Genomic DNA, 51864 nt, shown 5'->3' on the forward strand with positions numbered 1-51864 from the left:
CCCAGCCTGTTGGTCGCGAAACCCAGACGCGAACGGTGCTCGGCGAGCCATAGCAACGCGTCGAGCGCATCGTCAACCGGCGCGGGGAACGGGTGCTCCGGCGCCATCCGGTAATCCACGCTCACAACCGCGCAATGTGAATCCACGGCCAACCGCGCAACCATCAGATCGTGGGTATCCAGATCGCCGACCACCCAGCCGCCGCCGTGCAGATAAACCACGAGCGGTAACGGCTTCTTAGCTTCCACCGGCCGATAAACACGCGTACGTAATGCACGCCCGTCGAGCGGCAGAACCAGGTCTTCAACGTCCACGCCAGCGGGACGGGGCGCGGCAAACTCACGCGCCACGTTCTGAAATTGCCGCCGGATCGCGAGCGGATCCGCGTCGGCGGGTAGTTCCGGGAAAACTTTGGCGACCTTGGCGTAATAGGCGAGAAGGTCAACGTCGATGGTCATGCGCGGGTCTCCTGTGCAATTCGCCGCCCGGTCGGGTCGACGGTTTTTGATTGTCGTTAAAATCTAAGCATCGCGCTTGACAGCGCAACCATTTCTAAAGTGCGTCGAGATATCGCCTTGTAAATCACGATAATCGGCAAAATCTCGACAAAGTAGTCGCAGAGCCTTGTGCGTCAAGGGTTACAACCTGAAACACTTTGTTACGGCGATGCCGGGATTATTCGCCCACAATCTCTTCAACGGTCTCAACACGGATGTGATCGGATGCAGCGTTGGAAATCTACAACGTATTGATTTGCATTCGACGGTCGGCACGGTGCCGAATCCCAGCTTCAGGGACATGTTTGTTGCGGTCGTTGGCCGGTGGAAAATAGATCGGCCCATGTCCCACCCTTGGTCTCCTCGCGCTAACCCCGTAGCGTGTGGTTTTTAGCGGGCTCCAGGCCCGCTTTTTTTTCGTCTGTACAAACGTTTGCGTAAGAATTTAAATGGTCACCGCGATTGTTCCGGCGACCATTTTTCGTTGTAGATATCAGAAGTTATCCGCAATCATGCAGTTTTAGCCTCTGTTAGCTTCAGTTCCTCGATCATCTTCGCCCGCATGACGAACTTCTGGACCTTGCCGGTGACGGTCATCGGCAACTCGTCGACGAAGCGAATGTGCCGCGGAATCTTGTAGTGCGCGATCTGCCCCTGGCAGAACTCGCGAATGTCTTCGGGTGTCGCGTGCTCGCCTTGTCGAAGAACGATCCAGGCGCAGACCTCCTCGCCGTATTTGTCATCGGGAATACCGAATACCTGCGCCGATTGGATCTTCGGATGCCGGAACAGGAATTCTTCGATCTCGCGCGGATAAATATTCTCGCCACCGCGAATCAGCATGTCCTTCAAGCGTCCGACAATATTGCAGTAGCCTTCGGTGTCGAGCGTCGCCAGATCGCCGGTATGCATCCAGCCGTCGACGATTGCTTCGCGCGTTTTTTCCTCGTCGCTCCAATACCCTTTCATTACCGAATAACCACGCGTGCAGAGCTCGCCCGTCTCGCCAACCGGGACGATTTCGCCGAGCGGATCAACCAGCTTCACCTCCAGATGCGGCTGGATCTGGCCAACGGTCGTGGTGCGTTTATCGAGGGGATCGGTGGTCGAGCTTTGAAACGACACCGGGCTCGTCTCGGTCATCCCGTACGCGATGGTGATTTCACGCAGGTTCATCTTGGCGACCACGCGCTTCATGGTCTCGATCGGACACGGCGATCCGGCCATGATTCCAGTGCGCAGGTGGCTCAGGTCGTACTTATCGAAGTTGGGAAGATCGAGTTCCGCGATGAACATCGTCGGCACGCCATGCAGCGCGGTGCAGCGTTCTTCATCGACGGCGGCGAGCGTGGCGGCAGGATCGAAGGCTTCACCGGGGAACACCATCGTCGCGCCCACCGATACGCACGCGAGCACCGCCAGCACCATGCCGAAGCAGTGATACAGCGGCACGGGAATGCAGAGCGAGTCCTGCTCGGTGAGCAACATCGAGTGCGCGATGTAGCGGCCGTTGTTCACCACGTTGTGATGCGTGAGCGTGGCGCCCTTGGGATTGCCGGTAGTGCCGCTCGTGAACTGGATGTTGATGGGATCGTGAGCCGTGAGCTTCGATTCAATCGCATCGAGTTGCGCTGTATTTAGGGGATTTCGACCTCGCGACATGACATCGGGGAAACGCAGCATGCCGGGCGTCGCACCTTCGCCCATCCGGATCACTGCTCGAAGGTCGGGGAAACGCGCGGCATCAAGTGAACCGGGTTCGGCGGTGGCGAATTCCGGCACGAGTGTTTGAAGCATCTCCAGATACTTCGATGTCTTGAATTGTTCCGCCGCGATCAGCGCCCGGCAGCCGACCTTGTTCAACGCGTATTCGAGCTCAGCCAACCGATACGCCGGATTGATGTTCACAAGAATCGCCCCGATCCGTGCGGTGGCGAATTGCGTGAGCAACCATTCCGATCGATTCGGCGACCAGATGCCCACGCGGTCGCCGGCTTCTACACCGAGCGATAACAAGCCGGACGCGAGGACATCGACTTCATCGGCGAATTCACGCCAGGTCCAGCGGATGTTTTGCTCGCGGAAGATCACGGCCGGGCGCTCGGAAAATCTCGCGGCGGTATCGCGCAGGAAGCGGGAAACGGTGGCGTCGCTCAAAGGAATGTCCGTTGAGCCGCGAACGTAGGATAGGCCGTCGCGTGGTTCGATCTGCGGCCCGGCGTGCGTTGGTAGGGTAGGCATATCGAAGGTCTCCTCCGTGGGATGGCGCGCTGCGGGACAAAGCGCCATGAAAGCGTTTCGGAAGGCTAATTGTGCATCGCGAGGGGGAGCTAGGGCATTGAGTCTTACCCGCAACGCACGCCCGAATGCGCGCCTGTCCGATATGCGGAAATGCGCGGACACTCTTCATAAGACCCATAAAAAAAAGCAGCCCGAAGGCTGCTTTTTCATTTCGTCAAACTCGCGAAAACTTAGTGCTGACCGCGCAATTTTCGCAGCCGCTGAATCGCCGCGATCTGAGCCGTCGCGTACGCCAACTCCGCTTGCGCGGTTGCGTACTCGAGGTTCGAACCCGTGTTCTGCAGCGCTTCTTCCGCGCGCTTCTTCGCTTCGAGCGCCTTGGCTTCATCGAGATCCTGACCACGGATCGCGGTATCGGCGAGAACCGTCACCACGCCCGGTTGAATCTCGAGAATCCCGCCCGCGACGAACACAAACTCTTCGTCACCGTTTTCCGCTTCGATGCGCACCGCACCCGGGCGAATCCGCGTGATGAGCGGCGTGTGGCCCGGCAGAATGCCGAGTTCACCCGCTTCGCCCGGCAGCGCGACGAACTTCGCCCGACCCGAGAAGATCTGCTCTTCCGCGCTGACGACGTCTACTTGAATAGTTGCCATATCGACTCCTGTGTCGACGAGAGTGAGCGCTTCAGCGCTAACTCTCGTCCCATGCAACCGACCCTTACTGGATCTTCTTGGCCTTTTCGAAGGCTTCGTCGATCGTGCCGACCATGTAGAACGCCTGCTCCGGCAGATGATCACACTCACCTTCCACGATCATCTTGAAGCCGCGGATGGTTTCCTTCAGCGGCACGTACTTGCCCGGCGAGCCCGTGAAGACTTCCGCGACGTGGAACGGCTGCGACAGGAAACGCTGGATCTTACGAGCGCGCGCAACGGCGAGCTTGTCTTCCGGCGCGAGTTCGTCCATGCCCAGAATCGCGATAATGTCGCGCAATTCCTTATAGCGCTGCAGCGTTTGCTGCACGCCACGCGTGATGGCGTAATGCTCTTCGCCAATCACGTTCGGGTCGATCTGGCGCGAGGTCGAATCGAGCGGATCCACAGCCGGATAAATACCCAGCGAAGCAATATCACGCGACAACACGACGGTTGCGTCCAAGTGACCGAAGGTGGTCGCCGGCGACGGGTCGGTCAAGTCATCGGCGGGAACGTACACGGCTTGCACCGAGGTGATCGAGCCGGTTTTCGTCGACGTGATCCGTTCTTGCAGACGGCCCATTTCTTCAGCCAGCGTCGGCTGATAACCCACTGCCGACGGCATACGTCCCAGCAGAGCCGACACTTCCGTACCAGCCAGCGTGAAACGGTAGATGTTGTCCACGAAGAACAGCACGTCCAGACCTTCGTCGCGGAAATGCTCGGCCATCGTCAGGCCGGTCAGCGCCACGCGCAGACGGTTGCCCGGCGGCTCGTTCATCTGGCCGTACACCAGCGCAACCTTGTCCAGAACGTTCGAATCCTTCATTTCATGATAGAAGTCGTTCCCTTCGCGGGTACGCTCGCCAACACCGGCGAACACGGAGTAACCACCGTGTTCTTTAGCGATGTTGTTGATCAGTTCCATCATGTTCACGGTCTTGCCCACGCCGGCGCCACCGAACAGACCAACCTTACCGCCCTTGGCAAACGGGCAGATCAAGTCAATCACCTTGATGCCGGTTTCGAGCAGTTCCGTCGACGGCGACAGTTCTTCGAACTTCGGCGCCTTCTGGTGAATCCCGCGCGTGACGTCCGAGTTGATCGGGCCGGCTTCGTCGATAGGACGACCCAGCACGTCCATGATCCGGCCGAGCGTCGGCTTGCCGACTGGCACGCTGATCGGCAAACCGGTGTTCTTCACCACCGTGCCGCGACGCAATCCGTCCGATGCACCCAGACAAATGGTACGAACCACGCCGTCGCCCAGCTGTTGCTGAACTTCGAGCGTCAGGTCCGAACCTTCCAAAACGAGCGCGTCGTAAATTCTCGGCATGTTGGAACGCGGGAATTCCACGTCGATAACCGCGCCGATGCACTGTACGATCTTGCCTTCTACCAAAGCAGTAGTACTCATCGCATTTCCTTTAGATACTTGATTCTTCACTCGCGCGACAGGCGCAGTTCGATTCGACGCTTGGGCGATCAACCGACCGCTGCTGCGCCACCGACGATTTCTGACAATTCCTTCGTAATCGCTGCTTGCCGGCTCTTGTTGTACACGAGCTGCAATTCACCGATCACGGTCTTCGCGTTATCCGAAGCAGCCTTCATGGCGACCATGCGAGCCGATTGCTCCGATGCCATGTTTTCCGCCACCGCCTGATACACGAGCGCTTCGACATAACGCACGAGCAGTTCGTCGACCACGGTCTGCGCATCCGGCTCGTAGATGTAATCCCACGAGGTCTTCGGCGTGACCAGTTCGCTCTTCGAGTCGAGACCGTCCTTGCGCGCGAAATCGCTGGCCGACAACGGCAGCAATTGTTCGATCACGGCTTCCTGCTTCATCGTGTTGACGAAGCGCGTGAACGCCAGATACACCGCGCTGATCTTGCCTTCCGAATACAGGTCGAGCTGAACCTTGATCGCGCCGATCAGCTTTTCCAGATGCGGCGTGTCGCCCAGATGCGTGACTTGCGACACGGTCTTGGCCTTCAACCGGTTCAGGAAGCCCAGACCCTTGCTGCCGATCGCCGACGCTTCGATCGTCTGACCTTTCTGCTCCAGCTCCTTGAACTTCAGGAGCGCAGCGCGCAGCACGTTCGTGTTCATGCCGCCGCACAGACCTTTATCGGTCGTGACGAGGATCATGCCGGCCGCTTTCGCGCCCTTGTTCTCAACCATGAACGGGTGGCGATACTCAGGCGTGGCAGCGCTCATGTGAGCCGCGACGTCGCGGATCTTGTCGGCATACGGGCGTGCAGAGCGCATGCGCTCCTGCGCGCGGCGCATTTTCGACGCAGCCACCATTTCCATCGCCTTGGTGATCTTGCGCGTGTTTTGCACGCTCTTGATCTTGCCGCGGATTTCCTTCATTCCAGCCATTGCTTACTCCTTTGTCGGTCCGAGTTAGCGCTTTAGCGCTTACTCGGGGCCCATGCAAAGCTATCGAAGTGGCGCGGGATGCTTCCTTTCTTCCAGGAAGCGGCCCGCGCCGCTTCAAATTTCGATCAAATCCGAAGATCAGTAAGCGCCCGACTTCTTGAAGTCCTTCAGCGCAGCATGCAATGCGCCGTCGTCGTCCTTCGACAAGTCTTTGTTATCTTCGATGCGCTTGATCATGTCCGCGTGCTTGGTCTTCAAGTAGTCGCGAAGACCCTTTTCGAACGGCAGCACTTGCGCGACTTCCAGATCGTCGAGATAACCGTTGTTCGCGGCGAACAGCGCAACCGCCAGTTCCCAAACCTGCAGCGGCTGATACTGCGGCTGCTTCAGCAGTTCCGTCACGCGACGACCGCGCTCAAGCTGCTTACGCGTAGCTTCGTCCAGGTCCGATGCGAACTGCGAGAACGCAGCCAACTCACGATACTGCGCCAAGTCGGTACGAATACCGCCCGACAGCTTCTTGATGACCTTGGTCTGCGCTGCACCGCCCACTCGCGACACGGACACGCCTGCGTTAATAGCAGGACGGATACCGGCGTTGAACAAGTCGGTTTCCAGGAAGATCTGGCCGTCGGTAATCGAAATCACGTTCGTCGGAACGAATGCGGTCACGTCGCCAGCTTGCGTTTCAATGACCGGCAGTGCCGTCAGCGAACCGCTCTTGCCCTTCACTTCGCCGTTCGTGAACTTCTCAACGTAGTCTTCCGACACGCGAGCAGCACGCTCCAACAGGCGCGAGTGCAGATAGAACACGTCGCCCGGATACGCTTCACGGCCCGGCGGACGGCGCAGCAGCAGCGAAATCTGACGATACGCCCATGCTTGCTTGGTCAAATCGTCATACACGATCAGCGCGTCTTGACCGCGATCGCGGAAGTATTCGCCCATCGTGCAGCCCGCGTACGGTGCCAGGTATTGCATGGCAGCCGATTCCGAAGCCGAAGCCGCCACCACGATGGTGTATTCCATCGCGCCGGTTTCTTCCAGCTTGCGCACCACGTTCATGATCGACGAAGCCTTCTGACCGATCGCGACGTAGATACAGAAGAGGTTCTTACCCTTCTGGTTGATGATCGTGTCGATGGCAACAGCCGTCTTGCCGCACTGGCGGTCGCCAATGATCAGCTCGCGCTGGCCACGGCCGACCGGCACCATTGCGTCGATGGACTTCAGACCCGTTTGAACCGGCTCCGACACCGACTTACGCCAAATCACGCCCGGTGCAATCTTTTCGACAGCATCGGTCATCTTTGCGTTGACCGGACCCTTGCCGTCGATAGGCACGCCCAGTGCGTCGACCACACGGCCGAGCAGTTCCGGACCCACCGGCACTTCGAGAATGCGGCCCGTCGTCTTGACGACGTCGCCTTCCGAAATGTGTTCGTATTCGCCCAAAATCACGGCGCCAACCGAATCGCGCTCGAGGTTCAGCGCGAGGCCGAAGGTGTTGCCCGGGAATTCGAGCATTTCGCCCTGCATCACGTCCGACAAACCGTGAATACGCACGATACCGTCGGTCACGGAAATCACAGTGCCTTGGTTGCGAACATCTGCGCTCGCGTCCAGACCCTGGATCCGGCTCTTGATCAGCTCGCTGATCTCAGAGGGATTGAGTTGCATTAGTCACTCCTGATAGTCAATTCGGTCAATTCTTTACGTGCGCCGGCGCAAAAGCGCGTCAGGCGGACAGAGCCGTCTGCATGCTGGCGAGGCGCGCGCGGACCGAGGTATCGAGTACTTCGTCGCCTACCGTCACCCGCACGCCGCCAATCAGCGACTTATCGACTTCAACGGTAGGTTTCAGCTTGCAGTGGAACTTGCGTTCGAGATTCGCGACAAGGTCGGTCAACTGTGCGCCTTCCAGCGGGAATGCGCTGACAATCAGCGCATCGGCCGCACCTTCGCGGGAATTCTTCAGCTCGTCGAACTGCACGGCAATTTCCGGCATCAGCGTCAGCCGGTGGTTGTCCACCAGCATCTGCACAAAGTTCTTGGCCTCCGGCTGTTTCGCGAGCGGCGATTTCACCGCCGACAACAACAGCTCGCTGACCTGATCGCGGCTCACTTTCGGGCTCGTCGCGATGGACAGCACTTCAGGCAGACGCGCAACCTGAGCCAGCTCCTCGACGAAGTCAGACCAGGCGGCGAGCTCACCCGCTTCGGCCACGCGGAACAAGGCTTCTGCGTACGGTCGGGCGATGGTTGCAAGTTCGGCCATGATCAGAGCTCGGTTTTGAGTTGATTCAGCATCTCGGCGTGAGCCGATTGATCGACTTCGCGCTTCAGGATCTGCTCGGCGCCCTTCACGGCCAGCGCCGCGACTTCGCCGCGCAATGCTTCGCGCGCTTTGACGACTTGCTGGTCTGCGTCGGCCTTCGCTTGTGCAATGATGCGCGCAGCTTCAGCCTGGGCGTTAGCCTTGATTTCGTCGGCGACAGCGACTGCGCGCTTTTCAGCATCCGCAATGCGCTGCTGGCCGTCGTTACGGGCTTGCGCGAGTTCCTGGTCGACGCGCTTATGTGCGGCTTCGAGTTCGGCCTTGCCCTTTTCGGCAGCCGACAGCCCGTCGGCGATCTTCTTCGCGCGCTCGTCGAGGGCGTTGATCAACGGCGGCCACACGAACTTCATCGTGAACCACGCGAGGATCAGAAACACGACCATTTGCGCAAACAGGGTTGCGTTGAGATTCACGGTGTTTCCTTAAACGTTGCTAATCCGGAGAGTGAAACGGCAAGGCGCTCATCGAAAAAGTCGCATCGATTAAGCGCCGTCGCACGTTCCGTCCTGCGCTTGGTTGCTAAAAGCTCAAGCGCACACTTCCGAGGAACCTCAGCCTGCGGCGAGCTTCGACAGCAGCGGGTTCGCGAACGCAAACAGCATTGCCACACCAACGCCAATCAGGAACGCCGCGTCGATCAGACCAGCCAAGAGGAACATCTTGGTTTGCAATGGGTTCATCAGTTCCGGCTGGCGAGCGCACGCTTCAATGTACTTGCCACCCATCAGGCCGATACCGATACAGGCGCCGATTGCACCCAGGCCGATGATGATGCCGATACCGATGGCGGTCAGACCCTGGATGTTGGCGATGAAAGCGTTCATGACTACTCCTATGTGAAAAAGACTTTGGAACTAGATTTATAAAATTGAAACTCGATGCGATTCTGCTGACTTTTGGTTCGCCGCTGCGGTGTTCTGCAGCGTTTCACCGAACTACTGTGAGCCTTCCCTGCTGCCTGATTGATGCTTAGTGCGAGTCATGCGCCTGGCCGAGATACACCAGCGTCAGCATCATGAAAATAAACGCCTGCAGCAGCACGATCAGAATGTGGAAGATCGCCCAAACCGTCCCTGCAACCACGTGACCGAAGAAACCGAGCACGGAGGCGTCCGCGCCGAAGTGCCACATGCTGCCGAGCAGCGCGATCAGCAGGAACAACAGTTCGCCTGCGTACATGTTGCCGAATAGCCGCATGCCGAGGGAAACCGTCTTGGCGACGAACTCGATGATGTTGAGTGCAAGGTTCGGGATCCACAGCAGCGGATGCGCGCCGAATGGGGCGGACAGCAGTTCGTGAACGAAGCCGCCTGCGCCCTTGATCTTGAAGTTGTAGTAAATCATCAGCACGAACACGCCGATAGCAATGCCGAGCGTGCCGTTCAGGTCAGCCGTGGGGACGACGCGCATATGCGGGAACGTCTCCGACAGCCCCAGCCAGCCGATCACGCGCGTGGGCAGGTCAACCGGGATGAAGTCGAGCGAATTCATGAGCGCGACCCACACGAACACGGTGAGCGCGAGCGGGGCGATAAAACGGCGGCTGCCGTGGATCATCGACTTCGACTGGTCTTCCACCATCTCGACCAGCATCTCGATTGCGCACTGGAAGCGTCCCGGCACGCCGGACGTTGCTTTGCGAGCCGCCAGACCCAGGATCAGGATGGTGACGAGTCCGCACAGGATCGACCAGAAAAGCGTGTCGAGATTCCAGACGTGGATATCGAAGATCGACGTCTGATGCGAGGTGGAAAGATTCTGCAAGTGGTGCGCGATGTACTCCGACGGATCCATCGCGCGCGTTCCTTCGCTAGCTGCCATAACGTTAAAGCCACCCAAATTGTCGAAAATCTTCCGCCGCCCGTGTGATCCTCGATCCGCCATTCAGTGGTCGGTTCGCAGGGCACGAGCCCGCGTGCAGGAGAGGTACTCCGCACGTATTAATTTGCTCTGATACTGTTGGTACGTCACTTACCTGGCGCGTCAAGTCGACGAGGTACGCTATGTTGCGCGCCTCATTTCCAAGCCATCGCGATCCAGTACGTCTTCAACGCAATGAGGTACGTCACCAGCAGCGGCACCCACAACACGCCTTTGAAACCGTACGCAATGGCCACGAACATCGCAATCGTTGCGCCCATCTTCATTGCTTCGCCGATCACCCAGCTGGCGATGGTTTCGGCGCCGCTCTTCGCTTTCAAGCGTGCAGCGAACAATGCGCTCGGCACCCAGCAAATCGCTCCCCCGAGGAACGCGGACAGCGCAGCAGCGCCCGGTGGACTGTAGAACAGCCACCATGCCAACGTCGCACACAGGGACAAAACCATTTGCGCCGCCACAACCTTGAACGGCGTGACACGCGATGGACGACTCACTCCGGGACCAAACAGCGTCTCCGCCTCTGCCCGCGTGAGCGGAACAGTCTTGTTATCTTGTGCTTCAGCGTCCCACGAATCGTCGAATGGATGATCCGACGCGTGGCCCGGCTGACCAGAAGAAGAAATGATGCTGGGCGTTGAACCGGGCGTCTTGTGTCCGGTCAAATCCGCGGCAGGGCGTGAATCGCGCCCATCTTGCCCGCCTTCCGGCGCTCGATCCTGCTCTCGCACCGCCATCACACATCTCACTAAAGTCAGTTACAGCCAGCGCATTTGCCGCCCGTTCGTGGCTGGATTCAACCACATACTTACGTTGCGCTTTCGGAGTCGCCAAGCTGATAAATCCGGGGGATTGTAAGCGATTGTTGTCACAGATTCAATAGCTTAGGGCCATCAAAAATCAAGCGGACGGGCCTTAAAAACACGTCTCCGAACGGAGATTTCGCTTGTGTGGACAACGAGTCTGAATAACGCCGGATGCGTGCCGGTTTCGCGTCGCTTTTCGGCAAGACATGGAATGCGTTGCGTGCGCCGCATCATTTTCTGGATGCCTAGACGAGCCACGCTCCGACAGCCGCTGCAACGATCCAGAACGGAATGGAGATGAGGTGAAATGGGCCCCACATGCCGCGTTCTCCTGAGAGTCGAACGGCAATCAGATTCGCAAGCGAGCCAATCGCGATGCCAAATCCACCGACGCTCACGCCGAATGCCAGCGCCCGCCAGTCTTTCGAAAACTCAGCGAGCATGATCGCGGCCGGTACGTTACTGATTCCTTGAGACAACACCGCGCCCGCCGCATACGCCTTGAGCGGCGAATCGAGGCCAAGGCTCGCGATCGCGTGATGTACCCACGGCAACGCAGCCACGCTGCGCAGGACGATGAACATCAGCACGAAGATCAGCAGCAGCAACCAGTCGATCTTCAACACGACCTGACGTCGCCACAATAGAAAACCCAGTGCAACGGCGGCCAGCCCGATGCCGGCGTAATGGGCATCGGCGAGAATCACGAAAGCGATGAAGGCAATGCCCGCTACCGTGCAAAGCGGGATATCGACGGAATGCGCTTCGGTATCGCCGGAAAGATCGAGCGGCCGGTTGTGGAACATCACGGCGGCCAGCACGTAAAGCATCGCCATGAGCGCCGCGCACAATGGCAGCAACGCCCACACGAAGCGGCCGAAGGACACGCCGCTCGTCTGCCAGAGAAAGAGATTCTGAGGATTCCCAAGCGGTGTAAGGATTGAACCGGCATTCACGGCGATCGCAATGAAGATCACCAGCCGCTTGATGGGAAGCGGCGCGAGTTTATGCAGCGACAGGGTCAAAGGTACGACGGCGAACAGCGCGACGTCGTTGGTGAGCAAGGTGGAAAGCACGGCCGCAAGGCCGATCAACAGAAACGCCAGGCCACGCTCCCCATGAATCCGATGCACAACGCGGTGGGCCATCCACATGAGGAAGCCCGACAACTCCACCGCCTTGGTCAGCATCAACAGGCCAGCGAGCGTGAGCACGGTCTGCCAGTCGATCAACGCGGGTAACGACGCCCACGGTTTGGGATGCAGGACCTGCAGCGCAATCAGCGCGAAAACGAGAATCGCCAGCACCGGCTCTTTCGTGACGAGCGCCCACGCTTTCGACAGCAGGCTCGTCTGAGCGGACTTTGCATCCGCGGGCGACTGCATCCGCTTACGCCTGCGCTGCTGATACGTTGTCCATGGTTGTCTGTTTACCGTTGACGGCGCCCGTACGCAAACGTCCCAGAATGCCTTCAAGTGCATCGAGATCGCCGAAATCGATCTGCAACTTGCCGCGCCCCCGCCCGCCCATCTTGATCTTCACGTTCGCCGACAGCAGGTCGGACAATTCTTCTTCAAGCCGTCGCGTATCGCGGCCGCCGTCGTTCGCCACGCGCGCTTTCGTGGTGGGCACTTCTTTGGTCGTCGACGAAACCAGTTTTTCGGTCTCACGCACCGACATGCGCTTGTTGACCACTTGGTTGGCCAACTGGATCTGCGTGGCGGCATCGACGGCAAGTAGCGCACGCGCGTGGCCCATGTCGAGATCGCCAGCGAGCAGCATGGTTTGAACCGGCGTAGCAAGGTTCAGCAAGCGCAACAGATTCGATACGGCACTGCGCGAACGCCCAACCGATTCCGCCGCTTGCTCGTGCGTGAAATCGAATTCATCGAGTAGGCGCTGGATGCCCTGCGCCTCTTCCAGCGGATTTAAGTCCTCGCGCTGGATGTTTTCGATCAGCGCCATTGCTGCCGCAGCCTGATCTGGCACGTTTTTCACAAGCACAGGCACTTCTTCCAGGCCCGCGAGTTTCGCCGCGCGGAAACGCCGCTCGCCGGCGATGATCTCGTAGCGGTCGTCCCCAATTGAACGCACGAGGATCGGCTGCATCACGCCCTGCGCCCGGATGCTGGCGGCGAGTTCCTGCAGCGCGCCTTCGTCCATGCGCGTACGCGGCTGGTATTTGCCGGCCTGCATCGCGTCGAGCCGCAAAACGTTCGGCAAGCCCTCGCTGCGTACAGCCTCGGTGATATCCGAGCTGCCGCCCAGCAGGGCTTCTAGCCCGCGTCCCAGGCCCTTCTTCTTCATCGTCGCGTTCATCTTGCTTCCTCGCTCTGCCATCTTGACACTTTGTCCATTAAAGCGCGCGCACGCGCTCGATCATTTCCGTACCGAACTGGATATATGCCTGCGCGCCACGCGATGCCCGATCAAAAACGACACCCGGCAAACCGTAACTGGGCGCTTCGGCCAGACGGACGTTGCGGGGGATGACGACATCGAAGAGCTTGTCGCCGAAATGCTGTTTCAGTTGATCCGATACCTGTTGCTGCAACGTAATGCGCGGATCGAACATGACCCGCAACAATCCGATCACCTTCAGGTCGCGGTTCAAATTCGCGTGGACCTGTTTGATCGTGTTGACGAGGTCGGACAGGCCTTCAAGCGCGAAATATTCGCATTGCATTGGGATGACCACACCGTGGGCGGCGCACAAACCGTTCAGCGTGAGCAGCGATAAAGCCGGCGGGCAATCGATGAGGATGAAATCGTAGTCAGCCGAGACTTCCTCCAGCGCTTTGCGCAGCACGCGCTCGCGATTCTCCACGCCGACCAGCTCCACTTCCGCGCCCGCCAGTTCGCGATTCGCCGGCAAGATCTCATATCCAACGGCGTCTGTACGGGTGCACGCTTCGCGCACCGTCACGCCGTTGACCAGCACGTCATACACGGTGTTCTCGACAGCGGCTTTGTCGATGCCACTTCCCATCGTGGCATTGCCCTGCGGGTCCAGATCGATCAGCAAAACGCGCTGGTCGAGCGCCGCCAGGCTCGCCGCGAGATTAACTGCCGTCGTCGTCTTTCCGACGCCGCCCTTCTGGTTCGCGACGCAGAAGATCTTTGCCATCGTGATGTGTCCCTTCTTTCCTGACTGGATTTCAGGCGCGCGTGAGATGTCGACTGCAGTGTTCAATGTAGGACCGCTCCGATATCAATTTCGATCAGGTGGCGCTCGGCGTCGAGCATGGGCACGCGGAGGCGTTCGATAGAGCAGACTTTCGTGTCAGCCGGAAGGCGAGCAATCTCGGCATCCGGCCTGATTCCTTTCATCGCCCAGATGCGACCATTGTCGGCAACCAGATGACGCGCAAGTGTAACGAAGTCAGAGAGTTCTGCGAACGCGCGCGAGACGATTACATCGAAAAGACCTGGGACTTCGATTCCCGGCCGAAGATTCTCGACGCGCCCCGTCACAACCGACAGATTACTCAACCCAAGTTGCAGTTTTGCCTGGGATTGGAAGGCCGTTTTCTTGTGAACGATGTCGTTCAGCGTGATTTGCCAGTCTGGCAGGACAATCGCCATGACGATTCCCGGCAGACCGCCGCCCGAGCCAACGTCGAGCGCTGATTGAGCCCCGGCGCGGCGGGTGATAAAGGAAATGATCGCGAGAGAGTCGAGGATGTGCTGGATCAGCATCTGGCGCGGATCGCGGATTGCGGTCAGGTTGTACACTGCGTTCCACTTGCCGAGCAATGCCACGTAGTCGAGCAACTTTTGGCGTTGTGCGTCGGTGACGGCAATGCCGAGTTGCTCGATTCCTTCGTTCAGAAGTGCGTGTAGTCCGGTATCCCCGGCCTCACGCTGCATCACGAGACGGAGCGAGCGCTACCACGCCCGTCCCTGCTATTCCCCACTGCCTGGTCACGCCGGCCCATCGCTCGCTTAAGATGCACCATGAGCAGCGAAATGGTGGCAGGCGTGATTCCCGAGATCCGCGATGCTTGACCGATCGTCTCCGGACGGTGCTGCATAAGCTTTTGACGTGCCTCAAACGAGAGTCCGCGTACTTCCGCGTAATCGAACGCTTCGGGCAAGCGCGTATTCTCGTGCGTTCCGTTGCGCTCGATTTCGCCAGCTTGACGGTCGATGTACCCCTGATACTTCACCGCAATCTCAATCTGCTCCTCGATCTGGCCGAGCAGGATCGGATCTTGTGCGAGCGGTGTTTCCGGACCAGACGTATGACCGCGTAATGCGCAAACATCGGCATAAGTGATGTTCGGCCGACGCAGCAAGTCCGCCAGACTGTATTCATGATCAATCGGCTTGCCGAGCAATGCGATGGCTTCCTCAGCGGGCAACGTTTTAGGGTTAACCCAAGTCGATTTCAGGCGCTGTGTTTCACGTGAAACAGCGTCGCGCTTTTCGTTGAAGACGTTCCAACGGCTGTCGTCCACGACACCGAGTGCCCTACCGGCCTCGGTTAAACGCATATCGGCATTATCTTCACGCAGCGAAAGACGATATTCCGCGCGGCTGGTGAACATCCGATATGGCTCCGACACCCCTTGCGTGACCAGATCGTCGACTAGAACACCCAAATAGGCTTCATCACGGCGCGGGCACCACGCATCCCTGCCGCTGACCTGCAATGCCGCGTTAATGCCCGCCAGCAAGCCTTGCGCAGCGGCTTCCTCGTAGCCAGTTGTGCCATTGATCTGCCCCGCGAAGAACAGAGCGCCGATCGCCTTTGTTTCCAACGATGCCTTGAGCGCTCGGGGATCGAAGTAGTCGTATTCGATCGCATAGCCGGGACGCAGGATGTGCGCGTGCTCCAAACCCTTCATGGAACGGACCAGTTCAAGCTGTACATCAAACGGCAAACTCGTCGAAATACCGTTCGGATAGAACTCGTTCGTCGTCAGTCCTTCAGGCTCCAGGAAAATTTGATGCGAATCCTTGGACGCGAACCGGTGAATCTTGTCTTCAATCGACGGGCAATAGCGCGGCCCGACACCTTCGATAACGCCGGTGTACATCGGTGACCGATCTAGGCCGGCACGAATGATGTCGTGCGTGCGCTGGTTGGTATGCGTCACCCAGCACGGTACCTGCCGCGGATGTTGCTCAACACGGCCAAGGAATGAGAACACCGGGACCGGATCGAGGTCGCCGGGCTGTTCTTCGAGTTTTGAATAGTCGATCGTGCGGCCATCGATACGCGGCGGTGTGCCGGTCTTGAGTCGGCCCTGCGGAAGTTGAAGTTCCTTGAGCCGCGCCGACAGGGACACAGCAGCCGGATCCCCCGCTCTTCCGCCCGTGTAGTTGTTCAAACCGACATGAATCTTTCCGTCGAGGAACGTCCCCGCCGTCAGCACCACTGCCTTCGCGCGAAATTTCACACCAACCTGCGTCACGGCGCCCACGACTCGGTCGCCTTCGACGATCAAATCGTCCACCGCTTGCTGGAACAGCCAAAGATTGGGCTGATTTTCGAGCCGATGCCGAATCGCTTGCTTATACAAAACGCGATCCGCCTGCGCCCGTGTGGCGCGAACAGCCGGGCCCTTCGATGAGTTCAGAATCCGAAACTGGATGCCCGCTTCATCGGTTGCCGCGGCCATTGCGCCGCCGAGAGCATCGATTTCCTTAACCAAATGGCCCTTCCCGATCCCACCGATCGAGGGATTGCAGCTCATCTGGCCCAGCGTCTCAATGTTATGGGTCAGCAAGAGCGTAGCCGCGCCCATTCTGGCCGAGGCTAAAGCGGCTTCAGTTCCAGCGTGACCGCCACCGACGACGATCACATCGAATTCAGTTGGATAAAGCATGGGTTCCCGCGCGAGCTGGCGGACCTTCGAAAGAGATATCGAAGAATTATAGCCGGTTAGCTTTTGTCCCGATTCAGGCCAAACAGCTAAGGCGAAAAAAATGGTGTGTTTCACGTGAAACACACCATCGAAATTCGCTGACGTTGAACGCGCTAGGCTACCTTCTTCGCCAATCCCAGGTACGTTTCGATCACTTTTGGATTGTGAGCTAACTCGCTCGCGGCACCTTCCATTGCGAATTCACCCGTTTCCAGCACGTAACCGTAATCAGAGATTTGCAGCGCTGCGCGTGCGTTTTGCTCGATTAGCAGCGTAGCGACCCCCGTTTGTCGAAGCGCGCTAATGATATGGAAGATCTCTTTCACGATTAACGGTGCAAGCCCGAGGCTAGGCTCATCAAGCATCAGCAGCTCCGGCTTTCCCATCAGCGCACGGCCAACCGCAAGCATCTGGCGCTCGCCGCCTGACAATGTTCCAGCTGCTTGCTTGCGTCGCTCCCTTAGCCGTGGGAACAAATCGAACACATGATCGAGTTGGTCGAGGAAATTGCGCTCACCAGCGCGCTTTCTTCGATACGCGCCCAAAACCAGGTTGTCTTCCACCGTCATGCTGGCAAACAACTCGCGTTTTTCCGGCACTAAGCACATTCCACGTGAAACACGTTTCTCGATTGCCAGCGCCGAGACATCTTCGCCCAAATATTGAACTGTTCCCTTCGCATAACCCGTGGAAGGTAGCGCACCCATGATCGCGTTGAGCAATGTCGATTTGCCCGCTCCGTTCGGCCCAATTACCGAAACGATCTGCCCTGCGCCAACGGTGAGTTTCCCGTCATGGAGTGCCTCGACCTTGCCGTAACGAACGGACAAACCGGTGACTTGGAGAATTGCATCGGCCATCAGTCCACCCCACCTAGATAAGCTTCCAAAACTGCGGGATCTTTCTGCACATCCTCGGGCAATCCCTCGGCAATCCGTGTACCAAATTCCATCACCACCAGGCGATCGGTGAGATTCATCACGAAATCCATATCGTGCTCAACCAACAGAATGCTCATGCCCTCACTCTTGAGGCGTCGCAGTAAATCCGCCAGTTGCTGTTTTTCCTGATAGCGCAAACCAGCGGCCGGTTCGTCCAGCAATAGCAAAGTCGGATCGCAGCACAACGCGCGAGCAATCTCCAGAATCCGTTGTTGCCCAAGCGCCAGACTGCCCGCTTCGTCGTAGAGATGTTTTTCAAGACCCACCCGCTTGATCTGTTTCGCCGCTTCGGCCATCAAACGCGCTTCTTCGGCAGCGTTCAGACGGGCGACACTGCGCCATACGCCAGTCTTGCCACGCAAATGAGCGCCGATCGCGACGTTCTCCAGAACCGTCATTCCCGATAGCAAGCGCACGTGCTGAAACGTCCGCCCAATGCCGCGTTTGACGATTTCACGTGAAGTCATCGAATCGATGCGCTCGCCCTGGAACGTGATCGAGCCGCTCGTTGCTTGCAGCACACCCGTGACCAGATTGAACGTCGTCGATTTCCCGGCGCCGTTCGGCCCGATCAAGCCGATGATCTCGCCCGCCTTCACCTGAAAACTGACGTCGTTGACGGCGACCAGACCGCCGAACTGCTTGCGAGCTTTCTCGACAACCAGCAAGGGTTCGCCCACAGTCGGCTTGGGGCGCTGGGGCAGTGCTTCAGCGTGCTCCGGAGCGCGGGCGCGCGGCCCACTGGGGAAAAGCCGCGCCACGAACGGCCAAACCCCTTGCCGGGCGTACTGAAGCAGCAACACCATCAAGATCCCGAACACGATGATCTCGAAATTACCATTCGAGCCCAGCAGCTTTGGCAACAGCGTTTGCAGATAATCCTGCAGAACGGTGAGGATGGTCGCGCCCAAAACCGCACCCCAGACGTGAGACACGCCACCGACCACCGCCATGAACAGGAATTCGATGCCGTGATTCAAACCGAACGGCGTCGGATTCACCGCCCGCTGCAAATGCGCGTACAAAAAGCCTGAAATCGCAGCCAGCACGGCGGCATAGACGAAGATCACCACACGCATCCACGCGGTATTCACACCCATGGCTTCGGCCATCGTGCCGCCGCCGCGCAGCGCGCGTATTGCACGCCCAGGGCGACTATTAAGCAAATTCTGAACAGACACTACGGACAGCAACACTACTACCCAGATCAGGTAATAGATCGATCGCCCGGACTCCAGATGCCAGCCGAACAGGTTGAGCACCGGAATGCCGTTGATGCCATCGTATTTGCCGAGAAACTCCAGATTTCCGAACAGAAAGAACAGCGACAGCCCCCACGCGATCGTCCCGAGCGGCAGAAAATGGCCAGACAACCGCATGGTCACCATCCCGAGCAGCAGCGCGATCAAGGCCGTCAGCACCACACCGACAATCAGCGCAAGCCACGGCGACACGCCGAACTGCGTCGTCAGATAGGCCGTTGAATAAGCGCCCACCCCCACGAATGCCGCTTGTCCAAAGCTCGTCATCCCTCCTATACCCGTCAGCAGCACAAGCCCGATAGCGACGATGGAATACAAACCGATGTAGTTCAGCAGCGTGATCCAGTACTCGGGCATGCGGACCGGTTGCGGCAGAACTGGCAGCACAAATACGACCAGCAGGAATACCCAGAAAAACTTGTTTCGCATGACGAATTTCATCGCGTCACTCCTCGTCTTCGTCCGAATGCGGGCTTGCCAGACTCCGCCACAGCAGCACCGGAATGATCAGCGTGAAGACGATCACCTCTTTGTACGCGCTCGCCCAGAACGACGAATACGACTCAAGCAGCCCGACCAGCAGCGACCCCGCTGCGGCGAGCGGATAACTCACCAACCCGCCGACGATCGCGCCCACGAATCCCTTCAAACCGATCAGGAAGCCCGAGTCGTAATAGATGGTTGTGATCGGCGCCACCAAGACGCCGCAGAGCGCGCCTAAGCCGGCCGCAAGCGTAAAGGCAAGCCGTCCAGCCTGCGTCGTGCCGATGCCCACCAGCCGCGCGCCAAGCCGGTTCACCGAGGTCGCGCGCAGCGCCTTGCCGGAAATAGTCCGGTCGAAGTACAGATACAGCGCGACGATCAGCACCACGGCCGTCCCGACGACCCACAGACTCTGCCCGGAGATGGAAACACTGCCGAGGTTGAAAGTGGCGTCGGAGAAAGCGGTCGTGCGCGACCCTTCCGCGCCGAACATGACGAGGCCGAGACCGACCATCGCGAAATGGACGGCCACTGCCACGATCAACAGCAGCAGCGTGCTGGCTTCGGCGATTGGCTCGTAGGCCAACCGATAGACGAACGGTCCCATCGGAATCACGATCAACAGCGCGAGCGCAACCTGCGCGATCATCGGCAGCGGCTGCATCAGCACGCTTTGCGTCAGCGCATACACGGCAATGGGAAATAGCAGATATTTGCCAGCGAGCACAGCGAACGTGCGACCAATCTGCCTGTGCCGGGAAGGATGCCGCACGACGCCCGCGATCTCTGCGACGAAGCATCCCACGCCCATCGCGATAAGCAGCCAGCACGTTGCCGGCAGCTTCTGCGTTTGCAGCGCGGCGAGCGTCAGCGCCCCGTACGCGACGAACTCGCCCTGCGGGATGAAGATGACACGCGTCACCGAAAACACGAGGACCAGCGCGAGCGCGAGCAATGCGTAGATCGCGCCCGTGGTGATGCCGTCTTGCGCGAGAATCGCCGCAATCGATAAGTCCATACTTCCTCTTTAGGAGCGTGCTGCCACTCGAGCTGCCGGGTCAGCCCATCGAAAACATGGCCTGGTGCTGCGAAAGACACGCAGCCTCAGGCCATGGTTGAAACCCTGGAACGCTAACGCGCCAAATTGCCGGCGCGCAAGCAGTCGACGCCAGTACTAATCACTCTGCAGCTTCCACTTGCCATCGACGATCTGCACCATCACGCGTGCGCGCTTGTCGAGGCCGTTGTGATCGGCCGGCGTGGTGTTCATCACACCGTGCGCAAGCGGCAGGTCCTTCACGTTTTCCAGCGCGGCGCGCAGCGCCACACGAAACGCTTCGGTGCCCGGTTGAGCCGTCTTGAGCGCGTCGGGAATCGCTTGCTGCAGCATCTGCCCGGCGTCCCACGCATGGCCGCCAAACGTAGATATCGATCCCGCGCCGTACGCCTTCTCATACGCCGCCTTATAAGCCTGCGACGACTTCTTCACCGGATTGCTGTCCGGCAATTGATCCGTGACGAGGATCGGGCCGGCCGGCAGCAATTCGCCATCACAATCCTTGCCGCACACACGCAGGAAGTCGTTGTTCGCCACGCCATGCGTCTGATAGACCTTGCCCTTGTAACCACGCTCCTTCAACGCCTTGGCCGGCAACGCCGACGGCGTGCCGGCGCCCGCGATCAACACCGCATCGGGATTCGCGCCCATGGTCTTCAGCACCTGGCCCGTGACCGAGGTATCGGTGCGAGCAAAGCGTTCGTTCGCGACAATCTTCAGGTTGTGCGCCGTGGCAGCCGTGTTAAACACGCTGTACCAGCCGTCGCCATACGCATCCGCGAAGCCGATGAAACCGACCGTCTTCACGCCGTGCTTCTCCATATAGTCTGCAATAGCGTCGGCCATCAGGCTGTCGTTCTGCGGCGTCTTGAACGCCCACGACCGTTTTGCGTCCATCGGCGAGATGATGGCGGCGGAAGCGGCCATTGAGATCATCGGCGTCTTGCTTTGGCTCGCGGCATCGAGCATGGCGAGCGAATTGGGCGTCACCGTGGAGCCCACGATAGCGTCGACATGATCTTCGTCAATCAGCTTGCGCGTGTTCTGCACTGCACGGCTGGTGTCGGAACCGTCGTCGAGCACGATGTACTCCACTGACTTCCCGCCGATCTCCTTCGGCAACAACGCGATCGTGTTTTTCTCGGGAATCCCAAGCGATGCCGCCGGTCCTGTCGCCGATAACGTCACCCCGATCTTCACCTGTGCGAAGACCGTGCTCGCACCGAAGGCAAGCGTCACACCGAGCGCCGCGCTCGTGAGGCGTCCCTGCCACTTCCACTGGTTGGTCTTTTTCATTGCATCGTCTCCAGACGCTATGCCATCGCGCACGCCCTGTGCGCTACTGCGAGTTGTTATGAATCTTTGTCGTGCGGTCTTCGTTTAGCCGCTCAATCTATTTTCGGTCATTGCATGCGCCTAGACTCGTTTTCCCTCAGCGTTAGCCGTCAGGTCTACGCTGCCGAGCCCATCTAAAAACAACGTAGCGATAAACCCCGAAAAAAAGGCGCGTTCGAAGCAACGCGCCTTTGATCGGTTCATATCGTCGTGTCGCTCACCGTCAGTCTTTGGCGAGCTTCCACTGGCCGCCGACGATCTCCACCATCACGCGCGCGCGTTGATCGAGTCCTGAGTGATCGTTCTCGCTCATGTTGAAGATCCCGTGCGAGCCGGGCAAATCTTTCGTGCTTTCGAGCGCCGCGCGCAACGCTTCGCGAAACGCCTGCGAGCCGGGTTGTCCCTTCTTCAACGCGATCGGAATCGCGCGTTGCAACAGCAGGCCGGCGTCCCACGCGTGTCCCCCGAACGTGGACACGGAACCCGCGCCGTACGCACCTTCATAAGCCTGCTTATAGGTGAGCGCCGACTTCTTCGCCGGATTCGAATCGGGCAATTGCGCGGCGACCAGCAGCGGCCCGGCGGGCAGGAACGTGCCCTCGCAATCCTTGCCGCACACACGCAGGAAGTCGTTGTTCGCGACGCCGTGCGTCTGATAGATCTTGCCCTTGTAGCCCCGCTCTTTCAGCGTCTTTTGCGGCAAGGCGGCCGGTGTTCCCGCGCCCGCGATCAACACGGCATCGGGATTTTGCGACATGACTTTAAGAACCTGTCCCGTCACCGATGCATCGTTACGCGCGAACCGTTCGTTCGCGACCACCTTGATCTTCGCGAGATCGGCGGCCTTGGTGAATTCCTTAAACCAGCTTTCGCCATAGGCGTCGCTAAAACCAATAAACGCCACCGACTTCACGCCGTGATTCGACATGTGCTGCGCGATAGCCGTCGCCATCAGGATGTCGTTCTGCGGCGTCTTGAATACCCACGCGCGTTTTGCATCCATCGGCTCGACAATAGTAGCTGCCGCGGCCATCGAGATCATGGGCGTGGAGGTTTCCGAAGCCACGTCGATCATGGCAAGCGAATTGGGAACCACCGTGGAACCGATCAGGGCATCGACATGATCTTCACTCGTCAACTTGCGCGCGTTCTTTACCGCTTGCGTGGAGTCGGTCGCGTCGTCGAGGACGATGTACTCCATCTTCTGGCCAGCGATCTCCTTCGGCAACAACGCAATAGTGTTTTTCTCAGGAATTCCCAACGATGCAGCCGGGCCGGTGGCAGATAAGGTCACACCGATCTTTACGTCTGCGAACGCCTGCGAACTCACTACTGAGGAAACGCCCGCGACGAATACCGCCGTCGAGATCCAGCGTAAAGCCAACTTCATTGATATGCCCCGTAAATGTGTGTTGTCCACTGGCGCGATTTTACGATTTTTATATCCCGACCACACGGTCGGTGAATCGCGAGTGTAGCGGACGAGAACCGCATGGGGCAAGCGTTTTGAGGGGATTTGAACGCGCTAATGCGCGCTAAGCCACGCATTGAAAAATGCTCGGGAAAACCCGTACGAAAATAGATAAATTAATGCGAATCGGGGAGCGCGAAGGCCATGTCTGGCCCCTTAATCCGGACGGATAAATCGATTGGATAAGGTGATCGACAAACGTGAAGCACAAATAAAAAGCGCTGTTGGAATCATCCAACAGCGCTTTCGGTCGGGCACTTGATGCCTCGTTGTCTCCTCGTTCTCCACCTCAAAATTCGGGGTGCAACAGAACTGAAACGGATATTAGATTGCGCAACGAATACCGACAACCTAGCATTTACCCTAGTGGTGCACGTTAGCACCTTTATTGGGCAATTGCTCATCTACGCCCCGTTAAATAGCGCGATTACCCGAGGGAAAACCATCGCTCATGCTGGCATATAGTTTGGATCGCCAACTAAATCGCACTGCTTCCGCTTGAATTGCGCTTGAATCCCGCTTGAATCCCGCTTGAATCCCGCTTGAATCCCTTCAACCCCGCAACGGACGAATCCGTGCAATGATTTCTCCCACAATGCCGCGCCGGAACAGCAGCACGCACGCAATAAAGATCAGGCCCGTCACGATCGTCACCGACTCTCCGAGCGAGTTGAACCAATCTATGCCGGTAAGCGAGGACAGCGCACTGCCGATATCGCCGAGACGATTTTCCAGCGCCACGATAATGAACGCGCCCAGCAAAGGCCCGAACATGGTGCTCATGCCACCAACCAGGGTCATCAGCACGACCAGGCCGGACATGGTCCAGTAAGCGTCGCCGAGCGTCTCGAAGCCGAGCACCAGCGTTTGAAGCGCGCCGGCCAGCCCAGCCAATCCCGCCGACAACACGAACGCCAGCAACTTGAAACGCGACGTGTCATAACCGAGCGAGATCGCGCGCGGCTCATTCTCCTTGATCGCGGTGAGCACTTGCCCGAACGGCGAATGCACGATGCGCACGATAAATCCGAACGCCAGCACCATCACCAGGAGCACGATGTAATAGAGCGTCAGATCGGAGCTGAGGCTGATTGCGCCGAACAGCCTGCCGCGAGGCACGCCTTGCAGACCGTCCTCGCCGTGCGTGAACGGCGCCTGCAGGAACACGAAGTAGACCATCTGCGCGAGCGCCAGCGTGACCATCGCGAAGTAGATGCCCTGGCGGCGAATAGCAAACAAGCCCACGATCAGACCGAGCAATGTCGCGACGGCCGTGCCCGCGATCACACCGAGTTCCGGCGTAAAACCGAGCGTCTGGATGGCGTAACCAGCGGAATAACCGGCGCTGGCGAGGAACATCGCGTGGCCGAACGAGAGCAGGCCCGTGTAGCCGATCAGTAAATTGAAGGCGGCGGCGAACAGCGCGAAACACAGCACTTTCATCATGAAGACCGGGTACACGCCGAGAAACGGCGCTGCGATCAGGCCGGCAAGCAACACGCCGTAGAGCACTTTCCTAACCATCATTTTTCCTTGCCGAAAAGTCCCGCCGGGCGCACCAGCAGCACCAGCGCCATGATCACGAAAACGACCGTCGCGGAGGCTTCCGGATAGAACACGCGTGTCAGGCCTTCGATCACACCGAGCCCGAGCCCGGTGAGAATCGAGCCCATGATCGACCCCATTCCACCGATAACGACCACGGCGAACACGGTGATGATCATCGACTGTCCCATCAGCGGCGACACCTGGATCACGGGCGCGGCAAGCACGCCGGCGAAGGCCGCAAGCGCGACGCCGAAACCGTAGGTAAGCGTGACCATCAACGGCACGTTGATGCCGAAGGCTTCCACCATCTTCGGGTTCTCGGTGCCCGCGCGAAGGTATGCGCCCAGCCGCGTTTTCTCGATCACGAACCACGTCGCGAAGCACACGACCAGCGATGCCAGCACCACCCACGCCCGGTAGTTCGGCAGGTACATGAAGCCGAGATTCGTCGCGCCCGAGAGCAGTTCGGGCACGTCGTACGGCTGGCCGGACGATCCGTAGATCGAGCGGAACACGCCTTCTATAACCAGCGTGATGCCGAACGTGAGCAGCAAGCCGTAGAGATGGTCGAGCTTGTAAAGCCAGCGCAACATCGTCCGTTCGATCACGACGCCGAATACGCCCACGACCAGCGGTGCGAGCACGAGCATTGCCCAGTAGGGCACATTGAAGTACGAGAAACCCATCCATGTGAGCATCGCGCCCAGCATGAACAACGCGCCGTGGGCAAAGTTGATCACGTTGAGCAGGCCGAAGATCACCGCGAGGCCCAGGCTCAAGATGGCGTAGAACGATCCGTTCACCAGCCCGAGCAGCAACTGGCTCATCATCGCCGCGAGCGGAATACCGAAAATTTCCATTGAATCTGCCGTCAGAGTAGTTTCGACGCATGCCGCCTTAGCTCGATATGAGCAAGCCGTCATGCGCCGATCGATCATGCAGATTGCGTAGCGCCGGGATGCAATGAAACCCTCGACGTCATGCTTGAATCCGCAGTGCCGCTCGCAGTGCCGCTCGCAGTGCCGCTATAACCCGGCCGCTTATTTCCACAACGCGCAGCGCGACTCCGCCTTCGTGCCGAACGCCTGGTCGCCCGGGATGGTCGCCGTGATCTTGTAGTAATCCCAAGGTTCTTTCGACTCCGACGGCTTCTTCACCTCCATCAGGAACATATCGTGGATCATGCTTCCGTCTGCACGGATGTAGCCGTTCTGTGCGTAGAAGTCGTTGATCTTCATCTTGTGCAACTGGTCCATCACCTTGTCGCTATCGGTCGATCCAGCCGCCTGCACCGCCTTCAGATACGTGGTCGCAGCCGAATAGTCCGCGGCCTGCAAGCTGGTCGGCATCTTCTTCATCTTGGCGAAGTAACGCTGCGCCCATTTACGCGTCTCGGCATCCTTGTTCCAGTACCAGCTATCCGTTGCGACCAGGCCCTGCGTGGTTTCGAGACCCAGGCTGTGGATGTCGGTGAGGAAGATCAGCAGCGCAGCGATTTTCATCGACTTGGTGATGCCGAATTCCTTCGCCGCCTTGATCGAGTTGATCGTGTCCCCGCCGGCATTCGCCAGACCCAGCACCTGCGCCTTCGATCCTTGCGCCTGCAACAGGAACGATGAGAAATCAGACGCCGACAACGGATGGCGCACCGTACCCAGCACCTGACCGCCATTCGCCTTCACCACGTCCGACGTGTTCTTCTCCAGCGCCTTGCCGAACGCATAGTCCGCCGTGAGGAAAAACCATGTCTTGCCGCCCTGCTTCGTCACCGCCGAGCCCGTGCCTTTGGCGAGTGCCATGGTGTCGTACGCGTAGTGAACGGTGTACGGCGTGCATTGCTCGTTGGTCAGGGTATCCGCGCCTGCGCCAATGTTGATGTACGGGATCTTCTTCTCGCCCGCGACCTGATTGGTCGAGAGTGCGGTCGCCGAATTCGTGCCGCCGATGATCGCATTCACGCCATCGCGGTCGATCCATTCACGGGCACGCGATGCTGCAATATCCGCCTTGTTCTGATGATCCGCATAGACGAGTTCGATCGGCTTGCCGTTCACCTTGCCGCCGAAATCCGCGATGGCCATGCGAATGGATTCGAGGCCGCCTTGACCGTCGATGTCCGCATAAAGACCTGACAGGTCCGTGATATAGCCGATCTTCACCGTGTCGCCGGGCGCTGCATGTGCGTTGCCCGCCATCAGCGAGGCTGTGGCCGCGGCAACCGCAAGGCAGAGGCCCGACAGGCGCGCGAGGGTCTTCTTCTTCATTACAGTCTCCGTTGAGTTGTTGTTCTTGCGGTTAGCCGCGTGCTGTTGCGTTGAACTTGCGTTGGCGTTCTCAAACCCCGAGCAGTTCGTGCAGCACTGGCATTTTCGTTTCGAGTTCCCCGGCATTGAAGTGCTCGACGATCTTCCCGTGCTCCATGACATAGAAGCGATCGGCGAGCGGCGCCGCGAAGCGAAAATTTTGTTCGACCATCACGATGGTGTAGCCGCGCGCCTTGAGCATCATGATCATGCGCGCGAGCGTCTGCACGATGACAGGCGCAAGCCCTTCCGATATCTCATCGAGCAGCAGCAGATTGGCGCCGGTACGCAGGATGCGCGCGACCGCCAGCATTTGCTGTTCGCCACCCGAGAGCCGCGTGCCCTGACTGGCGCGGCGCTCCTTGAGATTGGGGAACATCGAATAGATTTCATCGATGGACATTGCATCTTTCGCGTTGCCCACCAGCGGTGGCAAAAGCAGATTCTCTTCGCACGACAGGCTCGAAAAGATGCCGCGTTCTTCCGGGCAATAGCCCACGCCGTAATGCGCGATCTTGTGCGTCGACATGCTGACAGTTTCATGCCCGCCGATACGAATCGATCCCGTACGCCGGCCAGTGAGTCCCATGATTGCGCGCAGCGTAGTCGTGCGGCCGGCGCCGTTGCGCCCGAGCAGCGTCACGACTTCACCTCGATGCACGCTCAGGTCCACGCCATGCAGGATGTGCGATTCGCCGTACCAGGCTTGTGCGCCGACAAGTTCGAGCGCCGGTTCCTGAGTCGATGCTTCACGCTGTTGCGCGCGGCGTTCTTCCACGATCGTGCTCATGCGTGCGCTCCGGCGAGGGCTGCGTCGGCGCTGCCCATGTAGGCTTCCATCACGAGCGCGTTCTTCGATACCTCTGCATAACTGCCTTCGGCCAGCACTTCACCGCGTTGAAGCACGGTGATGGTGTCGGAGATGCCCGCGATCACGTTCATGTTGTGTTCGACCATCAGGATCGTGCGTCCCGCCGATACTTTCTTGATCAGCGCCGTGACCCGGTCGACGTCTTCGTGACCCATGCCTTGCGTGGGTTCATCGAGGAGCATGAGTTCGGGTTCCATTGAAAGCGTGGTCGCGATTTCCAGTGCGCGTTTGCGGCCGTAGGAAAGTTCGACCGTGGTGGTATCGGCGAAATCGGTCAGGCCGACCTGGGTGAGCAGGTCCATCGCGCGGTCGTTGAGTGCGTTGAGGACGCGTTCGCTTTTCCAGAATTTAAACGATGTACCGAGCGAGCGCTGCAAGCCGATGCGTACGTTCTGCATCACTGTCAGATGTGGAAATACAGCGGAGATCTGGAATGAGCGGATCACGCCGCGCCGCGCGATTTGGGCTGGACGCTCTCCGGTGATGTCGATGCCGTTGAAGACGATCTGACCCGCTGTGGGTTCGAGGAATTTGGTGAGCAGATTGAAGCAGGTGGTTTTGCCTGCGCCGTTGGGGCCGATCAGGGCGTGGATCGAGCCACGGCGCACGCGCAGGTTCACGCCGTTGACGGCGGTAAAGCCTTTGAACTCTTTTGTCAGGCCGCGGGTTTCCAGAATCGTATCGCCGAGAATCATGTCCCCTTCCGTGCTTTGTTTGAGCCTTTGTTTCAGCTTCAGCTCGGCGCGCTTTTGGCGCATGCCCCGTGGTTTTGCTGGCGGTGGTTTGTTGCGGTCGTGCGGGTACTTTTGCTTGGGGCTGTGTTGCGCTGCTGCCGTTGCGTTTGTTTGAGTCCCCTGCACTTTTTGCGTGCCGCACAACGGTCGTGCAGACGTGCGGCGCATCAAGCGCGGACACGGTATTGTCGCGCCAATGATGCAGCGCAATCATCGGGATTTGCACTTAGTTTCGCCGTTTGTTTTCGCTTGCACTGGCCGGTGAATTTCCAGTGCGCACGCCGCTGTGTTCGTACTTGCATCTATCTTGCTTATTCGCGACGCCGGTCATCTTCTAGTAGTTTTGTCATGCTTGGCGCGACCCTGGAAGGAGCGGTTACAGACGTAGTGCGCGTTATAACCCCCTCACGCCCCATCAATCAAACAGAACCCGACCCTTCCACCCTCGCGCGCGAGCCCGCAAACCGCCTGTCGGCACGAATCATTTCACTAGCCCTTTCAGCGATCATCAACGTTGGCGAATTCGTATTGCCGGAGGTAATCGTAGGCATCACGGAAGCATCGACCACCCGCAACCCCGTTACGCCAATGACCCTCAAGCGCCCATCCACCACCGCAGCCGGATCGTTATCCGTCCCCATCCTGCAGGTACCTACCGGATGAAAAATGGTCGTGCCGACTTTTCCCGCGGCCACGGCAAGCTCCGCATCGGTCTGAAACGCGGTCCCCGGCAAGATCTCCTCCGGCGAATATTTCGCCAACGCTGGCGCAGCGGCGATCCGCCTCGTCAACCGCAATGCATTGACCGCAACTTCCCGATCGCGATCGGTGGACAGATAATTCGGCGCGATCAAAGGCGCATCCCGGGCGTCCGGCGATGCAATATGAACACTTCCCCGCGATGTCGGCCGCAACGGGCACACCGACGCCGTGAACGCGTTAAACGCATGCAGCGGCTCACCGAACCGATCCAGCGACAACGGTTGCACGTGATACTCAACGTCGGGCCGGGTAATGGTCATGTCGTTGGGATTCGACTTCGCGAATGCCCCCAATTGCGACGGCGCCATCGACATCGGTCCACTGCGCGTCAACGCATATTGCAAGCCGATCCACGCCTTACCCCACCAATGCGCCGACAACGTGTTCAACGTGCGCACGCCACGCACTTTGTAAGCCATCCTAAGCTGTAGATGATCCTGCAAATTCTCGCCGACGCCGCGCAAATTCTTAACCACATCGATACCCATTTGCTGCAGCCGCGCCCCGTTGCCAATGCCGGACAGCTCCAGCAACTGCGGTGAATTCACCGCGCCCGCACTCAGGATCACTTCGCAACGCGCCTTGGCGAGATAGTCGGCGTCGCCGCCGCGATACTCTACGCCCACGCAACGCTTGCCTTCCATCACGAGCCGCTGCGTGTGCGCGCCCGTGATGATGGTGAGATTGGAACGCTTCATCGCGGGCCGCAAAAATGCCTTCGATGTATTCCAGCGAATCCCGCTGCGCTGGTTCACATCGAAATAACCTACGCCTGTGTTGTCGCCACGATTGAAATCGTCGGTGGCGGGAAGGCCGGTTTCTTGCGCCGCCTGCGCGAAAGTTTCCAGTACTTTCCATTTCAGCCGCTGCTTCTCGACGCGCCATTCGCCGCCCGCGCCGTGCCATTCATTGGCACCGCCATGATGATCTTCGCTGCGTTTGAACACGGATAATACTGAATCCCAGGACCAGTCGGGGTCTCCGGTGATGCGCGCCCAATCGTCGTAATCCTCGCGCTGGCCGCGCATGTAGATCATGCCGTTAATCGACGAACAGCCGCCCAGCACGCGACCTCGCGGATACGCAAGCGAACGTCCATCGAGTCCCGGTTCCGCCTGTGTTTTATAGAGCCAGTCCGTGCGAGGATTGCCGATGCAATACAAGTAGCCGACCGGCACGTGAATCCAGTGATAGTTGTCCCTGCCGCCCGCTTCGAGCAGCAGCACACTTACATCGGCATCTTCGCTCAAGCGGTTGGCGAGCACACAGCCCGCCGTCCCCGCACCGACAATGATGTAATCGAATTCGCCCTCGAGCTTGCGCGCGTCCTGTTTCATTGGTGTCTCCTGCCCGAGCCGCTACTCGCGGCTTTCGCTCTATCTGGAATGCTCACTTCGCCATGGACATCGTGAATTCGGTGCCCAGCGCTGCATCACGCTCTTATATACGGGGACACGCTACCGCGGACGCAGTGCAGCAATCCAATGAGATATCTTCAATCGCGTTATAAGCTGGGCTAATATCAGGCATGGACCTGACTCTTCTGCGTGCCTTTGTCACCGTTGCCCGCGAAGGCAATCTCACGCGTGCGGCCGTGCAGTTGCACGTGTCGCAGCCTGCGGTTAGCCTGCAGATCAAGAACTTGCAGGAGACACTAGGCGTCCCGTTGTTTTCGCGGACCTCGCACGGCTTGATCCTCACGCGCGACGGCGAAGCACTGCTGCCGCACGCGGAGCGCGCCCTGAATGCCGCGAGCGAGGTCCTGCGGGTCGCCGCCGCGCTTCGCCACGAAGTCAGTGGTCGCCTGACTATCGGTACGATCCTCGATCCCGAATTCCTGCGGCTCGGCGGCTTTCTGCGTGCGCTCGTGGAGACGTATCCGCGGATTGAAACCGCGTTGCGACATGGCATGTCGGGTTGGGTGCGCGAGCGCATCAAGGCGCGCGATCTCGATGTGGGGTTTTACATCGGCGATCCGGCAATCGATGAACCGCGCGACGCCGAGCGCTTCCACGTCGTGCAGTTGAAGCCGTATCTGTATCGCGTACTGGCCCCGGCCGGATGGAAGGATCGCGTGAACCGGATAACGCACGGGGAACGCCGCGGACCCAACTGGGTGGCGCTTGCGCGTCTGCCATGGATCTGGACGCCGCCGGAATCGGCGCATAACCGCTTGCTGACGCGGATCTTCGACGCCCACGGTGTCCAGCCCGTCAAGGTGGCTGAAGTGGACCAGGAGCCGTCGATGCTCGATCTGGTCAAGTCTGGCGTGGGCCTGACACTCGTGCGCGATTCGATTGCTTTGGCCGAGGCACACGCGCATGCGCTGACGATCGTGGAAGGCGTCACGGTGCCCACGCAGCTTTCGTTCATCGTGCTGGCGGAGCGCCGCGAGGAACCGGGCATCGCAGCGGCGTTACGTCTGATTGAAGATCAATGGGCGACTTAGTCAGCGAAACGACAACGACGCGACAACGAAGCGAAGGCAAAGAGCCGAAGCCAATGAATCTTCCGGTCATCAAATTTTGTTAGTCTGAGGGTCGCGCATCTGGCGCCCACGTGAACAGGAAATTCCAACATGGCACGCAATATCGAAATCAAGGCTCGCGCGCATCAGTTCGACCAGCTTCTGGCGCGCGCGGCAGCGCTTGCGACTGAACCGCCGCTGATTTATCGCCAGCAGGATTTTTTCTACGATGTGCCGAACGGCCGCCTGAAACTGCGTCAATTCGACGACAACACGCCGGCCGAACTGATTTTCTATCAACGCGACGACCGTGACGGCCCGAAGGTTTCGTACTATTCGCGCAGCCCGGTGACGAACCCCGAAGCCATGCACACGCTGCTGGCACAAGCGCTGAACACGCGCGGCATCGTGAACAAGGAGCGGCACGTGTATATCGTCGGGCGGACGCGGATTAATCTGGACCGCGTGGACGGCCTGGGCGATTTCATCGAACTGGAAGTGCTGCTCGCCCAGGACGACGACGAAGCCGGCGGTGAAAAAGAAGCTGAGGAATGGTTCGCGCGGCTCGGCGTGGCGTCAAGCGACCTGGTGCCGGTCGCGTATGTCGACCTGCTTAGCGAACCGGCTTAATCCTTCGGATTTTCCGCCAGATGTCCGAGCGGCAGCGGTCCGTTGCGCTTGAACGTAGTGAGCACGATGTTGGAGCGCACGCTGTCTACACCGGGAACGCGCATCAGCTTTTTCATGACGAACGTGGACAGCGCGTTCAAATCCGGCGCGACGATCCGTAGCAGATAATCGGCGTCGCCAACCGTCGCGTGGCATTCAAGCACTTCGGGCAGCATGTCGATCTGCTGCTGAAACTGGTCAATAACCGTATCGCCATGATGTTTCAGCTTGAGGCTCGTGAACGCGGTCACGCCGAGCCCGAGCTTTTCGGGGCGCAGCACGACCCGATAACCATCGATCACGCCGGTCGCCTCGAGGCGTTGCAGGCGTCGGCCAATCTGCGACGGCGACAGCGGTACTTCCTCACCCAATTGTTGATGCGTCGCGCGGCCGAAGCGTTGTAGAACCTCGAGCAGCGCGAGATCGAAGTGATCGAGATCAACCATGAGGGAGTCCTGCGAATAAAGCCGAGAGACGCAAGTTTACCGCGTGTTCGGCTAATCTCATGCGTTGTCCGAGCGTACAGAAGGAGATCCCGACATGATCAAAAAACTTACACCCGACGAACTCTCCACACTTCTCGCCGAGTTAAAGCAGTGGCAACTCAGCGAAGATAGCAATGCGATTCACCGAAGTTTCAAGTTCGCTGACTTCAACGAGGCGTTCGGTTTCATGACGCGGGTGGCAATCAAAGCGCAGGAGATGGATCACCATCCCGAGTGGTCGAACGTGTACGACAAGGTGGAAATCACGCTCTCGACGCACGCTGCAAAAGGCCTGACGGAACGCGATGCGAGACTCGCAAGATTCATCGACTCAATCACATGAGCCGCCTGAAATCCCCTTACCAAGCTGACTACTGCGACAAATGCGTAACAGTCATATTACAAACAATAACATTCGAAAATCGCAATAAGCTGCCCGGAAACCGCCCGAACGCGCTCATTCGAAAGCATAAACAAAGGTAATTGCAAGTCTTTGACAACAAAGCCTTTCAGCGGGAAAGCAAATCATTAATACGAGCGTAAGCTTTCTTAACGACTCAGGCGCTCCGGTACCGCCAGTCCATTGGCGGGACAGACCGACACTGTACAATCAGCAGCGCATACGGTTTGGACAGCCTATCAACCCCTTGCTGCGACTGAATTTGTCGCCACACGGGGCGAGCGGGCATGCCAGAAACCGATCTCGGCGCGGCATCCGTGGATTGGGGGGATTACGGCAAGTCCAGCCGCAGGAGAATCGCTGCACGGCGAGGCGCGGTGCAGCGTTTGGCGTAAAAGGATTGCTGATATGACTCGGACGGCGCCGCGGTAAAGAAAGGTAAGCAGTTCCGGCTGGCGGCCGCGACGCGCAATCGAGCCCAACCCATCGTATAAGAGCGACTTCCATGCGAATCCTTCTGATCGAAGACGACCGCCCCATCGCGCGCGGCATTCAAAGTAGCCTTGAACAAGCCGGCTTTACCGTCGATATGGTCCACGACGGCATTTTCGCGGAGCAAGCGCTCACGCAAAATCGCCATGAACTGGTGATTCTCGATCTCGGCTTGCCGGGTATCGACGGCATGACGCTGTTGTCCCGTTTCCGCCAGGGCAATCGTCATACGCCGGTGATCATCCTGACCGCACGCGACGAGCTGCATGACCGCGTCCAGGGCCTGAACAGCGGCGCCGACGACTACATGCTCAAGCCGTTCGAGCCCGCCGAACTCGAAGCCCGGATTCGCGCTGTCATGCGCCGCAGCGGCCCGCACGGCGATGTACCGCGTCCGGAAGTATCGCTGGGCGGCTTGCGTCTGTCGGGCGTGGATCGCCGCATTTTCAACGACGAAAAACCGCTCGAACTGTCGCCGCGCGAATTCGCCGTGCTCGAAATGCTGTTGCTGCGTCACGGCCGCGTGGTCAGCAAGGCCCAGTTGCAGGATCACCTGACGCACTTCGGCGGTGATCTCGGCGACACCGCGATCGAAGTGTACGTGCACCGGGTACGCAAGAAACTCGAAAACTGCCGCGTGGAAATCGTGACGGTGCGAGGTTTCGGCTACTTGCTGCAGGAAATCCGGCAGGCCGCGTAAGCGGTTTGTAGACGGCTTAATCAGCCTGACGAGCGGTCACCCAGCACCTTGCGATTCCCTCCCCGGCGCACGCCCGATGAACGTTTCGATCGCGCCGACTGGCTGCATCTGGCGCAGACGGCAACCAAGTCTGCGCGTGTGCCTCCCAGCCTGCGACGCTCGCTGCTGCGTCGCCTAGCCGCGCCGCTGTCGTTGCTCGCGCTGATGAGCGGATTGATGGCGTACTGGCTCGCGTGGCAATACACCCAGCACGTGGTCGATCGCTCGCTCGCCGATCTCGCCACGGCTATCTCGAAGCAGATCCAGCTCGCTGGCGTCGACGCACCGTTGACCGTGCCGCCGCTCGCCCGCGCGATGTTTTCCGATCCCGTCGAACAACTGATCTACCGCATCAGTGACGGTGAAAACGAAATCGCCGGCGAACCCGATCTGCCGCTGGCCGGCACGAACGTGCGCCGGATTCATTACGCCTACGTCTTCGAGACAAACTATCAGGGTACGAGCGTGCGCGCGGCCCAGGTGCGTGTCGATCAGTTGCACGGCAATCCAATCGTTGTGGAAGTGGCACAGCGCGTGGGCTCGCGTTACCGGATTGCCGTCGAGTTCATGGTCGCGATCATGATGCCGCTGCTGCTCCTGCTGCTCGCGGGCTGGGTGATCGTGTGGCGCGTGGTGAACCAGCAACTCAACCCGCTGACCGATCTCGCCGATACCCTCAACCGGCAGACCCACATGTCGCTGGAACCGGTCGACGAATCCTTCGTTCCCATCGAAATTCGTCCGCTGACGAGCGCGATGAACGCCCTGCTCGAGCGCCTGAAGACGGCGCTCGACGGACAGCGCAAATTTATTGCCGATGCCGCGCATCAGTTGCGCACGCCGCTCACCGCCGTGAAGCTGCACGCCGAGCAGGCGGCGAGCGCGAAGGACCCGGCGAAGGTGCTGGAAGCGGTGAAGGAGCTGCGGGCATCGGCGGATCGGGCTGTGCGATTGTCGAACCAGTTGCTCTCGCTCGCGCGCGCCGAGCCGGGCGAACAGGCCGCGCGTTTTACCGATTTCGACTACGCCGCGCTCGCGTTCGAAACCGGCGCCGAATGGGTGCCGCGCGCGCTGGCCGCGGGTGTCGACATGGGCTTCCAGCGTCTTGACGACCCCGATAACGAACATCCCCTGATCGTGCGCGGCAACCTCGTGCTGGTGCGCGAGGTGATCGGCAATCTCATCGATAACGCCCTGAAATACGTGCCCACGTCGCGAGTCGAAGGGGCACGCGTGACGGTCACGGTGACGCAAACCGTCGACGAAAATGGCCGCAAGATGGGCGAAATCGTGGTGGAAGATAACGGTCCGGGCGTGCTGCAGGAACAGCAGCAGGATCTCTTCAAACGCTTCTTCCGCGGCGATGGCCACGGCGTGGAAGGCGGCGCCGGACTGGGCCTCGCGATCGTCCACGACATCATGGTGCTGCACAACGGCAGCGTGCATTACGAGGATGCGCCAGCGCCCGAAGGCGGCGCGCGTTTCATCGTGCGGATGCCTTTGAAACCGGCATAGAAAAACGCCACGGGGAAGACCTGCCGTGGCGTTTTTTACTTCAGTACGAAAGCCCTACTTTTTCTTCTTCAGCCCCAGCATCGTGCCGCGGCACTTTTTGGCGCCGCAGCGGCACTCGTATTCCTTCTTGAGCTTCTTCGTGATGCGACCGTCGATGACGAGACCGTAGTCGTAGTACAGCTCTTCATCGGTTTTGATCGCACGCAGCGCGTGGATGAACACGCGCCCTTCCTTCTCTTCAGCTTCGCAATTCGGCGCGCACGAATGGTTGATGTAGCGCGCACTATTGCCATCGACTTTGCCGTCGATCACCTTGCCGTTTTCGAGCGCGAAATAGAACGTGTGGTTCGGCTCGTCCGGGTTGTGCGGATGACGGCGCAACGCCTCTTTCCACGAAATGCGTTCGCCCTTGTACTCGATAATCCGCTCGCCTTTCGCGAGTGGCATCGCGGCGAAAACGCCCTTGCCGTGTATGCCCGAACGGCGGACGGCGACCCTCCGTGAACTCATCGAATGAATCCTTTAAAACGAATCGGTTTGGCTTAGCAGACGCTTGAACTTCGCCCCGTCCCGGTTTCACGCGAACGGTGACGAACCGGAACGTGGATTAAAAAAACGCGGCGGCCTGAATGCGAGGCGCCGCCGCGTTGCTGTCCTTCGTTTTGCTGCCTGCACGGTTGAAACCACGCAGGCGAACATCGGCATCGTACACGTTAGGCGCGCACGAGTTCAACCGCTCTCTTTATTCATGCTGCGTGTTTCAGCGCTGGCCGAAAGAGATATCGCCGAACAACGCTTTTTGGTCGCGCGGCTGCGAGCGCCAGTATTGCGGCGGCGCTTCGACAGTCGCACCAAGCTGCGCGGCCGCGTGCCACGGCCAGCGCGGATTGTAGAGCAGCGCACGCGCCAGCGCGACCATATCCGCCTGAGCGGACTCAATGATCTCTTCGGCGTGCTGCGGGTCGGTGATCAGGCCAACGCCCATCGTGTTCACGCCCGTTGCTTCCTTGATGGCTTTTGCAAACGGCAGTTGATAACCGGGTGACAGCGGAATTTTTTGCAGCGGCGATACGCCGCCCGACGAGACATCGATCCAGTCCACCTTGTGTTTCTGCAACTCCTTCACGAACGCGATGGTCTGCTCGAGATCCCAGCCGCCCTCCACCCAGTCCGATGCCGACACACGCAAGCCGACGGGTTTATCGGCGGGAAAAGCCGCGCGCACGGCGTCAAACACTTCGAGTGGAAAACGCATGCGATTTTCGAGCGAACCGCCGTATTCGTCGGTGCGCTGGTTCGCCAGCGGCGAGAGAAACTGATGCAGCAGATAACCGTGGGCGGCATGCACTTCGAGCCCATCCAACCCCAGGCGCGCGGCGCGTTTCGCCGTTGCCACGAAAGCTTCACGCACGCGGATCAGGCCGGCTGCATCGAGTGCGAGCGGCGGCGTTTCATCCTCTTTATGCGGAATCGCCGACGGTGCCGAGGGCATCCAGCCGCCTTCTGACACAGAGATCAGCTGACCGCCTTCCCATGGCACCGCGCTCGACGCTTTGCGGCCGGCATGGCCGAGTTGCATCGTGATGGCAATGTGCGAATACTTTCGGATTGCGTCAATGACCGGTTTGAGCGCGGCTTCGGTCGCATCGTCCCAGAGGCCGAGGTCGCCGGGCGTGATGCGGCCATCGGGTTCCACTGCGGTGGCTTCGAGGCAGAGCATGCCGGCGCCGGAGAGCGCGAGGTGTCCGAGGTGGATCATGTGCCATGCGGTGGCTTCGCCGCGTTCGGCTGAGTACTGACACATCGGCGAGACGACGATGCGGTTCGGAATCGTCACGCCCCGCAGCGTGAATGGCGAAAACAGAGCGCTCATGGGAGAGTTTCCGAGGGAGGGAAAAGGGCGTTTTAGAATAGCACTTCGGTTTTTTCCCTGCTGATAGCGGGCGCGATTGCCTTACCGATAACATCAACGCCCTACTTCTCGCCCTCTGGCGTATTCAATCTCAACGCCCAGGACTCAACCTTGCCGGTATCGAGCCGCTTCGCCGCGGTACTTCGCCATGACGGCGTCAATGCCTCGAGCATCGTCATCTTTTCAAGCGAAGGCTGATCGTCACGATCGACGTAAAGCACTCGTAACAGACGCTCGACGCTCCATTCGGGATGCGGTCGCGCGAGCCGCTCCATGACATCGCCAGCGCCCATTTCACCGGGTTCCAGCACGCGGTAATACCAGCCGGTACGACGCGTGTGCTGCACGCACCGCGACATGTCATCGCGGGAAAAGTGGAGGTTGAGTTTCCAGCACGGCTGGCGCGGCTGCGACACCTGCACGATCACCGTGCCCAGACGATATACATCGCCGACACAAACATCTGCTTCATTCAAACCGCGAGTCGAGATGTTTTCGCCGAATGCGCCAGGGGTATCGAAGCGCGTCAAACCCGTTGATGATTCGGGCCATTCGTCGCGCCAGACGGCGTAGTGGTCGCGGCTGTAGTGATGCAGCGCTTTCTCGGGGCCACCGTGATGCTTGCGCTCGAATTGGTGGTCGCCCTCCATGCCGGTTTCGCCGACATGAACCCGCACCGCCACCGGCACCTTGTGAATCGCGCTGTATTTGCCCTGCGTGCCAAGCGGTGCGACTACGCCTGCAAGGACGGCGTCGATGACGGGATTCATGGTGCGTTACCTTCAGTGCTTTCTCTAAACCTTTATTTAGCCGGCTCGAAGCGGTCGAGCCATTCGCCGAACATCTTGCGCGCGGCACGTTCGAGCGCAGGGCCATGCTTGAGCGTATCGGCGCGTAAGGTCGGAACGTCAGTGCCGCTTTCCGCCACGTCGCCAGGGTACGCTATCAGCCAGGTTTCAAACCGGTCGACGAGAACTTCAGGGTGGCATTGCAGGCCTAGAACGTGATCGCCCCAACTGAAAGCCTGATTCTCGCAAAGGTCTGTGGAAGCCAACCGCGTGGCGTCATCGGGCAGATCGAAGGTATCGCCATGCCAGTGAAGAACCGGCGTCGACTGACCATCCACTTCAAAATGCCGCAACGCCGACGCCCGTCCCGCCTCGGTCAGCGTCAGCGCCTTCCATCCAAGTTCCTTTTGCGCCGCCGGATAAACCTTCGCACCCAGCGCCCGGGCGATCAACTGCGCACCCAAGCAGATGCCGATAGTCGGCAACCCGGCCGCAATGCGCTTTTCCAGCATCGCAAGCAACGGATTCAAATGGGGAAACAGCGCATCATCATATGCGCCGATCGGGCCGCCGAGGACGACCATCAATGAAGTGTCGAGTGGATTAGGAGCGTCGATGCGAGCACGGCCCACGTCGAGATAACGCACCAGTTGGCCACGATCCCCCAGTACCAGTTCCAGGCTGCCGAGATCTTCGAAATAGACGTGGCGTATCGCCAGGACTTCACGTTTCATCGGCGGTCATCCAGGATAGCCGGCAAGCTGAGGTCGGAGCGCGGCATCAAGCGGCGCACGGAAAGAAGAGGCACAGTCGAGCAGCCAGCACGCCGCCAACGGGCGCGCAGCTCGAATAGTCTAACCGACACTCGCGTGCTTCGCGTTCAGCACGCGAAGCACGATTAGCGAAGCAGGCGGTTTACGCAGCGGCGCTTATGCGACCTGCGCAAAAATCTTCCAGTTCTTCTTCTGCTTGGAAAGATCGCCTTCTTCGTATACCGAACAATCGAGACGCAGGTCGGTATCGGCCATGTCGATGTTCAGCAACGTGCAGTGATGCGGCGTTTTCTTGGGATTCTTGCTCGCTTCGAGGTGCGTGCAGCTCAGGCACATGCGATGCGGCGGAATCTGCTGCACCACTTCGAGCTGTCGAATGGTCTTGAGCAAGCTGCGGTACAACTGCGTCTGCTCATCGGCTTTCAACGTGCCGACTGCCTTCGACAAAAACTCCGGCCAGACCAGCGCCTTCTTCGCCGCTGTGCGTCCGCGCGCGGTCAGGCGCACTGCCAGCGCGCGGCCGTCGTCAAGCGCCCGGCGCTTTTCGACCAGACCCTTGCCTTCCAGCGTGCTGACGGCATCGCTAGTGGTCGCGGCAGTCAAGGCCGTTTCCCGTGCGATCTCGCCAAGCCGCATTGGACCGCGTCGCTGCATCAGCAACACAAGAATTTCGCCCTGGGTCGGCGTCAAGCCCGCACCCTCAGCCCATTCCCATGCCTGGCTACGCATCGCCGTGCTCAACCGCAGCAAGCCGTGGGTCACCCGCCCTGTGGCCTGCTCTCCATATACGCCTTCGCTCATAGTCGTTCGCTTCGTCTTTCTTGATGCTTATCTGATGGTTCAGCAACGGCTTGAAACCGGTAAAACGTCAGACCCCGCTCGTTTTACCCAAGTCGCTGCAGGCTTAATCGCCGACGTATCCGACCGACGAATCCTTCCGTATCAACTACCGTCTCAAAATTCAGGCGATCGAACCGATGCGGCTAGTTCGTCGTCCGGATCAGGACATCTATGTTTCTCCGTGGCGCCTGTTCTAGACCGTCGAGCGCTTCGTTTGTTCACCGGCTCTGCTTCTCCCTGCCGGTAAAACCGACATTCTAAGCGACCCGGAACAAACGTACACCTTAGTTATTCACAAAACCTTGTGGATAAGGGGGTGGATAACAGCATTATTCAATGTGCGCCGATTCTTGATAACCCCCCACACGTAAAAAACAGCCAGCTTGTTGTCCCGCGTTGCCCCGCTCGATGCAAGGCTTGGCACCACGGTTATGCGCACTCCAAATCATTGAGTTTTCGACGATTTTATCGGTTGTCCACAGAATCGCGCGATGCTTGTTAACTACTATTACGTATGTATACGACTTCATAACAGTAAACCTTGGAGGGAAGCTATCGGCATCGGTCAGAAAGAAAGTGACGAAAAAAAACCCGCCGGTAAGCGGGTTTCTTTTTTTCTCCGACGGGCTCAAACCGGCCGAATCGCGGTCGTCCCGTTCATTCGCGCCACTGCAAACACTGCTGGCGCACCGCTTCATGCAGCGAACGCTCGCGGTCGAAAACGCCGCGCAGCCAGGTCGCGTCGTTCATATTGCTGCGCGCGATATCGCCGACCTGGCGCAGCGCTTCGTTCGAGCCGAGTGCGTCGGCGTGAGGCGCGATCACTTCGAGCGTCGCCAGGATATCTTCCGCGATCGTGCGGCGCTCGCCCGTCTGCGGATCGATACAACTGCCTTCCAGGCCGAAGCGGCATGCCTCGAACCGGTTGAACGTGTAGACAAGGTAATCGTCTTCCTTGAGCGTAAGGGGTTTGTCGAGCAGCAAGTAGCGTGCGAGCGTCTGGATGTAGCAAGCAATCGCCGCGGCACGATCGACGGACAGCGGCGTGTCCATCACGCGGACTTCGATCGTGCCGAAACCCGGCTTGGGCCGGATGTCCCAGTAGAAGTCTTTCATGCTGTTGACCACGCCGGTGCTGACCATCTTCGAGAAATATTCCTCAAAGCTGTCCCATGTCAGCGTGAACGGCGCACGGCCAGACAAGGGAAATGCAAATACAGAATTGAGGCGCGCGGAATGAAAGCCGGTATCCACGCCCTGCACGTACGGCGAGGAAGCCGACAACGCAATGAAATGCGGAATGAAGCGCGACATGGAATGCAGCAGGAACAATGCGCTGTCCGGATCCGGGCAGCCAATGTGCACATGCTGGCCGAACACCGTGAACTGCTTGGCGAGGTAACCGTAGAGTTCGGAAAGGTACTGAAAGCGCGGTGTATCGAAGATCTGGCGGTCGCTCCACTGCTGGAAGGCATGCGTGCCACCGCCACACAGCCCCACGTTGAGGTGGTCAGCAGCGGCCACCAGGGTGTCGCGAATGGCGTGCAGGTCCGTTACGGCCTGTTCGTGCGTCGTACAGATGCCGGTGGACAACTCGATCATGCTTTCGGTGATTTCCGGCGTGATGTTGCCAGGGATTTTTTCGTCCTTGACGAGCCGCATGAGATCGGAGGCGGCCTTCGTCAAGTCGTAGTCGTGCGTGTTGACGACCTGGATCTCGAGTTCGACGCCGAAGGTGAACGGCTCCGAGTTGATGAAAGGTTCGAGTGACATGGTGCCTCTTGATTGACAAAGCCTGGGTCTTCGGCCGACACCTTATCGGCACGACGCGCCCGGTAACGCGCTCAATGACACGCCCGGTGACCCGAGAAAAAACAGGATAAAACGTTACTCGCGCCGTTCGCCGATCGCCGACAAGCTGCGATACACGAGAAACGGCGTAACAATCTGCAGTACAACGATCGAGCACATCACGATTGCCCGCAGCGTCGGGTCGTAATCGGGATAAAGCACATACATATCGTCGACGAGAAGGTACGCCAGCGCCGACATCGGCGTTAGTGATACACCGAGCGCCGCGCCCTGTTTCCAGTTGAGGCCGCTCGGTTTCGCGAAGATCAGCACACCGGCGAGCTTGCCGACAAAACGCGCCACGATCAGCGCCAGCGCGGCCAGACCGCCAAGCGCGATATCGTGCCATTCGAACGACGTCAGCGTCAGCGCAAACAAAATCACGGTCAGCAACCAGCCCGCGGTGCCGAAATGCGTGGGCCAGAGTTGTGGGCGCTCGTTCGAATTCTTCACGATGATGCCAGCCGCCAGCAACGCAAGAATGGTCGACAGCTTGAACACATGTGCGATGGCGATGGCGAGCAGCACGAGCCCGAACAGGGCGACGAACGAATGTTCGTCGTCGGTATTGAGCCGTCGATACAGCAGGTTGCACGCAAGCCCGAGCGCCAAGGCGAGCACGAGCGAGCCGAGCAACAGGTAAAGCGGCTGCACGATGGTCGCGAGCGTATTACCGTAGATTTCCTGATGCAGCACGCCGGCCGCGAGCTTTTCCACGATCACGGCGTACATGCTGTTAAGCGCGGTCAGCGTGAGCAGGCGCTGCGTGACCTGACCTTCGGCGCGCAGTTCGGTGCGCAGTTGAATGACCATGGCTGGTGACGTGGCCATGGCGATCGCGGCGATCACAACTGACGGCATGGTTGGCACTTTGCACAGCGTCAACGCGATTAGCACGAAGCCGAACGTGAGCGTGCTTTCCGCAATGCTCGACAGGATCAGATAAGGATTCCGGCGAATCCAGCGCAAGTCGAGCCGGCTGCCAAGTTCAAACAGGAGCAGGCCGAGCGCAACATCGAGCAATGGCCGCGAGATCCCGGCCGAACTGACATCGATAACGCCAAAACCCGCATTGCCCGCAATTAGGCCAATGACAGCGTAGCCCGTGATGCGCGGCAGGCGCCAGGCCCGCCAGAGCAGTTCGCCGCAGAGGCCGGCGGCGACCAGCGCGAGCCCGGCCCAAAAAATGGCATCGGGTACGAGCGGCCAGACCGGTAAGAATGAAAAGGCCGACTTCATCGTGAGGACTTCTCCTTCGCAGCTCGTGCGGATAGACAGTAAGTAGGCAGTTAGTGCGCGGCAACGGTGCGCGTTGCCGGAAAAGTTCGTTGCCTGATGATTCTTCAGGCTGCGTCAAGCCCCATCAGGACCGGTTAGCCAATTGACAGGCGATTGGCCTGGTGGTCCGTTGCCGTCACGGCAAGGTTCGCAGTGTTTTTTTCAATCCACGTACTCGCGTAGAGCGCGGTTTGAAGCGACAAGCCGGCGAGGCGGCCAAACGAAAGAACGGCGATTGTGCCATAGCTCCCGGCACCCTCTCTTCAATCGCCGCGCCGGTGAAAATAAAGCGGTAACAATGAGTTCTATCGTGCCTGCATGAGGAAAAATCTACCTCGCAAAGGACCCGACTTCATCGTTAATTTGTCTGCGGGAACGGGCTTTTTTCACTTTGAGTGCTGCCGATGACGCCGGTTTTAAGGTTTACAAGTTTTGTTTATATATACGTAGTAGTCGTTAACAAGGCCGGTCGATTTCTGTGGATAACTCTATTTTCGCCAGCGTTTACAAACGCTTGTAGGACGCATAAGCGCATCGTGAAGATGTGGGCGCCAGAGGGTGAACACGGAACAACTTTAGCCGGATTCGTCGGGCGGCCGAGTTGTCCCGTTTACGCCCACAGCGAGTACACAGGTCATTCGCGCGAAATTCGCCACGTTATCCACAGGCCGCAGTGGATAATTTTCCGGCGAAGGTTTTTAGCTGAACTCGCCTTGTCGTAAGGCACGTAGAAGGAAGCGTGCCGGATCGATGGCTTCGGCCAGTTCGCGTTCTATTGGCCACGGTTCACCCTCGATTTGCGCCGCGATCAGCTCGGCGGCGAGCGTCGACCACACCAGTCCGCGTGAACCGAACGCAAACGCGCCGTATAAACCGGGCGAGCGCGGCAAATCGAGCGGCCATGCACCGGAAAGACGCGTCGCGTCGGCACGTGCGGCGGATTCGTCAGCGAGGGCGCCGATCATCGGCATGCGGTCGCTCGTCACCGACCGGAAAGCCACCCGGCCTTCGAGCACTTCAGGTTTCGGTTCAAACGAGGTCATCGCCGGCAACATTCTGGCGATGCGTTCGAGGTTTTCGGTGTGGCCGAGGGGCTGGATCCGGGCGTCGGTGTCGTCGATATCGTAGGTCGCGCCCGTCAACGTGCGATGGGCGCCGAGCGGCACGGCGTAGCCATCGCCGACAATCGGCACGCGTAAGCCATCCAGTGGACTCGTGTTCAGCAGCGTGAGCTGGCCTCGCACGCCGCAGGTCGGAAGTCCGTGAAGCCCGGCGATGCGTTGCGCATCGCCGGCGTTCGCAAGGATCACGACAGGGGCCTGGGCGAGTGCGTGGCCAGCGGTATCGAAGGCGGTCCATGTGGCGTTTTCCCGTTCGATACGCGCGACTTCCGTGCCGAAGCGCGTCGTTAGCAGATCGCCCGCGGCCGCGCATTGTGCTGCGCATATCGCGGCTGGAGAAATCCAGCCGCCGCGGGGGAAAAACCATCCGGGCCGCGCGACGGGCTGAGCAGCGAGGCGCGTGGCTTCGTGTTCATCGACGGCGATTACGTAGGACGCCGGCAAGCCGAAACGCGCCATCGCCGATGCAATCGCGCGCGCATCGTCGGGGGAATCCGCGATTTGCAGCAAGCCTTCGTGGCTGCGCTCAAGATTGTGGCCAGCGCGTTCGAGCTCCGACCATCGGTGAAGTGCGTAGAGGAATCCGGCGCGCGTGAGGCGGGCGGCGATGCTGTCGTCGCGCCAGACGATCGGATGGAAAACGCCGGCGGGATTGCCCGATGCGTCGCGGGCCAGATCGTCGTGGCGCTCGATCAGGGTGACGCGCCATCCTCTGGAGGCAAGGCGTTCCGTAATCGCACAGCCGGCGAGGCCAGCCCCGACGACGATTGCATGGCGTAGGGAGAGTGGCTGCGAGGAAGGCGATCTTGGCGTGGCGCCCGTCAAAGACTCTGCCGAGAACGTCAGCGCTTCAATCGCCAACGCAACCGGTGGTTCATGACGCCGCACGCGCCAGCGCGGCGCGAAGCGCGCGCTCACGTATGCCTTGCCCGGGGTCTCATCGCCATCGCAGACAAAACCCGCATCTTCGAGCGCGCGCGAAAGCAGCGGATGTGCCTCGGCGCAAAGTGTCGCCTGATCCCCTGCGACGCGCGCCAGCGCTTTGACGATATATGCAAGCTTCACATCGGTATCGGAGAGACGCAGGTAAAAGGAATCCGCACGCAACCAAAGCTTCTGCAGCACGCTGCCCAACTCACCGATAGCCAACGTCAATACCACGCGCCCCTGTTCGAACTCGAGCCGATGAAGCCCTGCAACCCGCATCGGCCAGGCATCGATTAGCGATTGGGAAAGCTCGGGCTGATCGGCGAAGACATCGGGAACATCAAGCGACGTCAGCGGCCCGACTGCGACGAAGTGCAGGCGCTCGCAGCGCTGCGGATCGTCGCGCCACGCAGCCCATGTGTCGATAAACAACCGCCCAGCGTCGAATTGCGCCTGCAGAACCGAGAAATTGCGCCGCCGAGCCCAACGCGAGCGATCGACAAGCACGTTTTCGCTACAAAAGGAATGGGTCATACGAAAGGTTTGAAAGCCTGCTGATGATATGAGCGTCGGGGTGCTTTTCCGATGCTGCGCTGCGATCCCTCAAAGCTAATAGGGGTAAGGCTTCGCGCGTGAACGCCGGATCGTCCCAGAACCGTTGGCAAAAACCAACGAAGGGTGAAACCCCCAGTACGAAAGGATTGCTTGCATGAAACCGTTGCGGGAAAAGGTTTTCACTTGCGTCCGGTCATGCTTAAATCTTCGAAACCCTTATCCTGATTGGGTTTGCGCTGCGTTATGATAACAACCGCCGAGTAAGGAGGTGGCCCGGCGGCCGGGGTGTAAGGGTTTGCCGGAATAGTGGGCGAGGGGGCTAGACCCGCGCCAGTACTGGACTGCAAGGCCCGCGCACGTATAATCGGCGCGTTCGCGCTGTTCGTGTCAACCTAAACTGATAAAGGAACCTTAATGAATAAACAGGAACTGATCGACGCCGTGGCCGCTCAGACCGGCGCCAGCAAGGCTCAAACCGGCGAAACGCTGGATACGTTGCTCGAAGTGGTCAAGAAGGCCGTCTCGAAGGGCGACGCCGTGCAGTTGATTGGCTTCGGCAGTTTCGGCTCGGGCAAGCGCGCAGCGCGCACCGGCCGTAATCCGAAGACCGGCGAATCCATTAAGATTCCGGCCGCCAAGACCGTCAAGTTCACGGCTGGCAAGGCATTCAAGGACGCAGTGAACAAGCGGTAAGTTGTAGCCGATTGTCAGTATCGAACCCGCCTCTGGCGGGTTTTTTTTCGCCCGCAGCGGAGATTTCATCCGTGAGCGTGCGGATTAATGTCCGTGGGCGCCGCAATCGCAATCGTCGCCGTGGTCATGGTGATCATGGTCGTGATCGTGCTCATCCTCGTCCATTTCCCACGATGGAAACGGATCGCCGAACGATGCCTCTGAAGCGCGCGACCACTCTTCATCGGTGAGAAGACAGGCGTCGAATGCAGCCCGCCAATGCGGCTCATCCAGGCCGATTCCGATCATCGCCAGTTCCTGACGCCGGTCGCCGATAGTCATATCGTCGGCATCGCCGTACCAGTCTGCGGCAATTTCCGCTTCCAGCTCCGCATCGCCGGTTGGCCATTCGCTGCGATCCTGCGCTGCCCACCACATGCCCGCCGGACCGTGCCGCAACGTGCCGCCCGCTTGCGACAGCGATCCGCCAATATCGCTGCGCGTCGCCAGCCAGAAAAAGCCCTTGCAACGCAGGACACCCGGCCATTCCTGATGCACCAGTGCCCACAGCCGCTCGGGATGAAACGGCCGGCGTGCGCGATAAACAAAACCGCCGATGCCACGGTCATCCGCCGCAAACGCCGACGCGGAATCCGGATCGGCGTTCAGCATCGCCAGCCAGCCTGGCGCGCTGGAGGTCGCGTCGAAGTCGAAGCGGTTCGTGTTCATCAACTCGCTGGAAGGCACAGCGCCTAAACGCGCATCGATCAGTTCGGCCCGCGGATTGAGCGCGTGCAGGATGCGCCTGAGTTTCGCCAGGGCGGCGGTATCGACGAGATCCGTTTTGTTGATCACGATCACATCGCAGAACTCGATCTGCGCGATCAGTACCTCTACGATCGTCCGGTCATCGTGGTCATCACTTGCGATTTCGCGTTCGCTCAGCGCATCGGTCGACGCGTAATCGCGCAAAAAGCTCTCCGCATCGACGACGGTCGCGATCGTGTCGAGGCGTGCGATGTCGTTATCGAAGACGAGGCTTTCCGCAATCACCTGTGGATCGTCGGTACCGGACGCTTCGACCACGATCGCATCGAAGCGATCTTCGGCGGCAACGCCGGCGATTTCACCCGACAGGTCGTCGATCCGGCCGCGAACGACTGCGATACCGGCTCCGGCGTGATGCGCGAGCAAATGGTCGAGCAGCGTGGTCTTGCCTACGCCTGGCAAGCCGGCAAGCACGGTGACTGGCAGTGGCTGATTCATCGCGTTTGACATTGAAAGAAGGCGCGTAGTCGCGCGAGCGGCCGCTGAAAACGGTGGCGCTTTCAAGAAAACCCGCCTGTAAAGGCGGCGAGCTGGAACGCGGAATTGTGCATCAAACGCGGCTGGAACGCCGCGCCATGCGATGAAAATCAGAAGATATAGAAACAGCCGGGCGAAAACGAAGTGAAACGAACCCGAATCAGCGCGATGCCGTCAGCAGCTTCCACTTGCCCAGGATATTGATGATCTGCCTTGAATACTGGTCGCGCAGCGTCGGTGTTTCCGAGTGATAAGCGCCGACTGCTTGCCACGTGTTGCCATACTTGTTCATCTTCTGGCGCAAATGCCACGCGGCGATATAGACCGACTTGCACGGTTGCATCAGCGTGGTGGTCGAAATGCCGTACTGCGCGAGCTGGCCCAAGTGGACGGAATTGATCTGCATCAAACCATAGTCGATGGAACCGTTCGCGTTCTTGTTCATCGCGTCGGGCTGGTTGTGCGACTCCTGCCACGCGATCGCTCGCAGGATCAGCGGATTGACCTTTTGATACTTGGCGGCTTCGTCGAAACAGTCGGCGTGCGCGGGCGCGGCTGCCAGCAAGGCGCCGAATCCCATCGCAAAGAGTCGCAAAAACATTTTCATCATAGAGGTACCGTCTTGATCGACTGCGTGTCCGAGCTCCGCGCGTGGCTGCGGCGAAGGCATCGCTTCATCGGCAAAACCCTGTAACATCTGGTAAAAACTGCTAATACTCGGTAAATGCGGGAAAACCCACCCGCATAAGACGCATCCATCGCGCTAATCCGCCCGTATCATACCGGCAGACTATTGGGTTTTAAATTCACCCATCCGACATAGCCAAGTCATGTGGCGCCAATTAAATGAAGGGCGTTCCCAGGTCAACGCGATTAGCCGCGTCTGTCTTTATAAGCGGACCGGACCCAAATGCGTCGCCTGTGCAGGCGAAGCAGCCAAAATATATCAAATATGCCGCGCCTGGCAGAGTGAAAGCATCAAGTAAGGGTTAAATCAACTCTGTTTTTATATGAAGATTTTTTTCCGCGTTCAGGCACTTTAGTATTTTGAGGATCGTCGGCCGAGAATTAGTTCTTTTGTGACAAAGGTGACATGAAAAGCTGCTATGGTTCACGTTTTTGGGATATGGCATTGCCCGGGCACCGGCCCTGGAAACGTCTGTTTCAGGCCATCGCGGCATTAAACGCGTCGAAAGACGCGCAATGCGATTGGTCTGCTGCGGCGTGATCAGCAGGTCTAGACATCACACTCCATGAGAAGAAAACATATGGCATTGCGTCGCTTAGCGACGGCTTTGCTGGTGGCTGGACTTGTCACCACGCAACTTGCGCACGCACAGGTGACACTGAATTTCGTCAATGCGGATATCGATCAGGTAGCGAAGGCGATCGGTGCCGCGACGGGGAAGACGATCATCGTCGACCCGCGCGTGAAAGGTCAGTTGAATCTCGTGTCCGAAAATGCGGTGCCTGAAGATCAGGCGCTCAAGACCCTGCAGTCGGCTTTGCGGATGCAGGGCTTCGCGCTGGTGCAGGACCACGGCGTATTGAAAGTCGTGCCCGAAGCCGACGCCAAGCTGCAGGGCGTGCCGACCTACGTCGGCAACGCGCCGGTTGCGCGCGGCGACCAGGTGGTCACGCAGGTGTTCCAGCTGAGGAACGAATCGGCCAATAATTTGCTGCCCGTTTTGCGTCCGCTGATCTCGCCGAACAATACGATCGCGGCCTATCCGGCGAACAACACGCTGGTCGTCACCGACTACGCTGACAACGTGCGGCGTATCGCGCAGATCATCGCGGGCGTGGATACGGCGGCGGGCCAGCAGGTCCAGGTCGTGCCGCTGAAAAACGCGAACGCGATCGACGCCGCGCAGCAGCTCACGAAGATGCTCGATCCGGGCTCGATCGGCAGCACCGACACGACGCTGAAGGTATCGGTCACCGCCGACCCCCGCACCAACTCGCTGCTGCTGCGCGCTTCAAACGCCGGCCGGCTGAACGCGGCGGCGTCCCTCGCAAAACAGCTCGACGGGCCGACCGGACAGCCCGGCAACATGCACGTCGTGGCGCTGCGCAACGCGGACGCGACGAAGCTCGCGAAGACCCTGCGCGGGATGCTCGGCAAAGGCGGCGATACTGGCTCGTCGGCCGGCTCGAACGACGCGAATTCATTCAACCAGAGCGGCGGCGGTTCGTTTGGCAGCAGTTCGACGGGTACAGCGGGTACGCCACCGCTACCGTCGGGCGGACTCGGAAGCAGTTCGACAGCGTCGCCGATGGGCGGCAGTGGGGGAGGAGGTGCATACGGCTCGAGCGGCGGTTCCGGTTCCGGCGGCCTGCTCGGCGGCGACAAGGAAAAGAGCGACGACAATCAGCCAGGCGGCATGATCCAGGCGGATTCTGCCACCAACTCGCTGATCATCACGGCGTCGGACTCGGTGTACCGCAACCTGCGGGCGGTGATCGACCAACTCGACGCGCGGCGCGCGCAGGTCTATATCGAGGCGCTGATCGTCGAACTGAACTCGAACACGAACGCCAATCTCGGCATTCAGTGGCAGGTCGCGAACAATTCGATCTTTGCCGGCACGAATCTGGCGACCGGCTCCGGCAACAGCATCATCAACCTGACGGGTGCAGCCGCGATAGCCGCCGCGACCACCACCAGCGGCGGTCTTGCCGGGGCGCTCGCGAACCAGAATATCCAGCAGGGGCTCAACGTTGGCTGGGTGCACAACATTTTCGGTGTGCAGGGGCTCGGCGCGCTGCTGCAGGCGCTATCGCAGACCGCCGACGCGAACGTGCTGTCGACACCTAACCTCATCACGCTCGACAACGAGGAAGCCAAGATCGTTGTCGGCACGAACGTGCCGATCCAGACCGGTTCGTATTCGAATCTCACGAGCGGCACCACGAGCAACGCGTTCAATACGTTCGACCGCGTCGACGTCGGTCTGACGCTGCACATCAAGCCGCAGATCACCGATGGCGGAATCCTGAAGCTGCAGCTCTACACGGAAGACTCGGCGATCGTGAACGGCACGACCAACCCGACGACCAACCCGTCCGGCCCGGAGTTCACCAAGCGCTCGATCCAGTCGACGGTGCTCGCCGATAACGGCGAGATCATCGTGCTGGGCGGCCTGATGCAGGACAACTACCAGGTCAGCAACAGCAAGGTGCCGCTGCTGGGCGATATCCCCTGGATCGGCCAGTTGTTCCGTTCGGAACAGAAGACCCGCGCCAAGACCAACCTGATGGTGTTCCTGCGCCCCGTGATCATCACCGATCGCAATACTGCTCAGGCCGTGACGTCGAACCGCTACGACTACATCCAGGGCGTGCAGGGTGCGTACAAGTCGGACAACAACCTGATCAAGGACAACGACGATCCGGTGGTGCCGCCGAAGCCGATCGGCCCGGCCGAAGGCGGCTCGGCCGCGATGAACCTGTTCAATCTTGACCAGATGCGGCGCCAGCAGATGGCGCCACCGCAGTCGGCTCCCGCGCCGGCGACCAATGGTGCTGTCCAGGTCAACCCTGTGCCCGTCGCGCCTTCCACCGCGACGCCCGGAGTGCAGCCGTGAGC

The 51864-nt window shown here is 59.4% G+C and carries 45 protein-coding genes; 7 read left to right on the forward strand and 38 right to left on the reverse strand.

What is annotated here, in order from left to right:
* The 27 genes from EOS_RS26665 to EOS_RS26795 form a co-directional block, all read right to left on the reverse strand.
* On the reverse strand, positions 1–458 hold a 458-nt coding region (locus EOS_RS26665; protein WP_047895190.1), incomplete at its 3' end, for an alpha/beta hydrolase.
* Positions 459–1007: 549 nt separating this feature from the next.
* Positions 1008–2738: an AMP-binding protein gene (locus tag EOS_RS26670; RefSeq protein WP_047895228.1), complete on the reverse strand. Its 1731-nt coding sequence runs from the start codon at positions 2736–2738 to the stop codon at positions 1008–1010.
* A gap of 230 nt (positions 2739–2968) precedes the next feature.
* Positions 2969–3394, reverse strand: coding sequence for a F0F1 ATP synthase subunit epsilon (locus tag EOS_RS26675; protein WP_047895191.1), 426 nt, complete (start codon positions 3392–3394; stop codon positions 2969–2971).
* A gap of 64 nt (positions 3395–3458) precedes the next feature.
* The gene (gene atpD / locus EOS_RS26680; protein WP_047895192.1) at positions 3459–4853 is read right to left on the reverse strand and encodes a F0F1 ATP synthase subunit beta; all 1395 of its coding nucleotides are present in this window, start codon (positions 4851–4853) and stop codon (positions 3459–3461) included.
* Between the two features lie 68 nt (positions 4854–4921).
* Positions 4922–5824: a F0F1 ATP synthase subunit gamma gene (gene atpG, locus EOS_RS26685; RefSeq protein WP_047895193.1), complete on the reverse strand. Its 903-nt coding sequence runs from the start codon at positions 5822–5824 to the stop codon at positions 4922–4924.
* Between the two features lie 138 nt (positions 5825–5962).
* Positions 5963–7504: a F0F1 ATP synthase subunit alpha gene (atpA, locus tag EOS_RS26690; protein WP_047895194.1), complete on the reverse strand. Its 1542-nt coding sequence runs from the start codon at positions 7502–7504 to the stop codon at positions 5963–5965.
* Positions 7505–7562: 58 nt separating this feature from the next.
* A complete protein-coding gene (locus tag EOS_RS26695) occupies positions 7563–8102 on the reverse strand; it encodes a F0F1 ATP synthase subunit delta (RefSeq protein WP_047895195.1) in 540 nt (179 codons plus the stop codon).
* 2 nt (positions 8103–8104) lie between these two features.
* Positions 8105–8575: a F0F1 ATP synthase subunit B gene (locus tag EOS_RS26700; RefSeq protein WP_047895196.1), complete on the reverse strand. Its 471-nt coding sequence runs from the start codon at positions 8573–8575 to the stop codon at positions 8105–8107.
* A gap of 138 nt (positions 8576–8713) precedes the next feature.
* Positions 8714–8986 carry a F0F1 ATP synthase subunit C gene (gene atpE, locus EOS_RS26705; RefSeq protein ID WP_047895197.1) on the reverse strand — a complete coding sequence of 91 codons (273 nt, stop codon included), beginning with the start codon at positions 8984–8986 and terminating at the stop codon, positions 8714–8716.
* A gap of 145 nt (positions 8987–9131) precedes the next feature.
* On the reverse strand, positions 9132–9983 hold the full coding sequence (gene atpB / locus EOS_RS26710) for a F0F1 ATP synthase subunit A (RefSeq protein WP_047895198.1): 852 nt from the start codon (positions 9981–9983) through the stop codon (positions 9132–9134).
* A gap of 194 nt (positions 9984–10177) precedes the next feature.
* Positions 10178–10777 carry an ATP synthase subunit I gene (locus EOS_RS26715; protein ID WP_047895199.1) on the reverse strand — a complete coding sequence of 200 codons (600 nt, stop codon included), beginning with the start codon at positions 10775–10777 and terminating at the stop codon, positions 10178–10180.
* Positions 10778–11091: 314 nt separating this feature from the next.
* A complete protein-coding gene (locus EOS_RS26720; protein WP_047895200.1) occupies positions 11092–12231 on the reverse strand; it encodes an SLC13 family permease in 1140 nt (379 codons plus the stop codon).
* Positions 12232–12235: 4 nt separating this feature from the next.
* On the reverse strand, positions 12236–13165 hold the full coding sequence (locus EOS_RS26725; RefSeq protein WP_047895201.1) for a ParB/RepB/Spo0J family partition protein: 930 nt from the start codon (positions 13163–13165) through the stop codon (positions 12236–12238).
* A 37-nt stretch (positions 13166–13202) separates the two neighbouring features.
* Positions 13203–13973 (reverse strand): ParA family protein, encoded by a 771-nt coding sequence (locus EOS_RS26730; protein WP_047895202.1) that lies wholly within the window; start codon positions 13971–13973, stop codon positions 13203–13205.
* Positions 13974–14035: 62 nt separating this feature from the next.
* Entirely contained in the window at positions 14036–14716 is a 681-nt protein-coding gene (rsmG, locus tag EOS_RS26735) for a 16S rRNA (guanine(527)-N(7))-methyltransferase RsmG (protein WP_047895203.1), read from the reverse strand.
* On the reverse strand, positions 14716–16680 hold the full coding sequence (gene mnmG, locus EOS_RS26740) for a tRNA uridine-5-carboxymethylaminomethyl(34) synthesis enzyme MnmG (protein ID WP_047895204.1): 1965 nt from the start codon (positions 16678–16680) through the stop codon (positions 14716–14718). Before mnmG ends, rsmG begins: the two co-directional genes overlap by 1 nt.
* A 152-nt stretch (positions 16681–16832) precedes the next feature.
* On the reverse strand, positions 16833–17579 hold the full coding sequence (locus EOS_RS26745; protein ID WP_047895205.1) for an ABC transporter ATP-binding protein: 747 nt from the start codon (positions 17577–17579) through the stop codon (positions 16833–16835).
* Complete coding sequence (locus EOS_RS26750; protein WP_053064058.1) at positions 17579–19363, reverse strand: branched-chain amino acid ABC transporter ATP-binding protein/permease; 1785 nt, start codon at positions 19361–19363, stop codon at positions 17579–17581. Before EOS_RS26750 ends, EOS_RS26745 begins: the two co-directional genes overlap by 1 nt.
* 4 nt (positions 19364–19367) lie before the next feature.
* Positions 19368–20423 (reverse strand): branched-chain amino acid ABC transporter permease, encoded by a 1056-nt coding sequence (locus EOS_RS26755; RefSeq protein ID WP_047895206.1) that lies wholly within the window; start codon positions 20421–20423, stop codon positions 19368–19370.
* Between the two features lie 156 nt (positions 20424–20579).
* Positions 20580–21758 carry an ABC transporter substrate-binding protein gene (locus EOS_RS26760; RefSeq protein WP_047895207.1) on the reverse strand — a complete coding sequence of 393 codons (1179 nt, stop codon included), beginning with the start codon at positions 21756–21758 and terminating at the stop codon, positions 20580–20582.
* A 262-nt stretch (positions 21759–22020) separates the two neighbouring features.
* The gene (locus EOS_RS26765) at positions 22021–23187 is read right to left on the reverse strand and encodes an ABC transporter substrate-binding protein (RefSeq protein WP_047895208.1); all 1167 of its coding nucleotides are present in this window, start codon (positions 23185–23187) and stop codon (positions 22021–22023) included.
* Between the two features lie 633 nt (positions 23188–23820).
* Positions 23821–24792, reverse strand: a complete 972-nt coding sequence (locus EOS_RS26770; protein ID WP_047895209.1) for a branched-chain amino acid ABC transporter permease — start codon at positions 24790–24792, stop codon at positions 23821–23823.
* On the reverse strand, positions 24792–25676 hold the full coding sequence (locus EOS_RS26775) for a branched-chain amino acid ABC transporter permease (RefSeq protein WP_047895210.1): 885 nt from the start codon (positions 25674–25676) through the stop codon (positions 24792–24794). Before EOS_RS26775 ends, EOS_RS26770 begins: the two co-directional genes overlap by 1 nt.
* 180 nt (positions 25677–25856) lie before the next feature.
* Entirely contained in the window at positions 25857–27080 is a 1224-nt protein-coding gene (locus EOS_RS26780; RefSeq protein WP_047895211.1) for an ABC transporter substrate-binding protein, read from the reverse strand.
* 70 nt (positions 27081–27150) lie between these two features.
* Positions 27151–27909 carry an ABC transporter ATP-binding protein gene (locus EOS_RS26785; protein WP_047895212.1) on the reverse strand — a complete coding sequence of 253 codons (759 nt, stop codon included), beginning with the start codon at positions 27907–27909 and terminating at the stop codon, positions 27151–27153.
* Positions 27906–28685: an ABC transporter ATP-binding protein gene (locus EOS_RS26790; protein WP_047895230.1), complete on the reverse strand. Its 780-nt coding sequence runs from the start codon at positions 28683–28685 to the stop codon at positions 27906–27908. The genes EOS_RS26785 and EOS_RS26790 overlap by 4 nt, the downstream gene beginning before the upstream one ends.
* A gap of 458 nt (positions 28686–29143) precedes the next feature.
* Complete coding sequence (locus tag EOS_RS26795; protein ID WP_047895213.1) at positions 29144–30823, reverse strand: GMC family oxidoreductase; 1680 nt, start codon at positions 30821–30823, stop codon at positions 29144–29146.
* Between the two features lie 191 nt (positions 30824–31014).
* Between EOS_RS26795 and EOS_RS26800 the strand changes: the two genes are divergently transcribed.
* Both EOS_RS26800 and EOS_RS26805 read left to right on the forward strand, forming a co-directional pair.
* On the forward strand, positions 31015–31935 hold the full coding sequence (locus tag EOS_RS26800; protein ID WP_047895214.1) for a LysR family transcriptional regulator: 921 nt from the start codon (positions 31015–31017) through the stop codon (positions 31933–31935).
* Between the two features lie 129 nt (positions 31936–32064).
* On the forward strand, positions 32065–32583 hold the full coding sequence (locus EOS_RS26805) for a class IV adenylate cyclase (RefSeq protein WP_047895215.1): 519 nt from the start codon (positions 32065–32067) through the stop codon (positions 32581–32583).
* Here the strand turns inward: EOS_RS26805 and EOS_RS26810 are convergent.
* On the reverse strand, positions 32580–33068 hold the full coding sequence (locus EOS_RS26810) for an Lrp/AsnC family transcriptional regulator (RefSeq protein WP_047895216.1): 489 nt from the start codon (positions 33066–33068) through the stop codon (positions 32580–32582). The two genes, EOS_RS26805 and EOS_RS26810, sit on opposite strands and share 4 nt — an antisense overlap.
* A 94-nt stretch (positions 33069–33162) precedes the next feature.
* On the opposite strand from EOS_RS26810, the gene EOS_RS26815 reads away from it, so the two are divergent.
* The 3 genes from EOS_RS26815 (at position 33163) to EOS_RS26825 (ending at position 36253) form a co-directional block, all read left to right on the forward strand.
* The gene (locus EOS_RS26815) at positions 33163–33450 is read left to right on the forward strand and encodes a 4a-hydroxytetrahydrobiopterin dehydratase (RefSeq protein ID WP_047895217.1); all 288 of its coding nucleotides are present in this window, start codon (positions 33163–33165) and stop codon (positions 33448–33450) included.
* A 562-nt stretch (positions 33451–34012) separates the two neighbouring features.
* Positions 34013–34699, forward strand: coding sequence for a response regulator transcription factor (locus EOS_RS26820; RefSeq protein ID WP_047895218.1), 687 nt, complete (start codon positions 34013–34015; stop codon positions 34697–34699).
* A gap of 108 nt (positions 34700–34807) precedes the next feature.
* Complete coding sequence (locus EOS_RS26825; protein WP_047895231.1) at positions 34808–36253, forward strand: sensor histidine kinase; 1446 nt, start codon at positions 34808–34810, stop codon at positions 36251–36253.
* A 54-nt stretch (positions 36254–36307) separates the two neighbouring features.
* Here EOS_RS26825 and EOS_RS26830 read toward each other — a convergent pair whose 3' ends face one another.
* From EOS_RS26830 to mnmC, 8 genes are all read right to left on the reverse strand, one after another.
* A complete protein-coding gene (locus EOS_RS26830) occupies positions 36308–36763 on the reverse strand; it encodes an SET domain-containing protein (protein ID WP_047895219.1) in 456 nt (151 codons plus the stop codon).
* A gap of 250 nt (positions 36764–37013) precedes the next feature.
* Positions 37014–38126 carry an NADH:flavin oxidoreductase/NADH oxidase gene (locus EOS_RS26835; protein ID WP_047895220.1) on the reverse strand — a complete coding sequence of 371 codons (1113 nt, stop codon included), beginning with the start codon at positions 38124–38126 and terminating at the stop codon, positions 37014–37016.
* 101 nt (positions 38127–38227) lie between these two features.
* The gene (locus EOS_RS26840; protein WP_047895221.1) at positions 38228–38935 is read right to left on the reverse strand and encodes an MOSC domain-containing protein; all 708 of its coding nucleotides are present in this window, start codon (positions 38933–38935) and stop codon (positions 38228–38230) included.
* 32 nt (positions 38936–38967) lie between these two features.
* A complete protein-coding gene (locus EOS_RS26845) occupies positions 38968–39687 on the reverse strand; it encodes a glutamine amidotransferase (RefSeq protein ID WP_047895222.1) in 720 nt (239 codons plus the stop codon).
* A gap of 195 nt (positions 39688–39882) precedes the next feature.
* Positions 39883–40527 carry a MarR family winged helix-turn-helix transcriptional regulator gene (locus EOS_RS26850; RefSeq protein ID WP_047895223.1) on the reverse strand — a complete coding sequence of 215 codons (645 nt, stop codon included), beginning with the start codon at positions 40525–40527 and terminating at the stop codon, positions 39883–39885.
* A 696-nt stretch (positions 40528–41223) separates the two neighbouring features.
* Positions 41224–42339 carry a YbdK family carboxylate-amine ligase gene (locus EOS_RS26855; protein WP_047895224.1) on the reverse strand — a complete coding sequence of 372 codons (1116 nt, stop codon included), beginning with the start codon at positions 42337–42339 and terminating at the stop codon, positions 41224–41226.
* Between the two features lie 114 nt (positions 42340–42453).
* Positions 42454–43656, reverse strand: coding sequence for a cation:proton antiporter (locus EOS_RS26860; RefSeq protein WP_047895225.1), 1203 nt, complete (start codon positions 43654–43656; stop codon positions 42454–42456).
* A gap of 737 nt (positions 43657–44393) precedes the next feature.
* The gene (gene mnmC, locus EOS_RS26865) at positions 44394–46277 is read right to left on the reverse strand and encodes a bifunctional tRNA (5-methylaminomethyl-2-thiouridine)(34)-methyltransferase MnmD/FAD-dependent 5-carboxymethylaminomethyl-2-thiouridine(34) oxidoreductase MnmC (RefSeq protein WP_047895226.1); all 1884 of its coding nucleotides are present in this window, start codon (positions 46275–46277) and stop codon (positions 44394–44396) included.
* Between the two features lie 435 nt (positions 46278–46712).
* Here mnmC and EOS_RS26870 point away from each other — a divergent pair, with 435 nt between their 5' ends.
* The gene (locus EOS_RS26870; RefSeq protein WP_031364544.1) at positions 46713–46991 is read left to right on the forward strand and encodes an HU family DNA-binding protein; all 279 of its coding nucleotides are present in this window, start codon (positions 46713–46715) and stop codon (positions 46989–46991) included.
* An 84-nt stretch (positions 46992–47075) separates the two neighbouring features.
* Here the strand turns inward: EOS_RS26870 and EOS_RS26875 are convergent, their stop codons facing one another.
* Entirely contained in the window at positions 47076–48236 is a 1161-nt protein-coding gene (locus tag EOS_RS26875) for a GTP-binding protein (protein WP_047895232.1), read from the reverse strand.
* A 199-nt stretch (positions 48237–48435) separates the two neighbouring features.
* Positions 48436–48882, reverse strand: a complete 447-nt coding sequence (locus EOS_RS26880; protein ID WP_087882004.1) for a lytic transglycosylase domain-containing protein — start codon at positions 48880–48882, stop codon at positions 48436–48438.
* A 661-nt stretch (positions 48883–49543) separates the two neighbouring features.
* On the opposite strand from EOS_RS26880, the gene gspD reads away from it, so the two are divergent.
* Positions 49544–51862 carry a type II secretion system secretin GspD gene (gspD, locus tag EOS_RS26885; RefSeq protein WP_047895227.1) on the forward strand — a complete coding sequence of 773 codons (2319 nt, stop codon included), beginning with the start codon at positions 49544–49546 and terminating at the stop codon, positions 51860–51862.
* Positions 51863–51864: the final 2 nt, after the last annotated feature.

Origin of the sequence: Caballeronia mineralivorans PML1(12) (genome assembly GCF_001028175.1) — a bacterium.
GTDB classification, from domain to species: domain Bacteria; phylum Pseudomonadota; class Gammaproteobacteria; order Burkholderiales; family Burkholderiaceae; genus Caballeronia; species Caballeronia mineralivorans.

What these genes read in the sequence shown, in the direction of transcription:
- EOS_RS26670 (WP_047895228.1), bottom strand. Translation starts at nt 2,738, where the DNA reads ATGCCTACCCTACCAACGCACGCCGGGCCGCAGATCGAACCACGCGAC.
- EOS_RS26675 (WP_047895191.1), bottom strand. Translation starts at nt 3,394, where the DNA reads ATGGCAACTATTCAAGTAGACGTCGTCAGCGCGGAAGAGCAGATCTTC.
- atpD (WP_047895192.1), bottom strand. Translation starts at nt 4,853, where the DNA reads ATGAGTACTACTGCTTTGGTAGAAGGCAAGATCGTACAGTGCATCGGC.
- atpG (WP_047895193.1), bottom strand. Translation starts at nt 5,824, where the DNA reads ATGGCTGGAATGAAGGAAATCCGCGGCAAGATCAAGAGCGTGCAAAAC.
- atpA (WP_047895194.1), bottom strand. Translation starts at nt 7,504, where the DNA reads ATGCAACTCAATCCCTCTGAGATCAGCGAGCTGATCAAGAGCCGGATC.
- EOS_RS26695 (WP_047895195.1), bottom strand. Translation starts at nt 8,102, where the DNA reads ATGGCCGAACTTGCAACCATCGCCCGACCGTACGCAGAAGCCTTGTTC.
- atpE (WP_047895197.1), bottom strand. Translation starts at nt 8,986, where the DNA reads ATGAACGCTTTCATCGCCAACATCCAGGGTCTGACCGCCATCGGTATC.
- atpB (WP_047895198.1), bottom strand. Translation starts at nt 9,983, where the DNA reads ATGGCAGCTAGCGAAGGAACGCGCGCGATGGATCCGTCGGAGTACATC.
- EOS_RS26715 (WP_047895199.1), bottom strand. Translation starts at nt 10,777, where the DNA reads ATGGCGGTGCGAGAGCAGGATCGAGCGCCGGAAGGCGGGCAAGATGGG.
- EOS_RS26720 (WP_047895200.1), bottom strand. Translation starts at nt 12,231, where the DNA reads ATGCAGTCGCCCGCGGATGCAAAGTCCGCTCAGACGAGCCTGCTGTCG.
- EOS_RS26725 (WP_047895201.1), bottom strand. Translation starts at nt 13,165, where the DNA reads ATGAACGCGACGATGAAGAAGAAGGGCCTGGGACGCGGGCTAGAAGCC.
- EOS_RS26730 (WP_047895202.1), bottom strand. Translation starts at nt 13,973, where the DNA reads ATGGCAAAGATCTTCTGCGTCGCGAACCAGAAGGGCGGCGTCGGAAAG.
- rsmG (WP_047895203.1), bottom strand. Translation starts at nt 14,716, where the DNA reads ATGCAGCGTGAGGCCGGGGATACCGGACTACACGCACTTCTGAACGAA.
- mnmG (WP_047895204.1), bottom strand. Translation starts at nt 16,680, where the DNA reads ATGCTTTATCCAACTGAATTCGATGTGATCGTCGTCGGTGGCGGTCAC.
- EOS_RS26745 (WP_047895205.1), bottom strand. Translation starts at nt 17,579, where the DNA reads ATGGCCGATGCAATTCTCCAAGTCACCGGTTTGTCCGTTCGTTACGGC.
- EOS_RS26750 (WP_053064058.1), bottom strand. Translation starts at nt 19,363, where the DNA reads ATGAAATTCGTCATGCGAAACAAGTTTTTCTGGGTATTCCTGCTGGTC.
- EOS_RS26755 (WP_047895206.1), bottom strand. Translation starts at nt 20,423, where the DNA reads ATGGACTTATCGATTGCGGCGATTCTCGCGCAAGACGGCATCACCACG.
- EOS_RS26760 (WP_047895207.1), bottom strand. Translation starts at nt 21,758, where the DNA reads ATGAAAAAGACCAACCAGTGGAAGTGGCAGGGACGCCTCACGAGCGCG.
- EOS_RS26765 (WP_047895208.1), bottom strand. Translation starts at nt 23,187, where the DNA reads ATGAAGTTGGCTTTACGCTGGATCTCGACGGCGGTATTCGTCGCGGGC.
- EOS_RS26770 (WP_047895209.1), bottom strand. Translation starts at nt 24,792, where the DNA reads ATGGTTAGGAAAGTGCTCTACGGCGTGTTGCTTGCCGGCCTGATCGCA.
- EOS_RS26775 (WP_047895210.1), bottom strand. Translation starts at nt 25,676, where the DNA reads ATGGAAATTTTCGGTATTCCGCTCGCGGCGATGATGAGCCAGTTGCTG.
- EOS_RS26780 (WP_047895211.1), bottom strand. Translation starts at nt 27,080, where the DNA reads ATGAAGAAGAAGACCCTCGCGCGCCTGTCGGGCCTCTGCCTTGCGGTT.
- EOS_RS26785 (WP_047895212.1), bottom strand. Translation starts at nt 27,909, where the DNA reads ATGAGCACGATCGTGGAAGAACGCCGCGCGCAACAGCGTGAAGCATCG.
- EOS_RS26790 (WP_047895230.1), bottom strand. Translation starts at nt 28,685, where the DNA reads ATGATTCTCGGCGATACGATTCTGGAAACCCGCGGCCTGACAAAAGAG.
- EOS_RS26795 (WP_047895213.1), bottom strand. Translation starts at nt 30,823, where the DNA reads ATGAAACAGGACGCGCGCAAGCTCGAGGGCGAATTCGATTACATCATT.
- EOS_RS26800 (WP_047895214.1), top strand. Translation starts at nt 31,015, where the DNA reads ATGGACCTGACTCTTCTGCGTGCCTTTGTCACCGTTGCCCGCGAAGGC.
- EOS_RS26805 (WP_047895215.1), top strand. Translation starts at nt 32,065, where the DNA reads ATGGCACGCAATATCGAAATCAAGGCTCGCGCGCATCAGTTCGACCAG.
- EOS_RS26810 (WP_047895216.1), bottom strand. Translation starts at nt 33,068, where the DNA reads ATGGTTGATCTCGATCACTTCGATCTCGCGCTGCTCGAGGTTCTACAA.
- EOS_RS26815 (WP_047895217.1), top strand. Translation starts at nt 33,163, where the DNA reads ATGATCAAAAAACTTACACCCGACGAACTCTCCACACTTCTCGCCGAG.
- EOS_RS26820 (WP_047895218.1), top strand. Translation starts at nt 34,013, where the DNA reads ATGCGAATCCTTCTGATCGAAGACGACCGCCCCATCGCGCGCGGCATT.
- EOS_RS26830 (WP_047895219.1), bottom strand. Translation starts at nt 36,763, where the DNA reads ATGAGTTCACGGAGGGTCGCCGTCCGCCGTTCGGGCATACACGGCAAG.
- EOS_RS26835 (WP_047895220.1), bottom strand. Translation starts at nt 38,126, where the DNA reads ATGAGCGCTCTGTTTTCGCCATTCACGCTGCGGGGCGTGACGATTCCG.
- EOS_RS26840 (WP_047895221.1), bottom strand. Translation starts at nt 38,935, where the DNA reads ATGAATCCCGTCATCGACGCCGTCCTTGCAGGCGTAGTCGCACCGCTT.
- EOS_RS26845 (WP_047895222.1), bottom strand. Translation starts at nt 39,687, where the DNA reads ATGAAACGTGAAGTCCTGGCGATACGCCACGTCTATTTCGAAGATCTC.
- EOS_RS26850 (WP_047895223.1), bottom strand. Translation starts at nt 40,527, where the DNA reads ATGAGCGAAGGCGTATATGGAGAGCAGGCCACAGGGCGGGTGACCCAC.
- EOS_RS26855 (WP_047895224.1), bottom strand. Translation starts at nt 42,339, where the DNA reads ATGTCACTCGAACCTTTCATCAACTCGGAGCCGTTCACCTTCGGCGTC.
- EOS_RS26860 (WP_047895225.1), bottom strand. Translation starts at nt 43,656, where the DNA reads ATGAAGTCGGCCTTTTCATTCTTACCGGTCTGGCCGCTCGTACCCGAT.
- mnmC (WP_047895226.1), bottom strand. Translation starts at nt 46,277, where the DNA reads ATGACCCATTCCTTTTGTAGCGAAAACGTGCTTGTCGATCGCTCGCGT.
- EOS_RS26870 (WP_031364544.1), top strand. Translation starts at nt 46,713, where the DNA reads ATGAATAAACAGGAACTGATCGACGCCGTGGCCGCTCAGACCGGCGCC.
- EOS_RS26875 (WP_047895232.1), bottom strand. Translation starts at nt 48,236, where the DNA reads ATGAATCAGCCACTGCCAGTCACCGTGCTTGCCGGCTTGCCAGGCGTA.
- EOS_RS26880 (WP_087882004.1), bottom strand. Translation starts at nt 48,882, where the DNA reads ATGAAAATGTTTTTGCGACTCTTTGCGATGGGATTCGGCGCCTTGCTG.
- gspD (WP_047895227.1), top strand. Translation starts at nt 49,544, where the DNA reads ATGGCATTGCGTCGCTTAGCGACGGCTTTGCTGGTGGCTGGACTTGTC.